Source organism: Vibrio sp. D431a (assembly GCF_030248655.1).
GTDB lineage: Bacteria > Pseudomonadota > Gammaproteobacteria > Enterobacterales > Vibrionaceae > Vibrio > Vibrio alginolyticus.
The window spans coordinates 285,492-343,162 of sequence record NZ_JAHGAP010000013.1 but is presented as its reverse complement, the minus strand read 5'-3'; the positions used below and the strand labels follow the sequence as shown (position 1 = coordinate 343,162).

Sequence of the window (57,671 nt, the reverse complement as noted above, 5' to 3'; positions counted from 1 at the left end):
ATAAATCACAATGATATTGACGCAAAATCGAGATCTGAGTCTTTATCTGTCCTTCGCGTCAACAATATGTGTCAGCCAAGCATCTTGTTTATATTCAATTTAAGACCTGCCAGCTGTTTCGCCACTTTACCAATATCACCCGCACCTTGCGTTAAGATTAGGTCGCCGTCTTGTATAACGTTAGCTAAAACTGAAGGTAATTGCTCGATTTCTGGAACAAAAATCGGATCTACCTTGCCTCGGCTGCGAATTGTGCGACATAAAGCGCGCCCATCAGCCCCTGCAATCGGCTTTTCACCCGCTGCGTAAACATCCAGCATGATCAATACATCTACCTGTTCAAGCACATTCGCGAAATCATCGTATAAATCACGAGTACGGCTATAACGGTGCGGTTGGAAAATCATCACCAAACGCTTGTCTTGCCAACCACTGCGTGCTGCATTAATGGTTACATCCACTTCTGTGGGATGATGGCCGTAATCATCAACAAGCATTGCATGGCCGTTGCCAGTATCAAACTCGCCAAGGTGATCAAAACGTCTTCCCGTACCTTGCGTACCAGCCATTGCCTTTAGGATCGCATCGTCTTCAATGTCATCTTCAGTAGCAACCGCAATCGCAGCAGACGCATTCAATGCATTGTGACGACCTGGAATATTCAGCGTGATATCTAAGTTAGCTCGCCCTTTACGTACTACCGTAAATTTGCCTTGCTGCCCCTCTTGACGATAATCTTCAATACGTACGTCGGCATCTTCAGAAAAACCGTAAGTTATCACTTGACGACTAATACGTGGGATTAACTCTCGAACCACAGGATCGTCAATGCAAACAATTGCTTGGCCGTAAAACGGTAGATTATGAAGGAAGTCGATGAAGGTTTGCTTTAAGGTTTCAAAGTCACCACCATAGGTATCCATATGATCGGCTTCGATATTGGTAACAATGCTCACCATTGGTTGCAAGTGCAGGAATGACGCGTCACTTTCATCTGCCTCTGCAATTAGAATACGACTCGAGCCTAGACGCGCATTTGTACCTGCGCTTTTCACCAAACCGCCATTCACAAACGTTGGATCAAGACCGGCTTCAGAATAGATTTGAGTAACAAGAGCGGTCGTCGTGGTTTTACCGTGTGTACCCGCAACGGCAATACCGTGACGGAATCGCATCAATTCAGCCAACATCTCTGCGCGGCGTACAATAGGGATGCGTAATTCACGTGCCGCCATCACTTCTGGGTTTTCTTCGTTGATCGCCGTTGACACAACAACCACACTGGCTTTTTCTACATTACTGGCTTGATGACCGATAAATACCGTCGCACCTTTTGATACCAAACGCTCTGTCACAGCGTTCTCTGATAGATCAGAACCTGTGATTTGGTAGCCTTCGTTCAACAGCACTTCTGCAATGCCGCTCATGCCCGCACCACCAATACCGATGAAGTGGATGGATTTCACGCGGCGCATCTCTGGCACCATTGCGCGAATCTGAGCTAAGTCTTGTGTATGTTGGATTGTCATCAATTCTATTCTCAATAATTCGGTTAACGCTTTTCGGTCAAAGCGACAATGGCTTGTGCGACAACTCGGTCAGCATTCAATTTTGCAGCGCCACGCGCTTGCTCAGCCATTGTAAGTAAAGCTTGGCGATCCAATTGTTGGATCTGCTGAGTCAGAGACTCAACGGTTAAATCTGGTTGTTCAATCATTTTCGCCGCGCCGCAATCCACCAAGTGGTCTGCATTAAGTGCTTGCTGGCGGTCTTTGTGCATGAATGGAACAAAAATAGCGCCTACACCTGCCGCCGAGACTTCAGATACGGTTAACGCTCCAGAGCGACAAACTAAAAGGTCAGCCCATGCGTAAGCTTCTGCAACGTCATCAATGAATTCCATTACTTCTGCATTTACCACACCATTAGCTTGGTATGCTGCATTCACTTCTTCGGCGGCACCTTTACCCGCTTGATGACGAATACAGTAATCTTCGCCCAATTTCGACATCACTTCTGGCAGAGTTTGGTTAAGAATACGTGCGCCTTGGCTGCCACCCATCACCAAAATGCGAATTGGACCTTGGCGCTCTTGCATGCGCTCAGTTGGCGCTGCTAATTGAGTCACGTCTTCACGAACTGGGTTCCCAACCACTTCGGCATTTGGAAAAGCGCCTGGGAAAGCCTGAAAAACCTTCTTAGCGATTTTCGATAACCATTGGTTCGTTAAACCTGCTACTGCATTTTGTTCATGCAGAACAACAGGAATGCCACTCATCCAAGCGGCAATACCACCCGGGCCGCTAACATAACCGCCCATACCAAGCACTGCGTCTGGCTGCCAGCGTTTCATGTGAGCACGAGCCTGCATAATGGCATTGATAATTTGAAATGGTGCTGCAAGAAGACGTTTAACGCCTTGACCTCGTAACCCTTTCACTTTGATAAAGTCGATTTCAATGCCATGTTTTGGCACCAAATCCGCTTCCATTCGATCCGCCGTACCTAGCCAACGGATCTCCCAACCTTGTTCTTGAAGCTGTTTTGCTACCGCCAAACCTGGGAATACGTGACCGCCAGTACCACCAGCCATCACCATCAAACGTTTATTTTGTTTCATTAGCTTGTTGTTCTGATTGTTGTTGCTCGCGTTTCAAGCGGCATTCGTAATCGATACGCAGTAGTATGGACACTGCGACGGACATAATTATTAGACTAGAACCACCATAACTGATGAGTGGAAGTGTTAAACCTTTAGTTGGAACAATACCGGCGGCAGCTCCAACATTAACCAAGGTTTGAAACGCAAACCAAATACCAATTCCGAAAGCCAGATAACCTCCGAACATTTCGCCTTCTTCAAATGCACGCTTGCCGATGTAAACCGCTTTTAGCACCAAGCTAAAAATCAGCATTAAGACCAGCACTACGCCCACGAAACCAAGCTCTTCAGCAAGTACGGCAAACACAAAGTCGGTATGCGCTTCCGGTAGATATTCCAGTTTTTGAATTGAATTACCGAGACCTTGTCCGAACCATTCACCACGACCAAACGCCATCAAAGACTGAGTCAACTGATAGCCACTACCAAACGGGTCTTCCCACGGGTCAAGGAAGGAGGTTACACGTCGCATACGGTATGGCTCGACGAGAATCAAACCAACGACAGCACCGATACCTGCCACCATCAAGGCGAGAAACTGGGTTAGTTTTGCACCTGCGATAAAAAGCATGCCAAACAGCGTGACCAGCATCACGACCACCGTCCCCAAGTCTGGCTGACCAAGTAGTAATACTGCGAAGAAGGCAAACACCATGATTGGCTTCATAAAGCCACCAAAGAACGTTTGTCGTACTTCGTCTTGCTTTCGAACTAAGTAACCAGACATGAAGATAAACAGCGATAGCTTCGCGACCTCCGCTGGCTGAAGGTTAAACAGCCCGAGGGGAATCCAACGAGACGCACCATTAACCGACTTACCCGCCAAAAGCACGATGATCAACAGTGCGAAAGAAGCCCAAAGTAAGTAATGGCTCTTCTTAAACCACTCTTGCAAAGGCACTTGCAAAATAACAGCGGAGGTCCCTAACGCCAGCACGAGAAACGTCGCATGACGAAACATAAAGTGGAACGGCTGTTCCGTTAATCGAGAGCTGATTGGAAATGATGCAGAGGTTACCATGACCAAACCAGTCAACATCAAACCCAGTGCAATCCACACTAACTGACGATCAAACATCGCCTCTGGGGCTGGATGCTTGAGCCAATTGCCAATACTGCGTTTAACGTTACCTAAACCCACGAAGTGTGTAACCTTTAATTATGCATATTTCTGAGCAAGAGCAGCGAAAGCATCACCTCTTGCCATAAAGTTGTCGAATTGATCAAAGCTAGCACATGCAGGAGACAGCATCACCATATCACCTGGTTTTAACTGCGAAGATACTTGTTGAATCACATCTTCCATAGTGTCGAAACGTATTGCAGATTCATGCAGTGGCATAAATTCATCGCCATCAGCGCCAAAGCAACACAGTTGCAAGTTAAGCGTCGCGAAGATCGGTTTTAATGGCGAGAAGTCAGCACCTTTGCCAACACCACCAACGAGTAAGTAGAGCTTGCCTGTCGATTCCAAACCAGATAGCGCAGCCATAGTGCTGGCAATATTAGTTGCTTTAGAGTCATTCACCCATTTGACGCCTTGATTATCCGCAACCACCTGGCATCGGTGTGTCAGTCCTGTGTAATTTTTAAGTGCATTCAATGCTTTGTGATAGTTTACGTCCGCAGCTTTTAATAGCGCTAAAGCAACCAGAGCGTTAGATAAGTTGTGCTTACCAACCAACTTAAGCTCATCACTTGCGACAACTCGTTGACCGTGATCGAGCAGCCAAGTACGGTTGCCATCCACCTCGAGACCAAAGTCCTGATTGTCGCTGCCAAATGTCACCAATGGCATCTCTGCGTCTGGGAAGGTTTCTTGATCATCACGGTTCACGACTGCAAGAGCAGCATGGTTAAAAATACGCAACTTAGCTTGTCGATAGTCAGACATGCCTTGATAACGATCCATATGATCTTCAGAAAGATTCAGAAACGCAGCGGCTTTGAGCTTTAAGCTTGACGTCGTTTCTAACTGGAAGCTCGAGAGTTCGAGTACATATAGGTCTGCGTCTTGTTCTAACAAATCCAGTGCAGGCACACCGATGTTACCACCAACGCCAACATCCAAACCTGCAGCCTCAGCCATCACACCTGTGAGGTCGGTTACTGTGCTCTTACCGTTTGAGCCCGTAATCGCAATCACCGGTTTCTGCACCGCCCAAGCGAATAACTCGATATCACCTACTACGGCCGTACCTTTCGCTAATACGGCTTGGATCTCTGGTGTCGCTAGCGCAATACCAGGGTTGGTCACGATAAGATCCGCGTCAGAAAGCCAGTCTGTATTCCAACCACCACTATGCAGTTGAACATCTTCCGGCAAGCGCTCTGCACCCGGAGGGTTTACGCGAGTATCAATGACTTTGACCACAAGCTGTGGCTGATTTTTTCTTAGGTGTTTAACGACAGAGAGCCCGGTAATACCGAGCCCTACGACGACAACACTATGTATGTTTTGCCAACGTTCCATATTTGATCACACTGTAAATCTTGTTCTTGGAAAGTGCGATTAACGCACTTTCAATGTCGCAAGACCAATCAGAACAAGAACCATAGAAATAATCCAGAAGCGCACGATTACGCGAGGTTCTGGCCAACCTTTCAATTCGTAGTGGTGGTGAATCGGTGCCATACGAAAAATGCGCTGACCACGCAGTTTGTATGAACCCACCTGTAGAATTACCGACAGCGTTTCCATCACAAACACACCGCCCATGATCACCAACACCAACTCTTGACGAACGAGAACAGCAATAGTGCCTAACGCGCCGCCAAGCGCTAGTGAGCCGACATCACCCATGAACACTTGTGCTGGATACGTGTTAAACCACAAGAAACCAAGGCCTGCACCGACGATTGCTGTACATACGACAACCAACTCAGAAGCATGTGGTAAGTATGGTATATGAAGGTATTCAGAGAAGTTAACGTTACCGGTCGCCCATGCAATAACCGCGAAGCCTGCTGCAACAAGAACCGTTGGCATGATTGCCAAACCGTCTAGACCATCAGTCAGGTTAACCGCGTTACTTGTACCTACAATGACAAAGTAAGTCAGAATGATATACATCAAACCAAGCTGCGGCATGATGTCTTTAAAGAATGGCACCACTAGCTGAGTTGCTGCTGTGTCTTTACCGTAAGCATATAATGCGAAAGCGACGACAAACGCGATCAACGACTGCCAGAAGTACTTCCAACGCGCAATCAAGCCATCGGTATTTTTACGTACCACTTTACGATAATCATCAACAAATCCGACCGCACCGTAGCCAAGTAAGACCGTAAGTACCGCCCATACGTAAGGGTTGGATAAGTCTGTCCATAGCAAAATCGTGATTGAGATGGCCGCTAAGATCATGATACCGCCCATTGTTGGGGTACCACGCTTACTAAAGTGAGATTCAGGACCTTCGTTACGCACTACCTGACCAATTTGCAGCATTTGCAAACGCTTGATCATGATTGGTCCCATCCATAATGAAAGACCTAGAGCGGTTAATACGCTTAGGATTGCTCGAAAAGACAAGTATTCAAACAATCGGAAAAAAGACAGGTATGGCTGTAGCAGCTCGGCAAGCCAAATAATCATTAATAATACTCCTTCAAAGCAGCAGCGACTTCAAACATACGTGCACCGTTCGCTCCTTTCACCAATATCGTATGGTTTTCAGGAACGGCTTGGTCTAGATGCTGCTTGATGTATTCAATCATCTCTTGGTGCGTCTCAAAATGAATGCCTTGGCAAAGATCACTGATCACCTTGGCGTCTGCACCATATGTGAGAACATGTTCAAATTTTTGTGGGGCAGCATGTTCCCCGACTTGACGATGAAGTGCAAGACTTTCCTCGCCCAATTCCGCCATATTACCTAAAATCAGCCAGCGTTGACCTGGGAAAGCGGCCAATAAATCAACTGCCGCTTTCATGGCTGGCACGCTCGCGTTGTAGCTGTCGTCAATCAATTTTATCTTTTCGCTCAGCGCTTCAACCTCGACGCGACCTTTCACTTTGTTCAAATGTTTAAGGCCAGCACGAACCTCTTCTAATGTGGCGCCCATTTGTAACGCAATAATAGAAGCAGCGATCGCATTCGCAACGTTGTGTTGACCTATAATACCCAGAGACAGTTCAATTTCTTGTGAGCTTGCTGCGATATGTAAGTCAAAGCTTGCTTCACCTGCGGCGTTCAATACGATGTTAGAAGCGAAGAAGTCTGCATCAGTATTACTTTGTGAAAAAGTAATGACTTTCTTATCTGCTAACACTTCATCCCACTTGGCTTCACCATTGCTGTCTAGGTTAACAATCGCAATACCACCAGCTGAAAGGCCTTGGTAGATTTCACCTTTGGCTTGTTTCACGCCATCGATAGAACCAAAGCCTTCAAGGTGAGCGGCTGCTACATTGTTCACTAACGCGATATCTGGTTTTACTAACTGAGTCGTGTAAGCAATTTCACCTATATGGTTAGCACCAAGCTCAATCACGGCATAATCATCATCCTGCTGTGAGCGTAATAATGTCAACGGAACACCAATATCATTATTGAAGTTACCCGCCGTGAATAGCACTTTGCCTTTCAATTGCAGGATACTCGCAACCATTTCTTTTACGGTCGTTTTACCGCAACTTCCGGTGATGGCAACGGTAGGTGTTTGGCATGCTTGATGCACCCAAGAAGCAAATTCACCCAATGCAAGTTTGGTATCCGACACCACAATTTGCGGCACATTCACATCTAAGCGTTTTTCCACGAGTAAAGCACCGGCACCTGCATCTACCGCTTGTTGGCAAAAGTTGTGCGCATCAAAGCGCTCCCCTATTAACGCCACAAATAGAGCCCCACGCTCAATCGCTCGTGTATCAGTAGAAACCGCGTCGATAAGTAGATCGTCGCCGAATCGCTCGCCACGTGTGATGTCTGCAATTTGAGATAACGTTACTTTGATCATGAGGTCAATCCTAAAAGTTGCATTGCGGACTCGCGGTCGGAGTAATGAATCGTTTCGCCATTACGAATCTGATAATCTTCATGGCCCTTTCCAGCTAACAAGATAATGTCGTTTGGCGAAGCATTTTCAATGGCATAAAACAGTGCTTTGAAGCGGTCATGCTGAACAATCGCTTCAGCAGGTTTTGACAGCCCAGCTAACATGTCTTTCACAATCTGAACCGGGTCTTCGCTGCGTGGGTTATCGTCAGTCAACACCACTCTGTCGCCTAGACGCTCTGCAATTTCCGCCATCATTGGGCGCTTACCTGCATCGCGATCGCCACCGCAGCCAAAAATAGCCCACAGCTGGCCTTCACAATGAACTCGTAAAGCTTGCAGCGCTTTTTCTAAAGCATCAGGAGTATGGGCATAATCAACCACGACTTTGGCACGATCCTCAGTTTGGAATAACTCCATTCGGCCGAGTACAGGTTGCAGTTGACCTGCGGTTTCGAGTAACGCTTGTTTCTCTTTACCTAAGCTTAATAAGGTCGCAAAAGCGAGCATTAAGTTGGTTGCATTAAACTCACCAATCAATGGCGCGTGCAATTCACCTGAGCCAAATTTACCATCGAACTTAATAGTAATCCCTGACTCCGCGTAACTGACTTCCGTCGCCCAAATTGCGCTTTCAAATTCAGTATTCGGTTTGAGCGAAACAGCGACCGCATTACTTAACTGCGACGCCCATTGATGACCTACTTCATCATCAACATTGATAATGGCACGTTCACATTGGTGTTGCGTGAACAACCCAAGCTTTGCATTGGCATACTCTTCCATCGTGCCATGGTAATCAAGATGGTCACGACTTAAGTTAGTAAACACGCCCGCCGCAAATGATAATGCTTTGACACGACCTTGCGTCAGGCCATGGGAAGATACTTCTAGCGCGGTGTATGTGGCTTGTTGATTTGCGAGAGAGGAGAGCGTTTTCTGAATTTCAACGGCATTCCCCGTTGTATTCGCAGCTTGTTGCAAGTTATTGAGGAAGCCATTTCCTGTTGTTCCCATTACCGCCGCTTTATGGTCAAGCAGTTCTAGCCATTGCGCTATTAACTGGGTAATGGTGGTTTTGCCGTTGGTGCCGGTGACACCAATCAAATCCATATCAGGGTAAGCATAAAGCTTTCCAGCAATTGCGGATAAACGTTGGTCCAACCTATCAATGTAAATGACGGGAACATCATCAATGATTTCCACCGTACCATGTGTTTTGACATCGCAGGCTTGCGCCAGGGCTGCATTTGCACCTTGCTCAATTGCAGAGGCAATGAATTTACGCCCATCCACAACATGGCCAATCACTGCTACAAACGTGGTTCCAGGTTGAACTCTTCGGCTGTCGAGCTCCAATTCAGAAACAAGAACGGACGATAAGCTAGGGCAATCCACCCAAGGGGAAAGCAGCACGTCCATACTGATGGCTTTAGTCATATTTGTTCTCCGAGCTTTGGCTCAGGTTTTCTTAATTTTGTTTGCTCAGTAAACCACAGGGCTTACTGTTGGAATTTGTTTTCGTCAGGTGCAACATTGAGTATTTGTAGCGCGCCTTTCATGATTTCAGAGAAGACAGGAGACGCTACCGAACCACCATAGTAGTCATCGCCTTGAGGCTCGTTTACGATCACTACTAAAGCAATTCGCGGATCGCTAACCGGAGCAAGCCCAGCCGTGTAGGTGATGTACTCGTCGCTGTACCCACCGGCAGAAGCTTTACGTGATGTACCCGTTTTCGCTCCTACTCGATAACCAGGAACTGCCGCTCTGCGAGCCGAGCCCCCTTTTTGAGTTACGGTTTCCAACATGTCTAATACTTGACGCGCATACTTCGCACTCACCACTTGACGTGACATGTCATGATCATTGCTTTCAATAATATGAATAGGCTCGTATTTGCCAAGGTTTCCAAGCGTCGCATAAGCATGGGCTAGCTGGATTGGTGTAATTGATAGACCGTAACCAAACGCAATCGTGGCGCGCTCAATTGGCGACCAACGAGTTCGTGTAGGAAAAATACCCGTCACTTCCCCAACTAGGTTTAGGCCAGAAAGCTCACCAAAACCCACTGAACTGTACAGCCCAAGAAGCGCCTCTACCGGCATTTGCATTGCTAGCTTCGTCACACCGATATTACTCGACTTTTTAAGGATCGTGGTCAAGCTCGCTTTGCCTACGCGAGAGACATCTCTGACTCGACTACCACCTAAACGTAGAACACCATTACCGGTATCTACGATGGTATCTTTATCGGCTATCCCATTTTCTAAGGCGGCTAAAATAACGAAAGGCTTAATGGTCGAACCGGGCTCCATTGAGTCCGTGATCACTCGGTTACGCATTTGATAGCTTTGCCAATCGCTACGATTGTTAGGGTTGTAAGAAGGAGCATTAACCATGGCCAATACGGCGCCCGTTTTTACATCCAACATGACAACGGAACCTGAAGTGGCGCGGTGGTCCGCAACGGCTTGCTTAATCGCACGATACGCAATCGCCTGTAGGCGCTGATCGATGGTTAACTGAAGTGATTTACCTTCTTGCTTGTCTTGCCAAGCAATGTTTTCCACAACACGACCATAACGGTCTTTACGAATAGTTTTCTTACCCGCCGCGCCAGTGAGCCACTCATCGTAGCTACGCTCCACACCTTCTAGGCCATGCCCGTCAATGCCTGTTACACCGACTAAGTGAGCACTAACCTCACCTGCAGGATAATAACGACGAGATTCCGACTTAAGGCCAACACCTGGCAGCTTTAGCTCACGAATATAGTTCGCCATGGCCGGACTGACCTGGCGCTGCAAGTAGATAAAGCGGCGTTTTTCATTGCGCTTGATTTTGTCTATTAACCCTTGTCGGTCAATACCAAGAACATCCGCTAATGCATGCCAACTTTTGGTCTGGCTTAACGCGTTTTCTTTAAATATCGTGGCAGGATCTGCCCAAACCGCCTCAACCGGTACACTGACAGCAAGCGGCTCACCATTTCGATCCGAAATAATACCGCGAGCAGAAGGAATGGATTTAACACGAACCGAACGTAGGTCACCTTGTTTAATCAGGTTATCTGGCTCAATGATTTGGATGTAGGCTACGCGTGCCACCAAAAGGGCAAATGCACAAAAAACAAAAAACAGTAATAGATGGAAGCGCCAACGAATCAAGAAAGATTCTTCGACCGCCACTTTCACTGCTTTGTTATCGGTTTTCTTATCCCCCGTAGCCGCTTTCTCTTTTGCTACAGGTTTACGCTTATTGGCTTGTTTCGTGTTGGATTTTTTTCTAATCATTTGAGCGTGACAACCACTTCTTTATCGCCATCAGGTCGTTTCATTTCAAGTTCTTTTTTGGCAAGGTCTTGAACACGACTGTGTTCCGCGAGGGCAGTTTCTTCCAACATTAAGTTACGCCATTCGCTATCTAATCGTTCTCGTTCAACCAACGTATGGTCTTTCTCGGTGATCGCTTGACGCGCATGGTGGGTAGCAAATACCACTCCCATTGCCGATGCCACGATCAATAGCAACAACAGTAATGGCCAGCGACCAACAGTGAGGAGATCCGTTGCAATCAACTTAGCAAGATTAGGAGTGGATTTCGTCATAATAATTAAAGCTTTTCTGCAATTCTTAACACAGAGCTGCGCGAACGAGGGTTCATTTCAATTTCTTGTTTGCTTGGTTTAATCGCTTTGCTCACCGCTTTCATATTCGCACTACCAAGAGCACGAATTTGCTCTTCCGTCATTGGAATACCGTGTGGCACTTCAGGCCCTTTGCTCTCTTTACGGATAAAACGTTTGACCATACGGTCTTCCAGAGAGTGGAAGCTAATCACAGATAAACGGCCTTCAGGAGCAAGAATGCTCGCCGCGCCTTTAAGTGCCGTATCAATTTCTTCTAACTCACTGTTGATGTAAATACGAAAAGCCTGGAAAGCACGAGTCGCAGGGTGTTTTTTCTCTTTAAAACTTTTCGGTGCGGCATCTGAAATCAATTTTGCCAGCTGACCAGTGCGAACCATTGGCTCATTTTCTTCATCTTCACGGTAGGCAACAATCGCTTTTGCAATACGGCGCGCATGTTTATCTTCCCCAAACTCGCGAATGACCCAAGTGATATCATCGAGGTCTGCTTCCATCAACCATTGAGATACTGGAACACCTGATGTCGGGTCCATACGCATATCTAGCGGACCGTCTTTCATAAAGCTAAAGCCACGCTCTGCGTCGTCTAACTGAGGAGAAGAAACGCCTAAATCCAGCAGAACACCATCCACTTTTCCAACTAGCCCATACTCTTCAGCATACTCAGCAATACCAGAAAATGGACCATGAATAATGGTGAAGCGAGGGTCATTGATTTTGCCTGCCTCAGCGATCGCTTGAGGGTCACGGTCGATACTGTACAGTCGGCCATTTTCACCGAGTTTAGATAGAATTGTCCGGCTGTGACCGCCACGGCCAAATGTTCCATCAATATAGACGCCGTCTGGTTTGATAGCTAAGCCATCAATGGATTCATTTAATAACACGGAAATATGTTGGAAGGTTTCGGTCATAGCTTTCTCGTTGAATGATCTTGAGGCGATTCTTTAGTGTACTGATTTCCTACATCATCGCCACCACAAGTCTAAAGTTAGACGTGATTTACGCCAAGTTTATTGGTAATGACATAGTTTGCGTCAATTAAATGCAAAAAACCCATCACTACCGAAGTAGAGATGGGTCTCGAATAGGTGGAGCCGACACATAAGCCGGGTTCTGTTCCGCTTGCACGGCGGTAGCCATTCGTCTAGGCCAGCAATCACTCACTGGCTCGAGCAACCTACCCGCCTCCTTACGCGAGCAACGCAATGTGGAGGCCTATTTGGTCTTGCTTCAGGTGGAGTTTACCCTGCTACGAACTATTGCTAGTCGTCCGGTGCGCTCTTACCGCACCCTTTCACCCTTACCTGTACCCTTACGGGCCATCGGCGGTCTTCTCTCTGCTGCACTTGTCGTAGGCTTGCGCCCCCCAGGCGTTACCTGGCACCTTGCTCTATGAAGCCCGGACTTTCCTCCCCTTTGTCAGTCTCCCGAAGGACGTCAACGTCAGTCTCCCAAAGGGACTTCGACGTCAGTCTCCCGAAGGACATCAACAAAGCAGCGACTACCCAGTCAGCTCCGAGGGCGGATTGTATAGAGTTCTCACTTCAGAGTCTAGTTAGATCACAGATATGATGAAATGAATGCACTAAGTGATGACTTTTTAGTCAACGTGCCAAAAATAGATAATAAAAAGGCCGATGCCTAAACATCAGCCCTCATTGACCATTTATCTCGCTAGCGGCACTTAGTCTAAGTTTTCTAAGCCCCATTTATATAGCGCATTCTTCTTCAAGTTATGTATTTCTGCCACCAAAGCAGCTGCTTTTTTCAAAGGCAGCTCTTTGGTCAAAATCCCTAACGTGCGTAAAGCATCTTCAGGTAGTGAGTCGTCTGTTGTTTCACGATGGCCATGTACCAACAATACCATTTCACCACGCTGTTGGTTATCGTCACTTTTCACCCATTCAATCAGCTCACCTAACGGCATGCCTTGAATGGTTTCAAAGGTTTTTGTTAGCTCTCTTGCCAACACAACTTCTCTATCTGGGCCAAGAACGTCTAACATGTCTTGTAGAGAGTCTAAAATACGGTGCGGTGACTCGTAAAAAATACACGTACGCTCTACCGAAGCAATCTCTAGGAATTTATCCTTACGACCTTTGCTTTTCGGTGGTAAAAAACCTTCGAAGCTAAAGCGATCCGATGGCAAGCCAGAGGCACTTAACGCCGTAATGACCGCACAAGCACCTGGAAGAGGCACAACTCTAACGCCCGCTTGACGACATTTTGTCACCAAATGGTATCCTGGGTCGCTGATAAGTGGCGTACCAGCGTCAGAAACTAATGCGATAGACTGACCGGAAAGCAGCTTTTCTACCAAAACTTGTGCTTTTTGCTGCTCATTGTGGTCGTGTAGAGCAAAAGTTTTGGTTTGAATATTGAAGTGAGACAGTAATTTGCCCGTATGTCGAGTATCCTCAGCGGCAATGATGTCCACAGTCGACAGAATTTCGATAGCACGTTGGGTGATATCCGCTAAATTTCCGATTGGAGTCGGTACGATATAGAGAGTTGGCCCCTCATTCGGCAACTTATTTTTATCTGTCATTTGTTTACCATCACTTCAACGATTAATATAGAGACAATTTTGTACAAAATTATAGAGAACTCACGGCAATGATTAACCATAAGAGACTCAGTGTACCACGCATACTTACTCCTGTTGCACTAGCAATTACGCTCGCCGCCTGTTCTTCAGGTCCAAGACAGCCTGATGGCGTTGATGTAACACTTGAGCCTACTCAGTCTGTTCAGAACTATATGATCCAAGCTGATAGCACGGAAGGCAGTTTACAAAATGACTGGTTGATCATGGCAACCAAAGCCGCGATTCAAGCAAACCAGTTTGATCAAGCAGAAATGTTGATCAAGCGCCTGGCTCGTCAACAGTTAACCGAAGTTCAGCAAGCAGAGTGGCAACTAGCGCGTGCGACCATACAGCAAAAACAGGGTAATTACTCTCAGTTGCTGCAATTGTTGAATTTTAAACCTTGGTGGAAGTTGCCAAATGAGCAATGGAAAGACTATTACTTGATGCGTGCCGACGCTTATCAAGGTCTTAACCAAGCGTTTGAGGCAAACCGCCAACTGGTTGCATTTGGTCAATATGCATCGTCCGCGGAGCAGAGAGAGATTTCTAGCCGTATTTGGATGAACTTTGGCAGCTACTCCGAGTACGAACTGACCTCATTAGAAACAGAGCCAAATGAAGATGTTTTGGATGGTTGGCTACAACTCGCTATTTATGCGAAAACGCTGTCGGGCAACTTATCCCAACTAAAAAATACCCTAGAACGCTGGTTAAACGAGAACCCATCGCACCCAGCCGCTATCTACACACCAGAAGAGATTCAAAACATTCTCTCTCTAGACATTGTTAAACCAAACAACACCGCTTTGTTACTGCCGCTTACTGGTAAGTTCTCGCCACAAGCGCAATTAATTCGTGATGGTTTTGTGTTTGCGATGATGAATGATCGTAACCGTGATCCAAGCGCTACCCTCACGGTAATAGACACTAATGCGTATAACGCCGACCAAATTAAACAACGTTTGATCAATGAAAACATCGACTTTGTTGTTGGTCCCCTAGAAAAAGAAAACGTTGAGCTATTGCACACAACCATGGATGGCTCAGAAAATGGTCCTACGATTCCAGCCCTTGCGCTAAATATTCCCGAAGATGTGCAACCAGATAGCAATATTTGCTACTTGGCATTATCACCAGAACAAGAAGCCGCACAGGCAGCGAAACACTTGTTCAGCGAAGGCTATAACTTCCCTCTGATTCTGGCACCAAAGGGCAGCTTTGGTGAGCGCGTAACTGAAGCGTTCAACAAAGAATGGCGCAAGTACAGCTCTAATAAAGTCGCAGCAAGTTATTTTGGCGACAAGCGCCAACTTCAAAAAGACATCAATGAAGTATTTGGTCTGCAAGAAAGCAAACAACGTATTGCTCAGATGCAATCATTAATGCGTATCAAGCTTGAAACACAGCCACGTAGCCGTCGTGATGTCGATGCGGTTTATATTGTTGCTAGAAGCACGGAACTGACTTTGATCAAGCCGTTTATTGAGGTAGCGATTAACCCAGACGCCAAAGCGCCACAAATTTTCTCTAGCTCGCGTAGCAACAGTGGCGGCGCGACTTACGAAGATCTAACAGGTATCATCTACAGCGATATCCCATTACTGATTGACCCAGACCCTAGCGTGACCGCTGAAATGAACGAGCTGTGGTCAGAGCAATCTAACATGGAAAAACGTTTGAAAGCACTGGGTATGGATGCGTATAAATTGATTGGGGAGCTGCCACAAATGAAGGTCGTTCCGGGCTACTCAGTTGGCGGCCAAACCGGTATTTTAAGTATCGACAATAATTGTGTTGTACAGCGTGAGCTAAGCTGGGCTGAGCGTGGGGCTCTTTAGTAAGCGCCAAATCGGAAATCAATATGAAGCTCTGGCGAAGCAGTATTTACAACGCCAGGGCTTAAACTTTATTGAACAAAATTTTCTGACTAAGGTCGGTGAGATTGATTTAATCTTCCAACAAGGTGAAACTATTGTGTTTGTTGAAGTCAAATACCGTAAGAACAATCACTTTGGCTCGGCAGCAGAAATGGTGACGCACGCTAAAATGCGCAAGCTAGTCAAAACCGCACAAGTTTGGCTTAGCCAACAAAAGCGCTTAAAACACAATATCGATTATCGATTTGATGTCATCGCCATTCATGATAATGGGCGAGATATCAACTGGATAGAAAACGCAATCTCTGAAGGATAAGCGATGCTAGACAGCATTAAAGACAGCTTTACAGAAAGTATTCAAATTCAAATCGCAGCAGCAGAGGCGCTGCCTGATGCCATTACTCATGCAGCTCAAGCGATGGTGTCGAGCCTGCTTAATGGCAATAAAATTTTATGTTGTGGTAATGGCGGCAGTGCTTCAAACGCTCAACAATTTGTTTCTTGTCTTTTAAACCGTTTTGAAACTGAGCGTCCTAGCCTACCAGCAATGGCCTTAACCGCCGATAATACCACCCTAACCGCAGTGGCCAACGATTACCACTACCAGGAAATCTTCTCAAAACAGGTACGAGCGTTTGGTCAACCAGGCGACATTTTGCTTGCCATGTCGACTAGCGGTAACAGTAAAAATATTATCAAAGCGATGGAAGCAGCCGTAACTCGAGACATGACGATTATCGCGCTAACAGGAAAAGATGGCGGAGAGATGGCAGGACTGCTCGGTGAGAACGACGTCGAAATTCGTATTCCATCACACCGCACTGCACGTATTCACGAAGTACATATGGTAACACTCCATTGTCTTTGTGATCTTATTGACCAGGTGCTTTTCCCTGCTCACGAAGAGTAACCAAGACTGAGAATCAGAATTATGCTACGTAGCCTCGTTATCTTATTAACAGCATTGAGTTTAAGTGGTTGCGCAGGTTTGTTTATCGCAGGTGCAGCAACCACAGCGAATATTGTCACGGACACACGCACGACAAAACAAATCTGGCAGGACAATAACATCGAATTCGAAGTTGCGGCGATCGGCAATAAAGCACCGTTTAAAGGTGAAGTTCGTGTCGTTGCCAGTTCATATAATGGGACTGTAGTCCTTATGGGACAAGCTCCGACACAAGACCTTATCCTTGCTTTAGAGCGAAGGGCTCGAGAAGTTAGTGGTGTAAAAGTCATACACAATCAAATCAAACAAAAAGAGCCACTCACTGTTACCCAGATTAGCAATGACAGCTGGATCACAACCAAAGTAAAGTCAGCTTTGCTTACTGATTCTGAGCTTAATGGTGTTAAGGTTAAAGTGATCACCGAAGATGGCGACGTTTTTCTGTTTGGTTATGTCACGCCAGAGCAAGGCGATCGAGCGACAGAAATCGCGCGTAATATCTCAGGCGTAAAACAAGTCATTAAAGGGTTCCAATACGGCGAAATGGAGCCTGTTGAAGTAGACTTACCGAGTGACGGTGTACAAACAATAGAAAGTGAGGCAAGTACAGAAAGTGAAGAGAACGTCGAAGTCTTTACGATTAGTGAGTAATTTCCAAAGTCTGGCTTGAAATCATCTTCAACAAGTTAAAAAGAAAAAAGCAGCGTTACGCTGCTTTTTTATTATTTAATCACTCTTAAGCTTGGTTTGCCTTTTGGTCGAGGAGCATCGTCCTCTTCGGCATCTGAATCAGAAACTAACTCAGAAGGCTCATCGCTAACCGTTGTGAACGATGGGGATGATTCTTCCTCGGTCATCGCTTCTTCTTCGATGTGAGTGTACGCTTCTTCTGGTTCAAACATAGTACCAGCACCATTCTCACGTGCATAAATAGCTTGAACAGCATACACAGGCACGATCACTGAGTGCGGACGACCGCTAAAGCGAGCATGGAAGGTAATCGCATCATTACCTAACTCAAGATTACCCACTGCACGTGGCGCAATATTCAAAATAATTTGACCATCTTGAATAAATTCAACCGGGACACGCACCCCTGGCATTGTTGCATCCACAACCAAGTGAGGAGTCAAGTCATTGTCTACTAACCAATCGTAAAATGCGCGAAGCATATACGGGCGGCGAGCAGTCATTTTTGCAATATCCATAACGTGTTTTAAATCGCTTAGCGAACTAGGCGCATTTCACGTTCAGCTTCAGTCAAAGAAGCAAGGAACGAATCACGTTCAAATACGCGGTTCATGTATACCTTGATTTCTTTTGAACCAGGGCCAACAAGATCGATACCAAGTTGAGGCAAACGCCACAATAGTGGTGCTAGGTAACAATCGATCAAGCTGAATTCTTCGCTCATGAAGTACTCATATTCAGCAAAAATTGGCGCTAACGTCAGAAGATCATTACGCAGCTTTGTGCGTGCTTTTTCTGATTCTTCCGCATTACCTTTCATCACTTTTTCAGCGAGTGAATACCAGTTGCGTTCGATACGGTACATCATCAAGCGGCTGTTGCCACGAGCAACAGGGTAAACCGGCATTAGAGGTGGATGAGGGAAGCGCTCGTCCAAGTACTCCATGATGATTTTTGAATCGTAAAGAGCTAGCTCACGGTCAACAAGAGTTGGCACTGATTTATATGGGTTTAGCTCAACAAGCTCAGCAGGAAGGTTTGCTTCGTCAACAAGCTCAACTTCAACACTTACGCCTTTTTCAGCTAGTACAATGCGAACCTGATGGCTATACAAATCTGATGCACTTGAGAAAAGAGTCATCACAGAACGTTTATTGGCAGCTACAGCCATGGAGCCCTCCAGTACACTTACAAATAAAAACAATGGAGGCTAAGCCTCCATTGTACATCAATTAAAATTGGGAATTAGCACGGTATTTTAGCACAATTAATGCACATCGCGCCAATACTCTTTCTTGAGCATCACAACAACGATGGTTAGAAGCACTAAGAAGCCCATTACCCACCAGCCTAGAGCATGACGCTCAAGCTGCACTGGGTCACCTGAATAAACTAAGAAGTTAACGAGATCGCCAACCGCTTTGTCATATTCGCCTTCACTCAGCTCACCCGTGCCATCGGTTTCAGTACCAACAACAACTTGTACTTCTTCGCCATCTACGATTTTCGTATCGTAAATCGGCGTCGGGATGCCCTGTAGCTCTTCAAGCACATGCGGCATACCAACACTCGGGAAGACGATGTTGTTCACGCCGAATGGACGAGATGGATCAACATAGAAAGAGCGTAAGTAAGTGTATAACCAATCAGCACCACGAACTCGTGCAACCAACGTAAGATCTGGTGGTGGAGCACCAAACCAGTTTGCCGCTTGCTTCGGTGGCATAGCATTGACCATTAGATCACCGATTTTCGCTTCAGGATTGAAAATCAGGTTTTCTTTCATTAAGTCTGTTGGAATTTCCAAGTCTGTTGCTACACGCTCGTAACGCTGGTATTGCGTAGAGTGACAAGCAAAACAGTAGTTCATGAACAACTTCGCGCCGTTTTGTAGCGAAGCTTTATCCGTAAGGTCAACATTCGCTTTATCCAGCGGAACATTGGCCCCAGCTGCCATCGCTAGTGATGGCAACATAGCAAATAGAATTACAATCCACTTCTTCATTTGAATGTCACCCTCTCTGGTAATGGTTTGGTTGCTTCATTTTTGCTGTAGAAGAACAGCAACACAAAGAACATGAAGTAACACAAGCTAAAGATCTGAGATAGTAGTGTGTACGTTGGTGTCGCTGGTAACGCACCTAAAATACCTAGAGCGATAAAGGCGATAGTGAACTGTACAATATTCAATAGATGAAGTTTGCTACGGTAACGGTATGAACGAACTTTACAACGATCCAACCAAGGTAGAACAAACAGCACTGCAATTGACGCACCCATTAGGATAACACCTAATAGTTTGTCTGGAACCGCACGTAGGATTGCGTAGAACGGCGTGAAGTACCATACCGGAGCAATATGCTCTGGTGTCTTCAATGGGTTTGCAGCTTCAAAGTTAGGCGGCTCAAGGAAGTACCCACCCATTTCTGGGTTAAAGAACAGCACGTAACAGAAGAAGAACAAGAAACCAGCAACACCGACCAAGTCCTTAACCGTGCCGTACGGATGGAAAGGAATCGAATCAATGATGTCATATTTCTTCGTGTAGTAATCGTGGAACTTGAATTGCGTTTTGTAATCGTCGCCCATTGAGCCTTTTGGCAGCTTAGTTTCGATACCATCCGGGTTGTTTGAGCCTACTTCGTGCAGCGCCAATACGTGCAGAACAACAAGAAGAAGCAAAACAATAGGCAAGGCAATAACGTGTAGTGCGAAGAAACGGTTTAGCGTTGCACCAGAGATGATGTAGTCACCACGAATCCAAAGCGTTAGGTCATCACCGATAACAGGAATAGCGCCAAACAGGGAAATGATTACCTGCGCACCCCAGTATGACATCTGACCCCATGGAAGTAGGTAACCCATGAACGCTTCAGCCATGAGAACAAGGAAGATCAACATACCGAAGATCCACAATAGTTCACGAGGTTTTTGGTATGAACCGTAGATCAAACCACGGAACATGTGAAGATACACAACAACGAAAAACGCTGACGCGCCAGTGGAATGCATGTAACGCAGAAGCCAACCGTACTCTACATCACGCATAATGTATTCGATAGACGCAAATGCACCGTCACCTGAAGGAACATAGTTCATCGTTAGCCAAATACCCGTTAGGATTTGGTTAACAAGAACCAGCATCGCCAGAGAACCGAAAAGGTACCAAAAGTTGAAGTTCTTAGGCATTGGGTATTCAGACAAATGCTTTTTATAAGCATTCATTGCAGGAATACGCTTTTCAACCCAATCTAACATTGCTTGCATTATGCATCTCCCTCATCAACACCCACAATGAGCTTGGTATCGCTCAAATACATGTGCTTAGGAACGACAAGGTTCAACGGAGCAGGTACTCCTTGGAACACTCGACCAGCCATGTCGAACTTAGAACCATGACAAGGACAGAAGAAGCCAGATCTTACGCCCTGCACCTGCTCAGAGAAAGAGTCAGGTAGATAGGTTGGTGAACAACCTAAGTGGGTACAGAAACCAACTGCGACGAAAAACTCTTCCTTAATCGAACGAAACTCATTCTGAGCGTACTCAGGCTGCTGCTCCATTTCAGATTGTGGATCGCGAAGCTTATCACCGATCGATTTTAAGTTATCCAGAACGCTTTGAGTGCGGCGAACAATCCATACAGGTTTTCCCTGCCACTCAACACGAACCAGCTGACCTGGTTCAATTTTACTTATATCCACTTCCACCGGTGCGCCCGCCGCTTTGGCTTTAGCACTCGGATTCCATGATTTGATAAAAGGCACGGCGACGGCGACTGCCCCTAACCCACCAACAACTGCCGTTGTAGCGGTTAGAAAACGCCTGCGACCGTTATTTAAAGGCGCGTTGCTCATCCAAACATTCTCCCATTTGCTCCCTTTGGATCGTTATTATTCCGCTTATAAGAGCATGGCTAACAAATAATGAATTTAGTTCTATTTATTGGAGGGAAATGATAAAGAAAACCCTACTTTTTGACAAGATAAAGCTACCTTTTTGTAACATTTGTGAGGCAAATCGCTCGCGTCGTCACAAAAGCGGCAGAATTATAAAAAATTGATGTGATTTGTAACAAGAAAGCACCACATAGAAGCCCCGCTGAAAGCAGATAAAACCTTTTATCTTGGTAGTTTTCAGTTAATTACACAGAGAAATATTTCGTATTACGCGTTCAGCTTACTGTGTTTATATTTTCAATTTTGTAGCACGCAGAATGCTCAAAAAGGAGCGTAAGTCATTTTAAAACATGTTACAGGAAGAATAAGATACAAAGACATTCTTGCTGATGAATACATCTATGCTGCATCGCAAGAGAAAGCGTGGTGAGTCGCGATTAAATAAGGCACACATATAAAACGGCACTGGCAACCTTTCGACGAAGAGGACGAACAAGAAGGCCTACTCGGAATGTGATGATAAGTGAAGGTTGTTCGTTGCTTGAAGACAAGTATGATGTATTTAAATACAAAAAAGCCCGGCATAGAGCCGAGCTTTTGGTACACAGTTTCCAGAGTAACTCTGAAAAGCATAATTCCCGATAAGAGGAAATTAACGCTTAGAGAACTGTGGACGACGACGTGCTTTACGTAGACCAACTTTCTTACGTTCAACGCAACGAGCGTCACGAGTAACGTAGCCAGCTGCGCGTAGAGCAGGACGTAGAGACTCATCGTATTCCATAAGCGCGCGAGTGATACCGTGACGGATAGCACCAGCTTGACCAGAAATACCGCCGCCTTTAACTGTTACGTAAAGGTCTAGCTTTTCAGTTAGTTCAACTAGCTCTAGAGGTTGTTGTACAACCATACGCGCTGTTGGACGACCGAAGTATTCGTCAAGGTTACGCTTGTTTACTACAATGTTACCGCTGCCTGGTTTAATGAAAACACGTGCAGCTGAGCTTTTGCGACGGCCAGTGCCGTAGTATTGATTCTCTGCCATTTTCGAAATCCCCAATTAGATGTCTAGTACTTGTGGTTGTTGAGCAACATGGTTGTGCTCAGCGCCCGCGTAAACTTTTAGCTTACGGTACATAGCACGGCCTAGAGGACCACGTGGAAGCATGCCTTTAACTGCAAGCTCAAGAGCCATCTCAGGTTTACGATCGATCAACTTTTCAAAAGTGATAGATTTTAGACCACCTGGGAATTCAGAGTGACGGTAGTACACTTTGTTCTTAGCTTTGTTACCAGTTACAGCAACTTTCTCAGCGTTGATAACGATGATGTAATCACCAGTGTCAACGTGAGGAGTGTATTCAGCTTTATGTTTGCCACGTAGGCGAGATGCAATTTCACTTGCTAGACGGCCAAGAGTTTTACCTTCAGCGTCTACAACGTACCAGTCGCGTTTTACAGTTTCTGGTTTAGCAACGAAAGTTTTCATGCTAACAATAACCCGTTAATTAAATTTTAAACTTTAAAGGAACACCCAATAGTGCTCCCACACTGTCTAAGAGCCCAGTCATCACCCCTTCGAGTCGTTGGTACTCTCGACCTTCAATTTCGAAATAACTTCGATAATCAGGTCTGCAGTAACGGTGGGTCGCAGGATTATAGAGAAGAGCGAAGAAAAAATCACCTTTTTTTGCGCCAAATCACTAATTTTTTCTTCACTTTTTTAAGAACCCATTGGATCTAGGCCAAATGTTCACGCGCGAGATACTCATGACTTTGCATCTCAGTAAGCCGAGACAAACAGCGCTTAAATTCGAACTCTAACTGCCCATCAGTATATAAGTCGGCCATTGGCACTTCAGCAGAAATAATCAACTTAACATTGCGCTCGTAAAACTCATCGACCAGCGCGATAAAGCGTCTCGCCGCATCATCGATTTTTCGGTTCATTTGTTGAACATCTGCCAGTAATACCGTGTGGTAAATACGAGACAATTCAATGTAGTCATTTTGACTGCGAGCAGTTTGACACAACTGAGCAAACGACGCATGCAGCACCCCGTCGCTTGCTTCAATCACCGCTAGTTGACGGTGGTTAACTTCGATTTGATGAGCAACAAACTGACGCTCTCCAGTCAGCTGCTGATAATATTTGTTAAGGTTTATGCTAGCCTGCTCATCAAGCGGGTAATGGTATATTTCAGCCTGTTCTAACGTTCTTAAGCGATAATCAACGCCACTATCGACATTCAACACTTCACAACGTGCCAAAATCATATCGATCGCGGGCAAAAAGCGCGCTCTTTGCAAACCGTTACGATATAAGTTCTGCGGCTCGATGTTTGAAGTCGCGACTAGGATCATCTGCCGCTTGAACATTTCTTGAAGTAACGTTGCAAGGATCATCGCATCAGTAATGTCGGAAACAAAAAATTCATCAAAGCAAACCACATCTGCTTCTTCTTTAAATTTATCCGCCACTTTTGATAGAGGATTTTCGACATCACCTAACAGCTTCAACTCATCATGTACTCGATACATAAATCGATGGAAGTGGACGCGCATTTTTCTTTGGGTCGGTAAAGCATCAAAAAATGCGTCCATAAGGTAGGTTTTACCGCGACCTACCCCACCCCAAAAGTAAAGGCCTTTTGGTGGTTCAGGCTTGTCGATTTTTTTCCCCATTAGCTTTTGCCATTTGGAAAGCTGAGGCACAGGCGCTGACTGAAATTCAACGATAGCATGGTAAAGCTTGTCTAATGCAACGACCGCTTGATACTGAGCTTCATCACGCTGAAACCCGTGTTCTGCTATGTCTTTTTGATATTGTTGTAGTGGTGTCATCGTATTAAGTCGTATAGAGGTATAGAGAAAAGGGTTACCTCGGGGTCAACTTTGAGAATAGAGAGAAGTAGTTATCAGTCCCCGAAGACATACTGCTATTTTTCTTTATCGGCTGTTCAAGCCATAGTAACATGGACGAGCACCGCGTGTAACTAAGTAGTAAAAGACTTGTTAAAACAACTATAAGGAGCAGTTATGCCTTGGATTTATGCCATTGTGGGTTTGCTGGTCGGTACAATCGTAGGCGTAGTCATTAGTAGACTAACCACCCCTGAATACAAGAAACAAAAGTCTGTGCAGAAAGAACTTGAAGCGGCCAAGTTTGAATTAGAGCAACAACGTCAAGAGCTCGTCGATCATTTTGCACAAACCGCAGAAATGTTGGACACCCTAGGTAAAGATTACACCAAGCTATACCAACATATGGCCAAGACCTCTTCTGAGCTTTTGCCAAACTTACCAGAACAAGACAACCCGTTTGATAAGAAAACGGCAATGTCGTCTGAAACCATTGCAGAAGATCAACCAGAGTTTAACGAACAACCAAAAGACTACGCTAATGGCGCCACCGGTCTTTTGAAGGATCAAGAGAAAGAAATCATTAATGCTCCCGAAGCGGTAACCGCAAAAGCATCATAATCCTCTCTTACTTCTATCTAGGGCCGATACATTTGTATCGGCCCTTTTTTGAACTTTTTCACCTCACCTTCGCTCTAACTTGGATGTGCACTGCCTCCCCTTTTGATTGTCCGAACTAGACCTTATATTAGTTATTAACAAATTGAACTAACCGTTCGGATATTTCTTTTTGGCAGACATGTTTCAAGAGGAGTTATTGGATGAAAAAACCACTGCTTGCGCTCACCGTTCTATCTCTGAGTTTGGGTTCGATTATTGCCCCAGTTCAAGCCACTGCCGCATTACCTTTGAATGTGGATGGCCAACAGTTACCTAGCTTGGCACCAATGCTTGAGAAAGTGACCCCAGCTGTTGTGAGTATTGCTGTAGAAGGTAAACAAGTACAAACCAGCCGCATTCCCGAGCAATTTCAATTTTTCTTTGGCCCAGACTTTCCTATGGAACAAAGGCGAGAGCGCCCGTTCAGAGGTTTAGGGTCTGGTGTCATTATTGATGCGAAGAAAGGCCATATTGTCACTAACTACCACGTGATCAAGGGGGCAGATGAGATTCGAGTTCGCCTCTTTGACGGGCGCGAGTATGACGCTACACTCGTTGGCGGTGATGAAATGGCCGATGTTGCGTTACTTAAATTAGAGAAAGCGAAAAACTTAACGCAGATTAAAGTCGCGGATTCCGACAAACTGCGTGTCGGTGACTTTACGGTTGCAATTGGTAACCCATTTGGGCTCGGTCAAACCGTCACTTCGGGTATTGTTTCAGCCCTTGGCCGTAGTGGCTTAAACGTTGAAAACTTCGAAAACTTCATCCAAACCGATGCCGCAATTAACAGCGGTAACTCTGGTGGTGCATTGGTCAACCTTAATGGTGAGCTGATCGGTATTAATACTGCGATTTTAGGCCCTAACGGCGGTAATGTGGGTATTGGCTTTGCGATTCCATCGAACATGATGAAAAACCTCACTGATCAAATTCTAGAGTTTGGTGAAGTCAAACGCGGCATGTTGGGTGTGCAAGGTGGCGAAGTAACCTCTGAGCTAGCTGATGCATTGGGTTACGAGTCGAGTAAAGGGGCCTTTATTGGTCAAGTCGTACCGGACAGCGCAGCCGATAAAGCAGGGTTAAAAGCCGGTGACGTAATTGTATCGGTGAACGGCAAAGCGATTAATACTTTCTCAGAGCTCCGCGCAAAAGTGGCAACACTGGGCGCAGGTAAAGAAATCACATTAGGTGTGGTTCGAGATGGTAAGAATAAAACCTTTGATGTAACGCTTGGCGAATCTACGAATATGAAAGCTAAAGCGGAGACATTACATGAGGGACTCAAAGGTGCGGAGTTAAGCAATACAACACCAAGTGATGTAATCCAAGGTGTTAAAGTATCGAGCGTTGCAGATAACTCTCCGGCTGCTCAATATCAATTACAACAAGGTGACATTATTATCGGTGTGAACCGTCAACGAGTGAAAAACCTTGCCGAGCTTCGTACAATCGTAGAGAAACACAAAGGTGTACTGGCTCTTAATATTCAACGTGGTGAACGTACTATTTATCTTGTCATTCGTTAACCACTTTCAAAGTGATAGAAAATAAGGTTTTCGATGCATAGTACTGAGTGATAAGGCTCGAACACTTTTCCTTATCGCTCAATAACTAATGAAAAGGGCAACGCGATGACGCGCTGCCCTTTTGTTATTTTTCAATGTAATGCTATTCTTCATCTTCGATGCCATTTTGGCGCTCACGCATGGAGAGGATATGCTCAGCTTTTTATTACGTTCTGTCTTTTTAGGCTTGGCTACTGCCGCAGTGGTATTACTGGCGGTTCCATCTTTGCGCAACAACGTAATTCCTGCCGCGCTTGATCCTCAACCTGTTAATATCGCATCAGTCGAGTTGACGTTTAATCAAGCAGTCCGAAGAGCAGCACCTGCAGTGGTAAACATCTACAGTCGTAAGTATGTTGAGAATGACCGCAGTAAACTCTCGACTCAAGGCCTGGGGTCAGGTGTGATTGTTAGTGAGAAAGGCTACATCATTACTAACTATCATGTGGTTGCTCAAGCTGATCAAATTGTTGTGGCATTACAAGACGGCAGAGCCGCAGCGGCTCAGCTCGTAGGGACAGATAAGCGTACTGATATAGCCGTGCTGCGTGTCGAAGGTTCGAATTTGCCCGTAATCCCTCTGAACTCTAACTACAAACCACAAGTGGGCGATGTAGTACTAGCCATCGGTAACCCATACAACCTTGGACAAACCACAACGTTCGGCATTATTTCTGCCACAGGTCGTTCATCTATTAGCGATGGTCGTCAAGCATTCATTCAAACCGATGCCGCCATCAATGAAGGTAACTCTGGTGGAGCCCTAGTGAACACACAAGGCGAGCTCGTCGGCATTAACACCGCCTCTTTTCAGCAAGCGACAGACTTAGAAACTTACGGTATTTCTTTTGCGATCCCTGCGCCGCTAGCGAGTAAGATCATGCAGAAAATCATCGCTGATGGCCGCGTGATTCGTGGTTATATTGGAATCGACGGCCAAGACATTAATGCGGTCACTGCTCGCCTGCTTGGAAATGAACACATAGGTGGTATTGTCGTACTTGGTATTGATCCAAATGGTCCAGCCAATGCGGCAGGCTTCCAAAAGCAGGACATCATTATCAGTATTGATGGCAATAAAGTACAAGGGCGTCAGAGCGTTATGGATATCGTCACCGATTTACGTCCTGGCACCACCGTGGACGTCGGTATCATTCGCAAAGGAAAAGAGATGACCTTGAAAGTCACCATTGCCGAAGACAAGCAAGAAGCATAAAAAATCCCAGCCATTGGCTGGGATTTTTATTTGTGCGTTACTCGCTATCGCTCGGTGTTTCCGTCGTATCGGAATCATCTAGCTCAACTTCAATACGAGTGACTCGCTGCAAACCTCTCGGTAATAACCCACCTCGGCGACCACGTTCGCCACGGAAGTTATCAAGGTCAGACGGTTTAAGACCCAACTTTCGCTTACCCGCGTACAGCGTTAACGATGCACCTTTTGGTAAAGACATTAAGTGAGATAGTACTTCTTCTCGCTCTTTTGCTTTAGCAGCAGGAATGTTGATGATCTTATTCCCTTTACCTTTCGCCAGTTGTGGCAAGTCTTTGATTGGGAACAGCAGCATGCGACCTTGGTTAGTGATTGCTAAGATTTCATCAGAGTCTAAATCTTCAATCTCTTTTGGCGTCATGATCTCAGAGTTGGCAGGTAAAGTGACGAGCGCTTTACCACTGCGGTTTTTAGACAGCAAGTCCGCGCCTTTACATACAAAGCCGTAACCTGCATCTGAGCCCACCAGCCACAGCTGATCTTCTTCACTCATGATGACTTGGCGAATACTGCTACCAGCCGTAATATTCAAGCGACCGGTAATCGGCTCACCTTGACTACGAGCAGAAGGCAGTGAGTGCGATTCCAGAGAGTAACTTCGACCGTCACTACCTAGGAATACCGCAGGCTGATTACTCTTACCTCGAGCATGCGCTAAATACTTATCACCCGACTTATAGTTTAAGCCTTCGGCATCCACGTCATGGCCTTTCGCGTGACGAATCCAACCTTTCTCAGAAAGCACAACCGTGATTGGCTCACTTGGTACGAGGTCACGTTCAGTCAGCGCTTTTGCTTCTGCACGCTCAACCATTGGAGAGCGACGGTCATCACCGTATTTCTCTGCGTCTGCTTTGATTTCTTTTTTCAGTAGTGTATTCAGACGACGCTCAGAACCGAGTAGCTGTTCTAGCTTCTCACGCTCTTTCTCTAGCTCGTCTTGCTCACCACGGATCTTCATCTCTTCTAGTTTTGCTAGATGACGAAGTTTAGTATCTAAAATTGCATCCGCTTGGATATCGGTAATACCAAAGCGTTCCATCAGCACCGCTTTTGGATCGTCTTCAGTACGGATGATCTCAATCACTTCATCTAGGTTGAGGTAAGCAACCAACAAACCTTCCAAGATGTGTAGACGAGCCATTACTTTGTCTAGGCGGTGTTGTAGACGACGACGCACAGTCGTACGACGAAACTCGATCCACTCAGACAGAATTTGCACCAGACCTTTAACTTGAGGACGGTTATCCAAACCAATCATGTTCAAGTTAACACGGTAACTGCGCTCAAGATCCGTTGATGCGAACAAGTGGTTCATCAACAAATCACAATCGACGCGGTTTGACTTAGGCACCACAACGATACGCGTTGGGTTCTCGTGATCCGATTCGTCACGAAGATCGTCAACCATTGGCAGCTTCTTCGCACGCATCTGGTTAGCGATTTGCTCAAGCAGTTTGGCACCCGATACTTGGTGTGGCAAAGAAGTGATAACAATGTCAGAACCTTCTTTGTGCCAAACCGCACGCATTTTGATGCTGCCACGACCGTTGCGGTAAATCTTCTCGATATCCGCTTGCGGCGAGATGATTTCTGCTTCTGTTGGGTAATCCGGACCTTTGACATACTGCATCACGTCCGGCAGTTCTGCTTTCGGGTTGTCGATCAAATGAATAGTCGCATCTGCGATTTCACGAACGTTGTGCGGTGGGATGTCTGTTGCCATACCAACGGCAATGCCGGTTACACCGTTAAGCAGGATGTGAGGCAGACGTGCTGGCAACATTTGTGGCTCTTTCATTGTGCCATCAAAGTTAGGTTGCCATTCAACCGTGCCCTGGCCAAGTTCGCCAAGCAATACTTCAGCAAACTTAGACAGTTTTGCTTCGGTATAACGCATTGCCGCAAATGATTTCGGATCATCTGGCGCACCCCAGTTACCTTGACCATCCACTAATGGATAGCGGTAAGAGAATGGCTGAGCCATCAATACCATCGCTTCGTAACACGCTGAATCACCGTGCGGATGGTATTTACCTAGCACGTCACCAACGGTACGTGCAGATTTTTTGTATTTTGCTGATGCAGAGAGACCAAGCTCTGACATCGCATAAATGATGCGTCGTTGAACCGGCTTTAAGCCATCACCAATGTATGGCAAGGCGCGGTCCATGATTACGTACATCGAGTAGTTCAGATAAGCGTCTTCAGTGAACTTGCGCATTGGCAATTGTTCGACGCCATCGTAGGTAATTTCTGTAGACATCCGTTACACCTCTGCCAAGTCGCCGTTGTTTTGTAGCCAAGAACGACGGTCATCTGCACGCTTTTTACCTAGCAGCATGTCCATCATTTCCATGGTCGCCGTAGAGTCGTCAATGGTTAACTGCACTAAGCGACGCGTGTTCGGATCCATGGTGGTTTCACGCAACTGAAGTGGGTTCATCTCACCCAGACCTTTGAATCGTTGCACGTTGATTTTGGCTTTCTTCTTCGACAAGCGCTCTAAAATGCCATCTTTTTCATCATCATCGAGGGCGTAGAACACTTCTTTCCCGCAGTCGATTCGATACAGAGGCGGCATCGCCACATAGATATGACCCGCTTCCACTAGTGCGCGGAAGTGACGAGTAAATAGAGCACAAAGCAGCGTTGCGATGTGAAGACCATCCGAGTCCGCATCGGCAAGGATACAGATCTTACCGTAACGAAGACTCTCGAGGTTGTCGCTATCTGGGTCAATACCCAAAGCAACAGAGATATCGTGTACTTCTTGAGACGCAAGAACTTGATCGGCAGAGACTTCCCACGTGTTCAAGATCTTACCACGCAGTGGCATCACGGCTTGGAATTCACGGTCACGTGCCTGTTTTGCCGAGCCACCCGCAGAGTCACCCTCCACAAAGAAGATTTCCGTGCGACTTAAGTCCTGTGCAGAACAGTCGGTCAACTTGCCTGGCAATGCCGGGCCGGATGCCACTTTCTTACGTACGACTTTTTTCGCCGCTCGCATACGACGGTGCGCGTTAGCGATACAGACTTCTGCCAATTGCTCTGCGAGCTGAGGCTTTTCGTTCAACCAAAGACTGAACGCATCTTTTACAACGCCAGAGACAAATGCCGCGGTTTGACGAGAAGAGAGACGTTCCTTGGTCTGGCCTGCAAATTGTGGATCTTGAATTTTAACCGACAGCACGTAAGAACAGCGGTCGAAAACGTCATCACCCGTTAGCTTCACACCACGAGGTAATAGATTACGGAACTCACAGAATTCGCGCATCGCTTCCAACAAGCCTTGGCGTAAACCATTAACGTGCGTACCACCTTGAGCGGTTGGGATCAGGTTAACGTAGCTTTCGGTGATCATCTCACCGCCTTCTGGCTGCCAAATTACCGCCCAGTTTGCCGCTTCAGTATCCGCCAAGAACTCACCAGTAAATGGTTCTTCAGGAATAACTGGATAGCCTTTTACACCTTCCGCAAGATAGTCTTTCAAACCATCTTCGTAGTACCACTTATAGTCTTTGTCATTAACTTTGTCGGTTAATGTGATTTCTAAGCCCGGACACAAAACCGCTTTTGCGCGCAGGTTGTTGACTAAGCGCGTCACAGAGAAGTTAGCCGAATCGAAGTACTTCGCATCAGGCCAGAAATGTACGCTGGTACCGCGATTGCGACGACCACATGTGCCAGTTACGGTCAGATCAGACACTTTCTCGCCGTGTTCAAATGCAATTTCATACACTTGACCATCACGACGAACTGTTACTTCAACGCGTTTTGACAACGCGTTTACTACAGATATACCTACCCCGTGCAAACCACCAGAGAATTGGTAGTTTTTGTTAGAGAACTTACCACCCGCATGTAGCTTACATAGAATTAGCTCTACGCCTGATACTTTCTCTTCTGGGTGGATATCAACAGGCATGCCTCGACCATCATCGATCACTTCGAGTGATTGGTCAGCATGTAGGATGACTTGTACTTTTGAGGCATGTCCGGCTAGCGCTTCATCGACACTGTTGTCGATAACTTCTTGGCCCAAATGGTTTGGGCGCGCTGTATCCGTATACATCCCTGGTCGGCGACGTACTGGCTCTAAGCCATTCAGTACTTCAATGGCACCAGCATTATATTGTTCAGTCATAATACGGAATTATTCTCAAAGTTTACTTGTTGCCTGAGTATCACCAATGGGCGTACCCATACTCAGGAAACGAAAAAGCCACCCTGTTCACATCACTAAGAGTTTGTAAACATGATGCATAACAAAGTAGCCAGGGTCCTCGACCCTTAAGATCTTTTGGCAAAACATAGTCGGAAAGCATACCGCCCATGTCAAGAAACGGTTGGATATATCAATAAAAACTATGAGCCTTTTCCAATCGCTTTCGAATTACAGTTCTAGAAATTCGATAATCTGTGCAGGATAACGCTCAAAGCCTACAAAACTGTGATCACCGCCTTGTTCTACTGTTTGCTTAGCGTCTGCAAACTTATCTACCGCTTGTCGATAGTCTAAAACCTCATCTTCTGTTTGTTGCAATAACCAAAAAGAATGTGGCGACGCGATGCTTTGTACATCAAGAGCTTTTAACTCGTCAATATGACAAGCTTCAAGTGTATAGGTTTCATGCGTATATGGGTTAGTTTGCTTACCCAAATAATCTACTAGCAACTCATAAGGCTTGACTGCGGGGTTGACCACTACCGCTTTAAACCCAAACTTGTCATTTAGCCACGTTGACATAAAACCGCCTAATGAGCTGCCCACTAGACCAATTTTATAGTCGTCTTTATATTGCTCGATAATATCCAACAACATTTTCGCCGCTTGCTGAGGATAACAAGGTAACTGGGGAACAATCACCTTAATATCAGGCCTATGTTGCTCGCAGTAGGCTCTCATCACATTCGCTTTCATGGAGAGTGGAGAGCTATTAAAGCCATGGATATAGAGAAGAAGTGAAGGTTTACTCATAGATATCTCGCACAAAAAAGCGAGCCCGAACAGAGAGCTCGGGCGCGTTAGTAGCCGTTAGAAGAGAAGTCTGGTTGGAACTGGCCATCAGGAAGCCGACCTACTTGGGTCGTAATATCGCCACAAGCGTGTAGTTGCAGCTCCCGCCAACCAGGCGAAGTGGTATCAAGGGCAAAATCATCCGAGTTAGGCTTAAACTGAACACAAGTTGAGGGTGTTGCCATCACTCGAATACCCTTGTGAAGCACATTCATATCTTGATGAACATGGCCACAGAGAATGCCTTTCACGTTATCAAAACGCTCGACAACCTGCCAAAACGCTTCGGCATCTTTTAAAGTATGTTGATCAAGCCACGCGCTTCCCACCAGTAACGGGTGATGATGCAACAAAACAAGTGTGTGTCTTTCTGGGTGTTCGGCTAGCTTTTCTTCGAGTAGCGTTAATTGCTGATCACTCAAGCGCCCATGAGGAACGCCAACAACTTGCGAGTCTAAAAGAATTAACTGCCAATGCTCGCCAAGCAACACATGCTCTGCGGCTTTGATTTGTGGCGAAGGCAAAACACTGCCCATATTAGGCTTGTAATCATGATTACCAGGTAGCCAAAAGCAGTCTTTCTCTAGCGGTTCAATGCCGTTGGCAAAGCGCTGATAAGATTCTGCACTATGGTCTTGGGAAATATCGCCCGTCGCCAAAATGTAATCAAACGCCACGTTGCGGCGTAAAACATCAGCAACAACAGCATTAAAGCTATCGACTGTTTTTACGCTTAGCAAACTTCCCTCATCGGCAGCAAACAGATGAGTATCCGTAATTTGTAAAAGTTTGATGCTGTCACTAGATGATTGCAAAATGAAAACCTGATTCGTCCACTATATCGTTATTTGTTATTTTCCTTTAGTGAAGTGACGATCAATTGAAGGCAAGTGGTGTTCTACTGATACCACTTCGTAAACAAAACGTCAGCCATTCACCGAGGAATGTGTTTAATTGATGCTTTTCATCTTTCTGCATCAGTTGGTCATTGGGATAATCATACTTAGCTTTTATGCGAGAGAACTCTCCGCTTGAGCATACTTCGGCTACTCTCGCATCATGATAAAGCCTGACAGACATCGTCGGTAAAGGAAACACTGGCGTTTCATCACTCTGACATATCTCAACAACTGTGGTGTATTTTGTGATTTCATTCACGGTCAATTGGTAAACCATGTTCGCCGCTTGGTAGCAACGTACATCCCCAACTTCGGCAGAAGCAGGCAATAAGGCGTTCAACTTAGCGTAGTTGGTCTCATACGTTCTCATAAGACCAGCTAAATCAACATGATATTGTTGTTTTTCAGCCAATTGTGCCATTACTCACTCTCCACCGTTTGGGATTGTCCCCATTCTGACTTTAACTCTTGATGGTGTAATTGCAGCCATTGCAACGCAATAATCGACGCACCATTTTCAAATTTCCCGTCCTTCACCCATTGATACGCCGTTTCACGACTCATGACATGAACTCGGATATCTTCATTCTCATAGTCTAAACCATGAATGCCGTGCGCTTTAGACGCATCCACTTCACCAACAAAGACGTCTAGCTTTTCCGAGCAACCACCAGCCGAAGGATAATAAGAAGTGACAGGTATAACGCGCCCCACCTGAATCCCCGCTTCTTCGACAGCCTCTCGACGAATTACGGCTTCAGCTGATTCATCGCGGTCAATCATACCGGCGACAATTTCTAGCTGCCAAGGGTGTTCATGTTCCAACGCGCCAATACGAATCTGTTCAATGATTACGACCTGGTCCGTCTTTGGATCATAAGGAAGCATCGCTGCTGCGTGACCACGCTCGAACATTTCTCGTTCGACAACTCCACTCCAACCACCAGCAAATAGCCTATGCTGAAAGCGGTATTTCACCATTTTGAAAAAACCTTCAAATAAGGTTTCTTTCGAGATGACTTTTACATCTCGCGAAGTAAAATCTTGTTGTTGTTTGTCACGCTGTTGCATTCAACACCTCTCTGAGTGAATCCTGTAGTTTACTCATTGTTATTCGCTTGCTCAAAGGACTTGGCTCAACTTTTTGTATAATAGTTACAAATTAATTTAAGTCTTTGCTAAAAATTTATTGCACAAGTGGATAATTACGTGTAAAAAAGTGCAAACTTTAGAGTAAATATCGTGCAAATTGAGTTAAACTACTGAGAATTAACCAATCTATGGACCGCGGGAATAGAAAATGAAAAAATTGCTTCCACTATTTATCAGTGCAGCGCTAGGTAGCATGAGTACGTCTGCGTTCGCAGACTCTTTGGCTGAAATCTACGACTTGGCAAAACAAAATGATCCACAATTGCTCAGTGTAGCAGCACAACGTGACCAAGCTTTCGAAGCAATCACCTCAAGCCGTAGTGCTCTATTACCACAAATTAACCTTACTGCGGGTTACAATTTAACTCGTGGTGATACTGAATACGATTCAAATCTAATTAGCGACGTATCAAACGATGGCAACGCACTAACCGCTGGCGTTAGCTTTTCACAAGCACTTTACAACCGCGCATCTTGGATCTCTCTAGATACTGCTGAGAAAAGTGCTCGCCAAGCAGACGCAACTTACGCAGCGACGCAACAGGCACTGATTCTTCGCGTGTCACAAGCGTATTTTGAAGTTCTACGCGCACAAGATAATCTTGTTTTCGTACGTGCAGAAAAAGCCGCGGTTGGCCGTCAACTTGAGCAAACTAAACAGCGTTTTGAAGTAGGTTTGTCTGCAATCACTGACGTGCATGACGCACAAGCTCAGTACGACCAAGTGCTAGCGGACGAAGTGTTGGCAGAAAACGCGCTCACTAATAGCTACGAGTCACTGCGTGAAATTACAGGCCAAGAGCACAAAGATCTCAACATTTTGGACACTGGCCGCTTCACTGCTAGCCCATCGACCGTACCTGCTGAATCGCTCATTGATGAAGCAAAAACCAAAAACCTGACCTTGCTATCTTCACGTATTCTTCAAGACATTGCGCGTGACAATATTTCACTAGCAAGCTCTGGCCACCTACCAACGCTCTCTCTAGACGGTGGTTACAACTACGGTGATACTTCTCATAGCTCTCGTGACAACACGACAGACAACTTCAATATTGGTGTGAACCTTGCAGTACCGCTATACACAGGTGGTAACGTAACCTCTCAAACCAAACAAGCTGAATACGCATACGTGGCAGCAAGCGAAGATCTTGAAGCACAGTACCGTAGCGTAGTCAAAGATGTTCGCGCACAAAACAACAACATTAACGCCTCTATCGGCGCATTACGTGCGTATGAGCAAGCGGTTATTTCTGCACGCTCTGCACTAGAAGCAACAGAAGCTGGCTTTGATGTAGGTACTCGTACTATCGTTGATGTACTGGACGCGACTCGTCGTCTATACGATGCGAACAAAAACCTATCGAACGCTCGTTACGACTACATTTTAAGTGTTCTTCAGCTACGCCAAGCAGTTGGTACGCTAAGCGAACAAGACATCTTGGACGTTGATGCAGGTTTGAAAGCGGCAAAATAACCGCTAACTGAATACTTCAGGTCTTAATAAATAAAAACGCCAGTTGAGTTATCAGCTGGCGTTTTTTATTACTTGTAGTTCAGAGCCTAAAAGTGTCTCTGAGCATCAAGTATCAAAAAGGCCGCACTTAGCGACCTTTATGAGCAAATAGCATTTCAATGCTAACAAACAGCAGGCTTAGCCCTTACCGCCTTTGATTGCATTAATGATCTCACTGGTCGAGCAGCCATCTTCAAAGTTCAATACACGAACTTCACCACCCGCCGCAATGACTTCTTTACCACCAGCAATCTCTTCTGGTTTGTAGTCACCGCCTTTTACTAGCAAGCTTGGTAGAACTTCTGAGATCAAACGCTGCGGCGTATCTTCACTAAATGGTACAACCCAATCCACAGCGCCCAAACCTGCCAACACCGCCATGCGGCGATCGGTTGGGTTTACCGGACGACCAGGGCCTTTAAGGCGTTTTACTGACTCATCGGTATTTACCGCAACGATTAGGCGATCGCCCAGTTCAGCAGCATGGTTTAAGTAAGACACATGCCCAGCGTGCAGAATATCAAAGCAGCCATTTGTCATAACGACTTTCTCGCCACGAGCTCGTGCTTTTTTCACCGCTTCGATCAGTGCTTTTTCTGAAATCACACCGTAATCCGTGTCTTGGCTGCCATGTACCGCTTCTGCTAATTCAATCTCAGAAAGCGTTGACGTGCCTAGTTTACCAACCACAACACCTGCCGCTGCGTTTGCTAATGCACACGCTTCTTCAAATGATTTGCCTGCGGCAACAGACGCTGCCAATACAGAGATAACCGTGTCGCCCGCACCTGTCACGTCGTACACTTCTTTCGCTTGAGTTGGAAGGTGGAACGGTTCCTGGCCACGACGAATCAAGGTCATTCCGTTTTCGCTGCGTGTCACTAAAAGCGCTTCAAATTCAAACTCTTCAACCAAAGCCAGTGCTTTCTCTACTAGCTCTTGGTCAGATTTCACTTTACCTACAACGTCTTCGAACTCTTTCATGTTTGGCGTAAGAAGTGTTGCGCCACGGTAGCGTTCAAAATCAGCACCTTTCGGGTCAATGAAAACCGGAATATTTGCTGCGCGCGCTTTTTGAATGTATGCCTGAACATGCTCTAACGAACCTTTTGCGTAGTCAGACATAATCACGGCTTTAACGTTTGGCAGTGCGGCATCCATACGCGATAGCACAGGCGCAGAATCTGTGTTTTCAAACTTGTCTTCGAAGTCGAGACGAATAAGCTGTTGTCCACGGCTCATTACGCGAAGCTTCGTAATCGTTGGGTAATCAGGCAGTGCAACGAAATCGCACTTCACATTGAGTGAGCTCAGCGTCTCCGTCAGCACTTTTGCAGGCTCATCTTCCCCAGTTAGACCAACAATGTGAGCATGGCCACCTAGTGATGCGATGTTCATCGCAACGTTCGCAGCACCACCAGGACGCTCTTCATTGTTTTCTACTTTTACAACAGGAACCGGCGCTTCAGGAGAAATGCGTCCGGTTGGGCCATACCAGTAACGATCTAGCATGACATCACCGATGATGAGCACACCAGCGCTGTTGTAATCAGGTAGAATTGGTTTCATTGTTGGTCTCCAAAAATTAAATCGAAGTGAGTTTATCACAGCCCTTATCGAGGCTAAATATATGGTCTTAACTGAACCACTGATTCCAAGCCTGTTTTACCCACTCCCTTTCGGCAACAAACTTATCTTCCACCACATCAGCGTCTAAATTAAGTAGATTTCGGCGGTGTATTTCGTTTCGCATTGTCGTGTAAGCACGTATCAACTGCATTGCTTGGTCTTCGTCCATAACATCTTGCGCAATGAGCGTTTCAAAGATGCGCACATTATCACACCAACGCGTCAATTTCGGCTTATCGTGACTATAGTTGAGCACTAGGTACTGAGCGAGAAATTCGATATCGGTAATCCCACCTACATCTTGCTTGAGCATAAAGCGGCCTGGCTTTTTCCCCCCAAGATGACCGCGCATTTTTTCTCTCATTTCGACAACGTCTTTTTTCAGTTCAGCTTGATCGCGTGCTTTGCACAACACATCATGCCGCGTATTGTGAAATGCAATTGCCAGTGGTTCATCACCATAAATCATGCGCGCGCGGACAAGTGCTTGATGTTCCCATGTCCACGCGTCTTGATGTTGGTAGTCGTCGAACGCGTCTGTTGGGCTAACCAACAAACCCGATGCACCGGACGGACGCAATCGGGTATCGACCTCGTATAAAATACCGGAAGCGGTGCGAGTGGAGAAAATATGAATGATACGCTGTGCTAAACGAAGGTAGAACTGACGACCATCAATCTCTTTCTTGCCGTCAGTGTAGACATTGACGGGGCAGTCATGCATGAAGACAATATCCAAATCGGAGTTATAGCCGAGCTCCCACCCTCCGACTTTACCATAGCCAATTACAGCAAAGCCTTTACCTTCACGATCTTTCACATGCGTTGGCTCGCCGTACTTTTCAGACACTTGCAACCAAGCCTGACTGATCACCGCATCAACGATAGCTTCCGCTAAATAAGTTAAATGGTCACTCACTTTCATCACTGGCAATGCGCCAGCAATATCTGCCGCTGCAATACGCAAAATACAAATTTGCTTAAACTGACGCAACGCTTCCATTTGCTGTTCCATATCATCTTCAGGAATACGCGCCAAATAATCACGTAGCTCTGTACGGTAACTGTCTAATGGAATGGGATTGTACAGCTGCGCAGGGTCGATCAACTCATCAAGCAAGATAGGATAACGAGACAGCTGCTCTGAAATCATTGGGCTTGCGGTACACAAACGTACGAGCTGCACCAGAGCCGCTGGATGCTCATCCAATAATTCCAAGTAAGTCGTGCGAGTGCAGATGTTGTGTAGCAAGTGAAGTACACGAGATAAACCAAACTGTGCATCAGGATGGGCAAAGACCGCATCAAACACTTTCGGCATCAAACGATTGAGCACTTCGCGTCCACGTGGGCCTAACGTTTTTTTGGCCAGATCGGTTTTAAAGTTGATGATGGTTTTCGCGCATGAAGCAAAGTCTTCAATCTGAATATCCTGCTGCAAGATATGCTCAAGAACGTCTTGTTTGTCGGCCATATCCCATAGCTCATGAAAATGACGAGCAACGGTAGTCCCCTCGTCTTCTTCATCATCACCAATTAGTGATTCAAAAACTTGGTGAACATTTGCCATATGCTGCTGGGTTTGCTCAATCAATTGCTCCCAACAGCTCATTTTCATCGCGGTGGCGAGCTTTAAGCGTTCGGTTTCGCAATCAGGCAGCGTCTGGGTTTGCTTATCCGCCATTGCTTGCAACAAGTTTTCTAATTGACGCAAGTACTTGTATGCAGCTTCTAGATCGCTGACTTCTTTTGGAGTAAGCAATGCCAGTTCTTCAATGCCTTGCAGCGTTTCCAACAGCCCTCGATTACGCAAAGAAGGCTCTCGACCACCTCGAATCAATTGAAAAACTTGAGCGATAAATTCAATTTCTCGGATGCCACCCGCACCTAGCTTAATGTTGTTATTCAACCCTCGGCGGCGAACCTCGCTACTGATCATCGACTTCATTCGTCGCAAAGATTGAATCGCACTGAAATCAATATAACGACGAAAAACAAAAGGGCGCAGCATTTGGCGTAGCTCTTGATACTGCGGGTACATCTCACATCCCATCACCCGAGCTTTGATCATCGCGTAACGTTCCCAATCTCGCCCCTGTTCTTGGTAATAATCTTCAAGTGCGGCATAGCTCATTACCAAGGGGCCACTTTCTCCAAATGGGCGAAGTCGCATGTCGACGCGGTAGCAAAAACCATCGAAGGTTTGTTGGTCGAGCGCTTTGATGATGCGTTGACCAAGACGAGTAAAGAACTGGGCATTGGCAATGCTGCGGCGTGCGCCTTGGGTTTCGCCATTCTCTGGATACGTGAAAATTAGATCAATATCGGAAGAAAAGTTTAACTCGCCACCACCCAGTTTCCCCATGCCGATAATTAACATCGGCTGCACTTCACCGTCCTCACTTGTTGGCGTGCCCCACTCCTGACAACACACTTGATATTGCCATTGATAGGTTTCAAAAATCATCGCTTCTGCCAACTCAGATAAGTGGCTTAAAGACGTCTCTAGCGACCATGCATGCGTGAAATCCTTCCACGCAATGTACACCATTTCTCGGTTGCGAAACTGACGCAACACGCGATGACCAGACATCTCATCAGGACATTGTTCCAACAGTTCAGCAAGACGCGAGCGGTAAGACTCCTGACGACTTGGCTGCGCTAACATACTTGGCAACTCACGGGCTAGGACTTCATCGCGATGAATGGCTTCGGTTATAAATTGGCTTAAGCCCGCCACATAACGAAATTGCTGCGCAACCTCATCGGGCCAAAGGGGAAAATAACCTGCGTCTTGGGCGTTTTGTACGGCAGATTCAGCGATAGAAATCAGTGGCGAAGGCAGCTGCATTTTTCTTCCTTGTTTGAAAAGCACGGTAACTCATTCTTTATACCAGACTGAAAGCAAATAAAAACGCCCACAAAAGGTTTGTGGGCGTTTTATCAAAAGTTCGGGATCGAATATTAAACTTGGAAAGATTTGATCTTCTTGTCTAGCTCACCTGCATTATTTTGCATCATTTCAGAGGTTTCTAGCAGCTCGGTAACGACAACAACTGAGGCTTCCACCAACTCACGTACATTGGTGAGGTTTTGGCTCATCTCTTCTGCAACACTGCTTTGCTGACCAGACGCCGTCGCGATCTGGAAGTTCATGTCATTGATTTGCGTCACTTGCCCAACAATACCATCGAGCTCAGATCCAGCATTAGAAACCAGCTCGTTTCCATCTGCCGCTTCCACAACGCTTTTTTCCATGAGTTCTACCGCAGATTCAGCACTGGTTTGCAGCTGTGCGATCATCTCTTGAATTTCTACCGTCGCTTGTTGTGTACGTTGGGCAAGGTTACGAACTTCATCTGCAACCACAGCAAAACCCCGCCCAGCCTCGCCAGCTCGCGCCGCTTCAATCGCCGCATTCAGTGCAAGCAGGTTGGTTTGCTCAGAAATGCCTTGAATCGTCCCTACAACGCTACCAATGGCTTCAACACGTTCTTCAACTTGGTTAACCGCTTGTGCCGATGAAGCGATATCCGACGAAAGTTCACTCATTTTCGCCATTGTACTTTGCAAGAACTGCTGACCAGAAATTGCTTGTGCGGAAGCTTGCTCTGTCAGAGAAGATGCCGTCTGGGCATGTTCCGCAACCGTTTGGACCGTCGACGACATTTCACTCATCGCCGTAGCAAGTTGATCAATTTCGTTAAACTCTTCTTGCGCCGATTCCTTTGTTTCCGACATGCTCAGCGTCATGACTTCGGTGAGCGTTGATAATTCATCAGACGCATTAATTTGCATTTGAATCACATCGTGCAATTGTCGACGTGTCTTTTCTAATTCACGTGCCACGTCTCCGTATTCATCTTTACAATCCATACCAAATGGAACAGAGAGGTTCTTGCTCGCCATCAGTTTGATCGCGTCGCTCAGATACTGTGTTTGACGCAACATCACTCTAGCCGCCGCTAATAAGAGCACGACAAAAACCACTATCAATAAGGCGGTTTGCCAAGCAACTTGCGTTAAGTATGCTTCATAATGCTGTTGGGCAACTTGCGCGTTTTGTGTCGCCGCTAAAAGTGAGTCGTAAAAAGTGTTTGCGTCCCACAGTTGTTTTGCCACGATCAGGACAGTACTGAAGACCATCAACATGACCATTTTAGGCACCAGTCGAATGTCGGATATGACCCTTTCCCATGGCTTAAATGCCAGCTTTTCCATTGTCAGTTCTCCACCGAGTCTTATATAGTCTTTATCTATAATCTTTATATTACTTATAGTTATGTTCGCGCTTTGCGTGGTTACGCGATTTATTTTGAGCTTCGTATGAAAAACAATGATATCAAAGACAGCACACGACCGATGGGCCTGTTGTCACTAATATTGTCTTTTATGGCACTATTTGTGATCTCTGGCTTGTTGTTTTTCCCGATCGATCACGAAACCCGTCAAGTTCTTATCGGTCTGGATTTCATAATCTGTAGTATTTTCCTACTACAGCTCACCATTGATTTGATCCGGTCCACAGATCGCTGGTTATTCCTTAAACGTCATTGGATAGATTTCGTGGCGAGCATCCCATTGATAGAGCCCCTGCGCTTTGCTCGTATTTTTCATATTATGCGAGTGGTATTAGTACTGCGTTCGTCAAAGTTCATTTTGCATCAGCTCAAAGAAAACCGCCGCGAAACCACGGTCGCCTCTATACTGCTATTGATGGTTATCCTCATAACGCTCGGTTCTAGTGCAATGCTGTTTATCGAAGCGAAAAACCCAGAAGCGAATATTCGCACTGGCGCCGATGCTTTGTGGTGGGTATTTGTAACGATCTCAACGGTTGGTTACGGCGATCATTATCCTGTGACCTCCATAGGAAAGTTTTTGGCTGTCATCATCATTGTTTGCGGGGTGGGTATCTTTGGTATGATCTCGGGTCTTATCACCTCTATCCTTACTGCCCCAACGAAACAACAGACACACAGTTCAATCAATAAAGAACGTATGCTCGAGCAGCTCCTAACCCAACAAGCGCAAATACTAGAACGACTCGATTTCATGGAAAAAGAGCTACAACAACGTAAAACAGAGACAAAAAAATAGGACCATGCGGTCCTATTTTTTTGTCGTTACCACCAGAACGATCATTCACGCCAATAAGGCTGTACTTCCATACTGATCGCTCGGGTTTGATCCATTGCATGCAAAATTGAGCGCTCTTGACGGTGCAACCAGCGTTCTAACTGCTCTTTTTCTGCGTCTTCCAGCATATCAACCAACGGGAGCAAGTGGTTCAGCATTAGCAGATCATCGATACCATGCACCAGATCCGCCCATGGTAAACGGAAGCTGTTACGCTCATCCGAGTTATACAAACTCGCGAAACCAATACCAGTATAGAGGTTACGCAATAAGCGATAACGCTGATCAACGTACTCTTGCGCCGTCAAATCGCGCTCTGCTGGGAAAGCTTCCATTAGCTCAGCCCAAGTGCGATCGAGCTGAGTAACTGAAAACGGCATGATGTTACTTGCCATTTTTTCACGTGCTTTTTCATCAAGAAATGGCTGCCAACCGCGCGCCAAGATCCAGCGGCTTAGATCCAGCAGTAACCCTGTGTAACGCGCGGAATTGAGCAACCCTAGCACTTCTTCACGGCTTGGCAACTCTTGTAACTGCTGAGTCAACTCAGATACTAAGAACTTACGCGCATCCAACTTGCGCAGCACATTGCCTTTGTCATCTAAAAGCTCTTCAAGGTGTGCATGCTCATCCAACCAACTCAGTTCTTCTTCCAACCATTTAAGCTCTTGGCGCAGAATCGCGCTCGCGCGACGAGGGACAATCCCGCCAAAAATAGTCAATGTTTGACGAATGAAACGAATGGCATTATTGATTTCACGCAGTGCTTCCACGCTGTCACGCTCAGCATAAATTTGCTCGTGATAATGCCAATGAGACAAAGCGTGCTCTAAAGAGTTGATCAAGCAAAATTCAACGGTATCCGTCGGACTACTGTCCACAAGTGCCAATGATTTTACTTCATCACCCGCATAACCACTTGCAAGTCGATAACCTTTCGCCGCTTTGCTCAAGTTACCCAAGCGCATACCGCCTTGCTCGCAAAAGCTGCGTGCCAGCGTGAATAAAGCTTCGGTTTGGCCTGACTTAAGTTCCAGTTCAACTTCGCAAATCGGCTCTTGCTTCTCTTCTTCGTCTTCACCTTTGGCTACAACTAAGCCTTGGTCAAAGGCAACTTCAATCTGACTGCCATCGGGCATGCCAATCAGCCATTGTTCACGTGTGAAGTTGGTCGAGAATAATGGCATAAGCTCGGATTGCAGCGTTTCTGCATCTTTACCTGGAGGCCAAATATCTAGAGGATGAAGCGACAGATTAGGCTCGTCGCTAGTGTGCTCAGCATTGTATTCTGGTCTTTGATGTAAGCCTGCGACGACGCGTCCTGCTGTCTTTACGGTTTGGACGAATACATCATCAAAACGGCGAATTCTTAAACCAATGTCGTGCTTTCGAAGCCATTTATCGGCAGTATCAAAATAGGTGTTACCCAAGTCACGACAACTATGCTGAAGTACTTTTGTCTCAGAAATTTTTTCTTTTAAAGTTTCTGAAAATTCAGGAGAAACAAAAAACTTCAGTTCTATTTCGGTTTCCATAGCTATACCTTTCAAAGCAGATAGAAACAGGATATTGCGTAATTTCTCACACGGCAAGAGAGAAATATCGCCGGAATGATGATCTAAAACAGTTTTAATGAGCGATTTAATGCGTTACCATGCGCGCCTTTATAGCCATCGTTCAACATTTCGCCAAGCACTCAGAAATGGTGTATGTTTTTTTAAGGTTATAGTTATTAGGTTGAATGACCATGCCAGTAAATACAATTATGGGGTTATTTGCAAAGTCCCCAATTAAGCCTTTGCAACGCCACGTTGTGTGTGTCAACGAATGTTGTTCACACTTGGTGAAATTCTTTGAAGTATCTTCAAAGGGTGATTGGGAAAAAGCAGCAGAAATCCGTGCACAAATTTCTCACCTAGAGAAAGAAGCGGATGTGCTGAAACGTGAAATCCGTCTAAAACTGCCTCGCGGTTTGTTCATGCCAGTCGACCGTACTGACATGCTTGAGCTTTTGACTCAACAGGACAAACTTGCAAACCTGGCAAAAGACATTGCTGGCCGTGTATATGGTCGTCAACTTGTCATCCCTGAGGCTCTCCAACCAAACTTCCTCGCTTACGTTCAACGTTGTCTTGATGCTGCCGATCAGGCGCAAAAGGTAATCAATGAACTTGATGAATTGCTAGAAACCGGCTTCAAAGGCCGTGAAGTGACGCTCGTCGCTGAAATGATTCATCAATTAGACGTTATCGAAGATGATACCGATGCCATGCAGATTGAACTTCGCCAACAGTTGATGGTGATTGAAGCTGACATGAACCCTATCGATGTCATGTTCCTATACAAGATTCTTGAATGGGTAGGTGGTATTGCCGACCAAGCGCAGCGCGTAGGTGCTCGTTTGGAAGTCATGCTATCTCGATCTTAAAACATAAAGTTAACGACATAACGAAGAGCATAATTAACACGTGTCATAGGGACGATGACTATTTTCATCGTCTTATGGTTTGGCGCGCGTAAAATTTTGTTCCGCTTGTTATAAAACAACTAGGTATTACGATGGATATCCTTGCGAACTACGGCACTGTCCTGATTATTGTTGCAGCGATTTTTGGTTTCATGATGGCGATTGGTATTGGCGCGAACGACGTTGCTAATGCGATGGGTACATCTGTAGGTTCAAAAGCGCTAACTGTAAAACAAGCTATCATCATTGCGATGATCTTCGAATTTGCAGGTGCTTACCTTGCAGGCGGTGAAGTAACCGACACTATCCGTAAAGGTGTAATCGAAACTTCTTTATTTGCTAGTCAACCAGATGTTCTTGTCTACGGCATGATGTCTGCGCTTTTAGCAGCAGGTACATGGCTGCTTCTTGCTTCTTACATGGGCTGGCCAGTATCAACGACTCACTCAATCATCGGTGCAATCATTGGTTTTGCATGCGTATCAGTAGGTACTGAAGCGGTTGACTGGGGCAGCGTTCAAGGCATTGTTGGTAGCTGGATTATTACGCCAGTGATTTCAGGTTTCTTTGCTTACGTTATCTTTGTCAGCGCACAGCGCCTGATTTTTGATACTGAGAACCCTCTGTTTAACGCGAAACGTTTTGTACCTGTTTACATGTTCATCACAACAATGGTGATTGCACTTGTAACCATCAAAAAAGGTCTAAAACACGTTGGTCTTCACCTGACCAATGGTGAAGCCTGGATGTGGGCAGCAGCAGTTTCAGCACTTGTGATGATTGGCGGCTACGTATACATCCAGAAAAAATTCGCTAATCGCGAAGAAGACCGCAGCTTTTCTGGCGTGGAAGGTATCTTCAGCGTTCTGATGGTTATCACCGCTTGTGCGATGGCATTTGCACACGGTTCAAACGACGTTGCAAACGCCATTGGTCCACTGTCTGCTGTCGTATCGACTGTTGAACACATGGGCGAAATCAGCACGAAAAGCACCATCGCTTGGTGGATTCTACCTCTTGGTGGTATTGGTATCGTGGTCGGTCTTGCAACACTAGGTCACAAAGTAATGGCAACCGTTGGTACAGGCATCACTGAGCTAACGCCTAGCCGCGGTTTTGCAGCACAGCTAGCAACAGCATGTACGGTAGTTCTAGCGTCTGGTACAGGCCTGCCAATTTCAACCACTCAAACATTGGTTGGTGCGGTTCTCGGTGTTGGCTTTGCTCGTGGTATCGCAGCACTGAACCTAGGCGTAGTTCGTAACATCGTGGCATCATGGATCGTTACACTACCAGCGGGTGCGTTATTGGCCGTAGTATTCTTCTACGGACTTCAAGCGATGTTCGCTTAAGACACTCGTCAATAGAATGTAAGCGCTTTGTCATTATTGACTCAAACGCACAGAAAGGGAGGCTTTGCCTCCCTTCTTTGTTGCACCGAAGTTTGAAACTGCATACTATTCGTCTATTTCCGGCTCCAATCATTCGGTGCCAACGCTGTCTCCAAGAAAAATCGTTAAGGGATTTACTGTGAAAAAACTAATCATCACGGTTTTGTTTACTTTGCTAGCAGCGCCAGCGGCCCTAGCAGCAGACCGTTATATTTCTGATGACCTCTTCACTTTTATGCACTCAGGTCCAAATAACACCTACCGTATTATTGGTAGTGTTAACGCCGGTTCTAAAGTACAACTGATTAAAACCAACCGAGATACTGGCTACACGCAAGTTCGTGATGACCGTGGTCGCACTGGTTGGGTACAAAGCAAGTTTGTGACAAACCAAGAGAGCATGGCAATTCGCCTTCCTCGCATTGAGAAAGAGCTAGCCGAAGTAAAAGAGCAGCTTGCTAATGCTCGTCAAACTTCTGATGCAGAGAAAGCAGGTCTTGTTACCTCTCTCGAAACACGTAACCAACAAATTTCAGATCTAGAAAATAAATACTCTGAGATCAGTGATCAGCTTACTTCTGTTGAAACAGAAAACCGCGAGCTACGCGCAAAGCTGGATACACAAAAAGATGACATGCTGCTTAAGTACTTCACTTATGGCGGCGGTGTTGCAGGTTTAGGTTTACTATTTGGTTTGATTCTTCCGCATGTCATGCCTCGTAGAAAGCGCTCTCCTGCGGGTTGGGCATAAACCCTTACGCTTTTATCTTTAAAAAGAACGCAAAAGCCAGTCGATATTGACTGGCTTTTTAGTTTGCTTCGTTTGATAGAAGTGAGTACTACTCCCCCATTGAACTAGAGGCTCGACGACGATCCGTTGCGCCATAAAGCTTGCCATCTTTTAGCTCAATTGCATTCAAACCGCTTACCACTGGAATAACGTGCACTGGGTAGCCAAGCTCCATAAACTCAGGCACCAACATTTCTGCGAACGTTTTCTTTTCCACCAGCAAACCAGTCGGGTCATAAGACTTGGTGCGGTCTATCTTAGTGCCATACTGGATGTTTGGTAAGTCAATAGCCTCTTGCGCTGATAAATTCCAATCCAGCACCCCAACCACGGTTTTGAGTACATACCCCGGGATTTGTGAACTACCTGGTGACCCAACCACCAAACGCAAGTTATCATCACTGTCCATCACCATTAATGGCGTAATAGCCGAACGTGGACGCTTGCCCGCTTCAATTGAGTTTTGCGTAGGCTTGCCGTTAACCGTTGGCTGAGGTGAGAAGTTAGCCATCTGCGCATTCAAGATAACGCCATCGACCATCACACCCGAGCCCATACCCGTTCCTACCGTGCTGGTCATCGCAATTGCATTTCCATCTCTATCGACGATAGAAATATGCCCTGTATCTTTGCTCTCGAAGCCTTGATATTGCGCATACTGAGTTTGCGTTATCTGTCCTGCTTTTGGATCCTCTTTTAAAGTGCCATTATCAGGGATTAAATCACGTCTCTGATCTAGATAGGCTTTAGACAACAACTGTTCAACTGGCGTTTCCACATAATCCGGATCTCCGGCATACGCAATACGATCGGCTTTTGCAATTCGCATCGCTTCAGTCATGAGACGCCAAGGTTCCACATCCGTTTTCGCCATATGGGCAATGTCATAGGGTGCGAGCAGTTCAAGACTCTGAGCGACCATCACACCGCCCGAAGCTGGGTAACCAAAAGAGACGATTTTATTCCCACGGTAGTCGCTCTCAATGATGTCACGCTGCTTCACTTGGTAATGTTTAAAATCTTCTAAAGACAACTTCTCGTGTTGGTCATCAATACGACTATTAACCGTCTCTACGATGTGCTGACCAAGCTCACCACCATAAAGGTAACGATCGCCTTGTTGCGCGATCTTCCTCAGCGTCTCAGCCATCTTAGGGTTCTTCATCAAGGTTCCCGTCGGCTTAATATCGTCCCCTTGCCAATACAAGGCTTTCACTTCCGGATCTTGCTCAAGTCGGCTTTGCTCTCTTACTACGATGTCGTAGGTGTAGCTGTTCATCGCGTACCCATTGCTCGCCAATGTAATCGCCGGCTTAATCAGCTCTGCCCATGGCAACTTGCCATATTGTTCATGAGTGGTGTAAAGCAACCGCAATGTGCCCGGAACCGCAACAGAACGAGGGCCTAATATTTCGTTGCGACTGAGTACTTCCCCATTCTCAACAAACATTTCAGGGTTCGCGCTAGAGGGCGCTTCATCTCGACCATCAAGGGCCAGAAATTTTTTCTCGTCATGTTGATAAAACAGCGCGAAAGTCCCGCCGCCAATTCCGGTCATATCTGGCTCAACGACAGACATCACCATCTGCATCGCGACCATAGCATCAACAGCATTACCGCCTTCTTTCAATATTGAGTAACCGGTACTGCTCACGTAAGGATTCGTCGCACTGACCATGAAATCTTGCCCGCGACTATCTGGTGTAACTGGGAATGGGTCTGGCTTTGCTGCATAGCTTGTCGATGCAACAATGCTTAAAGAAAAAATCAGAATACGCATGTGTCTCTGTTTAGACTCCTATTATGTGATGGGGTCTAACGTGGACCAAGTCATTACTCCGAAGTTCGTGAAGATGGTGTCTTTTTACACAACGCTGACTGGAATCGCGCTATCAATAGATGAATGATATTGGTGCTATTTAAACGACTGAGGAAAGCTATATTTTGCTTGTTTGAGTATCTAGAAATCATCACCAGAATAGATGCAAAAGATGCTCTGAAAAATAAAAAGCCAGCGATATGATTTCGCTGGCTTGATGTGTTTCTACAAGAGTTACCCTTTCCACTCATACAACGCTGGTATACGAATTTGCTCACCTTGGAACTCAACAATCACAGCTTGCGGTTGTATTTCTCTTAGAGTGACCTGATCATCAACGACATCCCCCTGATGATACTCAACATTGTTAATTTTCACCCAACGGCGATTTTCATCACTAGCGTACATATGGGTTTGCAAATTAAGCGCAGGTAGACGCCCTTGCCACTGGTGAGCGTTGCGCTCTAAATCGTTCACGCGTGCCGTTTGTGATGACGAATTGTCATCATCTCGGGATAAGGCATTTTCGACCTTCCTAGCTAAATCTGGAGATAATGAGGATAAATCCAGATCATCCAAAGACAACCCGAGGTCCTCTTCAGCAGCAGAAGTCGTTTGGGTTGATGCTGAGTCGCGTGTTTCATCTCTGCTTGGTGTATGGCTCGTGTATTCATCGGGGGTGGTAAATGTACCAAAATCACGCGATAGCTCTGCACTTGGCCACTCTCTTGGCAATTGGGCCAACTGGGTGTTCTCTGGATAGTCTAATACTTTGAAAGGTGATACCACTTCGACCTTTTCTATCGGGGACGTTGTATCTACTTCAACACTCGGTGCAAAGAGATCTAAGTACCAAGCGACTCCGATAGCAGAAGCAGTGATTGGCAGCAAGAAGAGACCTATATGTTTCACAGCTGACATTATGCGTCCTCCTTCTCTATTCTCGCCAGTTGAGGCGCATCTGGCTGAACATTTTGCTGAAGTCGGTCTAGCGTTCGCTTACCTGCAATACCATCGACACCAATTCCTTGCCAACGTTGAAATAACTCGACTCGCTCTTTCATCGCACCATCAAAAATAGACGTTTCAAGCAGTGGCTCACTCACCGCTTCTGCTAATAATCGGTCTAATACTTCAATCGCAGGGCCTTCCATGTCTAAACGTAATGTTTCATTCAGCGGAGCATGCCGCAGTTCGATAATATTGCCCTGCCACAACGGCTTTAGCCACGAAACTGGCAGACGCAGACGCTGCTTGCCATTGAGCACTTCAGCTTGGTCATTACCGACGGCATATAGAATGACATACCCAACATCACCTTGATAATTCAACTCCAAGATCACAGGGCGATTTTGTTGCATCAACAGCGGCCAAGTCGCCATTTTACGCTCACAACGCATAGTCGACTGCGGTTCTGACAAACAAAGATTATCGCGAACCGATGCTTGATACCCCCACAAACGATACAAATCATTTACAGCGAGGTTCGACTGTTTTTGTGTTAACAATAAATCACGCTGCTCATCCGTTAACTGTTGGCTTACGACGGTTGGTGTTGGCTCTACTCTTGGCTCCGTCACTTGTGTCAACACTGACGTCGCTTGAGCTGGCATATAATTCACGACCGCCCACCCCGTACTTAATGCAGCAATAAGGCCTACCGTGACAGAGCCCCAAGCAGGCCAACGGAAAGTCCGGCGCTCTTTTTTATCTTGCTGATAAATATCTGCCTGAAACTGCATCACCTCTTCACAGGCCTGCTGAACGGTTTGCTTATCCACCACCACATTACCCTGGTGATAACTAATGTTGAGGGATTTGTCACAGATAAGGTTGATGAGCCGCGGTATACCGTGACTGTATTTGGCTATAAGTTTACAAGAAGCACGATTAAACAGTTGCTGGTCGCCACCTGCTGTATGTAGTCGAAATGCGATGTAATCTTCTGTCTCTTTTTCATCCAACGGCAACAGGTGATAACGCCCGGTAATACGCTGGGCAAGTTGGCGTAGTTGTGTTGTTTGTAATAACCGCTGCAATTCAGGCTGCCCGACCAACAACACTTTGAGCAATTTTCTGGTATCGGTTTCCAAGTTGGTCAACAAGCGCAACTGCTCTAGAACGTCGGCAGCAAGGTGTTGAGCCTCATCAATGACCAGCAATGTCTGCCAGCCTGAACGATAATTACGCAGCAAATATTGATGGATAACCTGGTTTAGCTGTTTGAGGTTTGCATCTGGCGGATAGGTGATTTTGAACTCATCGCAAATGGCTTCGAGCAAGTCTCTACTCGAAAACGTGGGATTGAGAATAAGACCCGCTTTGGTGTTATCACCCAAATTCGCCAGCATCGCTTTTGCGACGGTCGTTTTGCCTGTACCTACTTCGCCAGTAAGCATAGCAAAGCCACCGCCATCGCCTAGCCCAGCTTGGAGATGTGTGATTGCCTCTTTGTGACGTTGGCTTAAATACAAATAACGTGAGTTTGGAACAATCGAAAATGGTTGTTCGACAAACCCAAAAAAGTCCTTATACATTAGGCTCTCCAGCTAAAAAACCACCTGGGAATAGTCAGACATGGTATAAACGCTCTTCTTCTATTCTTAGGAGTAAAGAAAAGTACCATTGCTTGCTACAATGTCCAACGGCATATCCATAAATTAAGAGGTAATTCGTGCAAGTTTATTTAGTAGGTGGCGCAGTTCGAGATAAATTGCTCGGAATTGATAGTTATGACAACGACTGGGTGGTCGTAGGCGCGACGCCCGAGATGATGCTGTCCCAAGGATACACCGCCGTTGGTAAAGACTTTCCTGTATTTCTGCATCCCAAAAGTAAAGAAGAATATGCCCTTGCACGAACAGAGAGAAAGTCAGGTTCTGGTTACACTGGTTTTGAATGTTTCTTCGATCAAAACGTCACCTTAGAAGAAGATTTGATACGTCGTGATTTAACCATTAACGCGATGGCAATGGAGAGTGATGGCACGATCCATGACCCATATGGTGGCCAGCAAGATCTCAACGATAAACTGCTACGCCATGTATCAGACGCCTTTATTGAAGACCCTCTACGCGTTTTACGTGTCGCTCGCTTCGCAGCGAAGCTTGCTGATCTAAACTTTACGGTTGCCGACGAAACCATGCGGTTAATGCGTCACATGGCAGAGTCCGGAGAGCTGAGCACACTGACTCCCGAGCGTGTTTGGCAAGAATGGCATAAATCTCTCTCTACTCCTCGCCCTGATATTTTCTTATCGGTTCTACGAGACTGTGGTGCATTAACCGTGGTGTTACCTGAAATTGATGCACTATTTGGCGTACCTCAACCTGAGAAGTGGCATCCAGAAATTGATACTGGCATCCATACTTTGATGGTGGCAGAGCAAGCCGCAAAATTGAGTAACTCACTCCCCGTCAGGTTTGCCGCCCAAGTGCATGACTTGGGTAAGGGCGTGACGCCAGAGAGCGAATGGCCAAGCCACAAAATGCATTGCCATACAGGATTAAAACTGATCAAAAAGCTGTGCGAACGTGTCCGGGTACCAAATGAGTTTCGTGATTTAGCCTTGATGGTGTGCGAACAGCACTCCAATATTCATCGCGCGGCTGAACTTAAACCACAAACCATAATTAAAATACTCAATAAGCTCGATGTGTGGCGTAAGTCCGAACGTCTGCAAGATATCTTGCTTTGCTGCCAAGCGGATCACGCTGGTCGTAAAGGACTGGAAACGCAACCATATCCACAGGCGGATATTTTTAGGCAAGCCTACCAAGCAGCAGCGGCAGTTGACGTTCAAATCATAATCAAAGAGGGCTTTAAAGGCCCTGCGATTCGTGACGAGCAAGAAAAACGACGTATTGAAGCAGTGAAAGCAGCACTTAAGAAGTAACGAACAAACAAAAACGCCCGCGGATTTCGCGGGCGTTTTTCGTTAACATCAATTATGAACTTAATAGAAAAGCGAACAAACCGATGCCCAAAATCAGACGGTAAATCACAAACGGTGTCATGCCCATGCGTGAAATCATCTTCAAGAAGAAGTGGATACAGATGTACGCACTGATAAACGATGTGATAATGCCAGTCATTAAGAAACCAACATGGACAGGTTCACCACTGGTCACTAACTTCATGCCTAAGTAGCTACCAGCTAATGTAATGATTGGGATCGACATTAAAAATGAAAAGCGCGCAGCCGCTTCTCGAGTAAAGCCAAGGTAAAGCGCTGCTGTGATGGTCGCCCCTGAACGTGAAGTTCCAGGAATCATCGCTAAGGCTTGAGCAATACCGATAAATACAGCTTTCTTCCAACCCGTTTGGTATTCATCGGCAACGAGTTTAGCGTTTTTGTCTACCCACCATAGCAACAGGCCAAATACGATCGTAGTAGTCGCGATAACGTAAGCGCTACGTAGATACACTTCAATGATGTCTTTCATCAATAAGCCGAACACACAAGCTGGAATCGTCGCAATCACGATCATCCAAGCCAATTTAGCTTCTTTACTGCGATCTCCTTTAAAGATCGAAGCAAATAACGCTTGAAACAAAGTGATTACTTCATGACGAAAATAGATCACGACAGCCATTAATGTACCGACGTGAACAGCAACATCAAAGGCCAGACCTTGATCTTCCCATCCTAAAATAGCGGAAGGCAGGATCAAATGGGCAGAGCTTGAGATAGGCAAAAACTCTGTCAGCCCCTGAATCAGAGCCAAAATAAAGGCTTCAAAATAACTCATGTAAACAACTCAAATTAAAAATGAAAGGAAACGGGTTTGAGCGAATCGACTGGCTGCATAGCATGCCAAATGTCTGCGACTGTGCGTCCATCGCCTGGGATCACTAATTGCGGTTCGAGATCATACAGCGGCTTTGTGACAAAAGGATATTTGTAGATATCACTGCGAGGTAGCTCAGGTTTTTTCTTGGAGACGCGCTCACCGAACAACACTATATCGAGATCCAGTGTTCGATCCTGATACTTTTGCGCGTTTTCTTCGCGTCCCCACTTAAATTCAATCTCGCGTAGTTGATGGCTCAACTCTTCTAATGACAACTCGGTACGCATTGCAACGACAAAGTTGTAGAAATTCTTGCTGCTAAAACCAATAGGTTCGCATTCATATATCGGTGATACGAGGAGATTTTCTCCAAGCCGTTGCAGCTCCTGATACGCAGCAAGCACATGTTGCTCTCTTTCTACGTTCGTCCCAACACCGATATAAGTGGTGATCATGCTCGGCCTCGCTCAATCACCACACCAACAGCACGTGCTTGCGGCACGGCGCCAGGCTTCGCTAGGCGGATTTTCACCCAAGGCACAGAGAAACGCTGCATGATAAGCTCTGCTACTTCTTCAGCCACGCGCTCGACCAATAAGAAACGACCATTTTCAATGTGGTTAAGTACCGCCTCACTCACCTGCGAATAATCCAGTGCATCTTGCACATCATCACTTTTGCCCGCAGGCTTATTATCGTGCGCCATTTCAATATCTAGAACCAACTTTTGTTTGATTTGTTGTTCCCAGTCGTACACGCCAATGGTGGTGATAACTTCTAACTGTTCAATAAAAACTTTATCCAGAGCCATCTTATGTCCTTCTATTACAGAGGTCGGATACCCGTGAGGGGTAATTTGATCGTAGTATTCTATACCTAAGTAACATTTACTTTGGTCATCACAATGTTACTTAGGTATAAACTGCGAAAGCATCTTTATATACAAGAAATCACATAATGCAAGCTCTATCACAGTGAGGATTTCTGCATTATGTAAATTCGGGGTATGATAGCAACTACGCGGGAACCGAGCATTAAATTCCAATCCATCAAGGACTTCTATGGACGCACTGGCACTGATAATGACAATGGCCGCCTATTTATTAGGTTCGGTTTCCAGTGCGGTTTTGATCTGTCGACTCTTAAAACTGCCAGACCCACGCAGTGTGGGATCTAACAATCCTGGAGCAACGAACGTATTGCGTATTGGCGGACGAGGAGCCGCTGTTTCAGTCTTGTTGTGCGATATGCTCAAAGGCACTATCCCCGTGTGGGGCGGATACTTTCTTGGTATCGACCCTATCATTCTTGGCGTCATCGCCATTGCTGCCTGTCTTGGCCACATGTACCCCATTTTTTTCCACTTTAAAGGCGGAAAAGGTGTCGCAACCGCGCTTGGCGCTATCGCTCCGATTGGTTTGGACTTAACAGGATTGGTAATGTTAACTTGGCTGTCAGTAGCCGCGCTATTCCGCTATTCATCCTTAGCGGCTCTCGTCACGGTTTTGGTCACTCCGTTTTATACTTGGATGTTTAAACCGCAATACACGTTACCTGTTGCTATGCTGTGCTGCTTAATCGTATTTAAGCATCATCAAAATATTCGGCGGCTTTTGTCTGGCGACGAGCCAAAAATCGGCGAGAAAAAACTGACACAAAAAAACTCGGCTTAATGCCGAGCTTTTCGTTTAAAGAAGGATGCATTGGTTACGCATGAACTCGATTCAGGAAGTTCAACAACATCTGGTTGACGAACTCAGGTTGTTCTAAACAACTGATATGTCCCGCTTGGGGAATCTCCACCAACTCACTGCCTGTGATGCAGTCTTTCATTAAATAAGATTCAAAAACTGGACGTGGTTTATCTTCACAGCCCACTGCAATTAACGTCGGCAGAGCAAATTTTTCCGAATCCTCAATCACATCCCGGCGACCAAACACCATACGCCCTATGCGAGCTACTTCCACCGCACGCTCACCGTTCAGCTCTTCTAAACTGCGTTTGAATGAAGCGACAAGTTCAGGGTTATCCTGATTGACGTTGTTGGCAAAGAACAGCGGCACAACGGCTTCAATAATTAGCGCAGGCACTGCTTGGACTTGGCTGATGGTATCAAGCATTGCAAAATACTTCTTATACGTAACTTCTGGCTCCCAGCCAATGAAGGTATCCATCAATACCAGTGACTTAACACGTTGCGGCGCTTGAGCCGTTAGCTCTGCTCCCCACATGCCGCCAACAGATAAGCCCACTATCGAGAGCTCTTCGATATCTAAATGATCCATCAATGCCAACATATGTTGTGCATAGTCGGCCAATGACTGTGTCGATGCAGGTGCAGCGTCCGATTCACCATGTGCCCAAAGATCTGGCACAATACAACGGAATGACTGGCTTAAAACCTCAACTTGTGGCGCCCACATTTGGCTATCCCAAAGGTAACTATGACCAAATAGAAGCACAGGGCCCTCACCTTTATCTAGATAAGCAAGTTGCTGACCTTCAATTTCAAACTTATTCATTGTTATATCCATTTCTTATTCTTCCACGTCATCCTAGCACTGAAACAATCGCGAACTGATCGCATCAGTCAGAATGTAAAACGAGGCGGTTCATTGAATAATTAAAAATAAAGGCCTCTGAGGAGCAGAGACCTTTATTACACAGAACCGGTTTCAAACCTACCGCATAAATTTGATTAAGCAACAGGTGTTAGTTGATCAATTGGCCAACGTGGACGAGCCTCTACTGACATATCAGCCACTTCGCCATTCTTCAAGCGCTGCATGCCTGCGTAAGCGATCATCGCACCGTTATCTGTACAGAACTCAGTACGTGGGTAGTAAACTTCGCCGCCAACTTTCTTCGCTAACTTCTCTAACTCAGCTCGCAAACGACGGTTAGCACTCACACCACCAGCAATAACAATGCGTTTCATGCCTGTTTGCTCAAGCGCGCGCTTACATTTAATAGCCAACGTAGCACACACAGCCTCTTCAAATGCCAATGCGATGTCCGCGCGAGTTTGCTCGTCATCACCGTTTGCAGCAATCGTGTTAGCCGTAAAGGTTTTTAGACCAGAGAAACTCATGTCCAAACCTGGCACATTCGTCATTGGGCGCGGGAACTTAAAGCGGCCCGGTGTACCTTTTTCCGCCAGTTTAGATAATAGTGGACCGCCTGGGTAATCCAAACCCATTAGCTTCGCTGTTTTATCAAACGCTTCGCCCGCCGCATCATCAATCGACTCACCTAGAATTTTGTACTCACCGATGCCTCTCACCTCCACCATCATAGAGTGACCGCCCGATACTAATACCGCCACAAACGGGAACGGTGGAGGGTTATCTTCCAACATTGGGGCCAATAG

Annotated in this window: 51 protein-coding genes and 1 other RNA gene (1 of these 52 only partly in view); 14 read left to right on the top strand and 38 right to left on the bottom strand. The window is 46.0% G+C overall.

Features of this window, described 5'->3' with window-relative positions:
- Positions 1-71: 71 nt before the first annotated feature.
- The 12 genes from murC to rsmI all read right to left on the bottom strand — a co-directional run bounded on the left by murC (position 72) and on the right by rsmI (position 13,862).
- Positions 72-1,529 carry a UDP-N-acetylmuramate--L-alanine ligase gene (gene murC / locus KJB35_RS12105; RefSeq protein WP_005387395.1) on the bottom strand — a complete coding sequence of 486 codons (1,458 nt, stop codon included), beginning with the start codon at positions 1,527-1,529 and terminating at the stop codon, positions 72-74.
- A 23-nt stretch (positions 1,530-1,552) separates the two neighbouring features.
- Positions 1,553-2,620 carry an undecaprenyldiphospho-muramoylpentapeptide beta-N-acetylglucosaminyltransferase gene (murG, locus tag KJB35_RS12100; protein ID WP_158159555.1) on the bottom strand — a complete coding sequence of 356 codons (1,068 nt, stop codon included), beginning with the start codon at positions 2,618-2,620 and terminating at the stop codon, positions 1,553-1,555.
- Positions 2,607-3,803: a cell division protein FtsW gene (gene ftsW, locus KJB35_RS12095; protein WP_005372933.1), complete on the bottom strand. Its 1,197-nt coding sequence runs from the start codon at positions 3,801-3,803 to the stop codon at positions 2,607-2,609. Before ftsW ends, murG begins: the two co-directional genes overlap by 14 nt.
- 18 nt (positions 3,804-3,821) lie before the next feature.
- Positions 3,822-5,135 carry a UDP-N-acetylmuramoyl-L-alanine--D-glutamate ligase gene (murD, locus tag KJB35_RS12090; RefSeq protein WP_213917035.1) on the bottom strand — a complete coding sequence of 438 codons (1,314 nt, stop codon included), beginning with the start codon at positions 5,133-5,135 and terminating at the stop codon, positions 3,822-3,824.
- A 39-nt stretch (positions 5,136-5,174) separates the two neighbouring features.
- Complete coding sequence (gene mraY, locus KJB35_RS12085; RefSeq protein WP_005372931.1) at positions 5,175-6,257, bottom strand: phospho-N-acetylmuramoyl-pentapeptide-transferase; 1,083 nt, start codon at positions 6,255-6,257, stop codon at positions 5,175-5,177.
- Positions 6,257-7,621 carry a UDP-N-acetylmuramoyl-tripeptide--D-alanyl-D-alanine ligase gene (gene murF, locus KJB35_RS12080; RefSeq protein WP_213908104.1) on the bottom strand — a complete coding sequence of 455 codons (1,365 nt, stop codon included), beginning with the start codon at positions 7,619-7,621 and terminating at the stop codon, positions 6,257-6,259. Before murF ends, mraY begins: the two co-directional genes overlap by 1 nt.
- A complete protein-coding gene (gene murE, locus KJB35_RS12075; protein ID WP_213908105.1) occupies positions 7,618-9,099 on the bottom strand; it encodes a UDP-N-acetylmuramoyl-L-alanyl-D-glutamate--2,6-diaminopimelate ligase in 1,482 nt (493 codons plus the stop codon). Before murE ends, murF begins: the two co-directional genes overlap by 4 nt.
- A 62-nt stretch (positions 9,100-9,161) precedes the next feature.
- On the bottom strand, positions 9,162-10,955 hold the full coding sequence (locus tag KJB35_RS12070; protein WP_086046525.1) for a penicillin-binding transpeptidase domain-containing protein: 1,794 nt from the start codon (positions 10,953-10,955) through the stop codon (positions 9,162-9,164).
- Positions 10,952-11,269: a cell division protein FtsL gene (gene ftsL / locus KJB35_RS12065; RefSeq protein WP_005372920.1), complete on the bottom strand. Its 318-nt coding sequence runs from the start codon at positions 11,267-11,269 to the stop codon at positions 10,952-10,954. Before ftsL ends, KJB35_RS12070 begins: the two co-directional genes overlap by 4 nt.
- A gap of 5 nt (positions 11,270-11,274) precedes the next feature.
- Positions 11,275-12,225, bottom strand: a complete 951-nt coding sequence (rsmH, locus tag KJB35_RS12060) for a 16S rRNA (cytosine(1402)-N(4))-methyltransferase RsmH (protein ID WP_005372918.1) — start codon at positions 12,223-12,225, stop codon at positions 11,275-11,277.
- Between the two features lie 175 nt (positions 12,226-12,400).
- Positions 12,401-12,831: RNase P RNA component class A (gene rnpB / locus KJB35_RS12055), an RNA gene on the bottom strand.
- Between the two features lie 167 nt (positions 12,832-12,998).
- Complete coding sequence (gene rsmI, locus KJB35_RS12050; protein ID WP_005372907.1) at positions 12,999-13,862, bottom strand: 16S rRNA (cytidine(1402)-2'-O)-methyltransferase; 864 nt, start codon at positions 13,860-13,862, stop codon at positions 12,999-13,001.
- A gap of 68 nt (positions 13,863-13,930) precedes the next feature.
- Between rsmI and KJB35_RS12045 the strand changes: the two genes are divergently transcribed.
- Genes KJB35_RS12045 through KJB35_RS12030 form a run of 4 tightly spaced genes read left to right on the top strand, consistent with a single transcriptional unit; the run spans position 13,931 to position 17,381 of the window.
- The gene (locus tag KJB35_RS12045; protein WP_005372905.1) at positions 13,931-15,742 is read left to right on the top strand and encodes a penicillin-binding protein activator; all 1,812 of its coding nucleotides are present in this window, start codon (positions 13,931-13,933) and stop codon (positions 15,740-15,742) included.
- Positions 15,729-16,097 carry a YraN family protein gene (locus KJB35_RS12040; RefSeq protein WP_005372903.1) on the top strand — a complete coding sequence of 123 codons (369 nt, stop codon included), beginning with the start codon at positions 15,729-15,731 and terminating at the stop codon, positions 16,095-16,097. The genes KJB35_RS12045 and KJB35_RS12040 overlap by 14 nt, the downstream gene beginning before the upstream one ends.
- Positions 16,098-16,100: 3 nt before the next feature.
- A complete protein-coding gene (locus KJB35_RS12035) occupies positions 16,101-16,691 on the top strand; it encodes a phosphoheptose isomerase (protein WP_005372901.1) in 591 nt (196 codons plus the stop codon).
- Positions 16,692-16,712: 21 nt separating this feature from the next.
- Complete coding sequence (locus tag KJB35_RS12030) at positions 16,713-17,381, top strand: BON domain-containing protein (protein ID WP_005372899.1); 669 nt, start codon at positions 16,713-16,715, stop codon at positions 17,379-17,381.
- Positions 17,382-17,452: 71 nt separating this feature from the next.
- On the opposite strand, the gene sspB is transcribed toward KJB35_RS12030, so the two are convergent.
- The 8 genes from sspB to zapE form a co-directional block, all read right to left on the bottom strand.
- The gene (gene sspB / locus KJB35_RS12025) at positions 17,453-17,938 is read right to left on the bottom strand and encodes a ClpXP protease specificity-enhancing factor (protein ID WP_005387408.1); all 486 of its coding nucleotides are present in this window, start codon (positions 17,936-17,938) and stop codon (positions 17,453-17,455) included.
- 17 nt (positions 17,939-17,955) lie between these two features.
- The gene (sspA, locus tag KJB35_RS12020; protein WP_005372897.1) at positions 17,956-18,591 is read right to left on the bottom strand and encodes a stringent starvation protein SspA; all 636 of its coding nucleotides are present in this window, start codon (positions 18,589-18,591) and stop codon (positions 17,956-17,958) included.
- A gap of 96 nt (positions 18,592-18,687) precedes the next feature.
- Positions 18,688-19,425 carry a cytochrome c1 gene (locus tag KJB35_RS12015; protein WP_005372881.1) on the bottom strand — a complete coding sequence of 246 codons (738 nt, stop codon included), beginning with the start codon at positions 19,423-19,425 and terminating at the stop codon, positions 18,688-18,690.
- Complete coding sequence (locus KJB35_RS12010; RefSeq protein ID WP_005372880.1) at positions 19,422-20,687, bottom strand: cytochrome bc complex cytochrome b subunit; 1,266 nt, start codon at positions 20,685-20,687, stop codon at positions 19,422-19,424. Before KJB35_RS12010 ends, KJB35_RS12015 begins: the two co-directional genes overlap by 4 nt.
- Positions 20,687-21,277: a ubiquinol-cytochrome c reductase iron-sulfur subunit gene (gene petA, locus KJB35_RS12005; protein ID WP_005372877.1), complete on the bottom strand. Its 591-nt coding sequence runs from the start codon at positions 21,275-21,277 to the stop codon at positions 20,687-20,689. Before petA ends, KJB35_RS12010 begins: the two co-directional genes overlap by 1 nt.
- Before the next feature lie 694 nt (positions 21,278-21,971).
- Positions 21,972-22,364: a 30S ribosomal protein S9 gene (rpsI, locus tag KJB35_RS12000; protein WP_005372876.1), complete on the bottom strand. Its 393-nt coding sequence runs from the start codon at positions 22,362-22,364 to the stop codon at positions 21,972-21,974.
- A 15-nt stretch (positions 22,365-22,379) separates the two neighbouring features.
- Positions 22,380-22,808: a 50S ribosomal protein L13 gene (gene rplM, locus KJB35_RS11995; protein ID WP_005372872.1), complete on the bottom strand. Its 429-nt coding sequence runs from the start codon at positions 22,806-22,808 to the stop codon at positions 22,380-22,382.
- A gap of 251 nt (positions 22,809-23,059) precedes the next feature.
- Positions 23,060-24,163, bottom strand: a complete 1,104-nt coding sequence (gene zapE, locus KJB35_RS11990) for a cell division protein ZapE (RefSeq protein WP_005387411.1) — start codon at positions 24,161-24,163, stop codon at positions 23,060-23,062.
- Between the two features lie 195 nt (positions 24,164-24,358).
- On the opposite strand from zapE, the gene zapG reads away from it, so the two are divergent.
- The 3 genes from zapG (at position 24,359) to degS (ending at position 27,625) form a co-directional block, all read left to right on the top strand.
- Complete coding sequence (zapG, locus tag KJB35_RS11985; RefSeq protein ID WP_005379861.1) at positions 24,359-24,802, top strand: Z-ring associated protein ZapG; 444 nt, start codon at positions 24,359-24,361, stop codon at positions 24,800-24,802.
- A 200-nt stretch (positions 24,803-25,002) separates the two neighbouring features.
- Positions 25,003-26,370, top strand: a complete 1,368-nt coding sequence (locus tag KJB35_RS11980; RefSeq protein ID WP_025768400.1) for a Do family serine endopeptidase — start codon at positions 25,003-25,005, stop codon at positions 26,368-26,370.
- A gap of 190 nt (positions 26,371-26,560) precedes the next feature.
- Positions 26,561-27,625, top strand: coding sequence for an outer membrane-stress sensor serine endopeptidase DegS (gene degS, locus KJB35_RS11975; protein ID WP_017633606.1), 1,065 nt, complete (start codon positions 26,561-26,563; stop codon positions 27,623-27,625).
- A gap of 37 nt (positions 27,626-27,662) precedes the next feature.
- Here the strand turns inward: degS and parC are convergent, their stop codons facing one another.
- From parC to nudF, 6 genes are all read right to left on the bottom strand, one after another.
- Complete coding sequence (gene parC / locus KJB35_RS11970; RefSeq protein ID WP_017633605.1) at positions 27,663-29,948, bottom strand: DNA topoisomerase IV subunit A; 2,286 nt, start codon at positions 29,946-29,948, stop codon at positions 27,663-27,665.
- Positions 29,949-29,951: 3 nt separating this feature from the next.
- Positions 29,952-31,832, bottom strand: a complete 1,881-nt coding sequence (gene parE / locus KJB35_RS11965) for a DNA topoisomerase IV subunit B (protein ID WP_005379872.1) — start codon at positions 31,830-31,832, stop codon at positions 29,952-29,954.
- Positions 31,833-32,081: 249 nt separating this feature from the next.
- A complete protein-coding gene (gene yqiA / locus KJB35_RS11960) occupies positions 32,082-32,666 on the bottom strand; it encodes an esterase YqiA (RefSeq protein WP_017820245.1) in 585 nt (194 codons plus the stop codon).
- A gap of 47 nt (positions 32,667-32,713) precedes the next feature.
- Positions 32,714-33,520: a 3',5'-cyclic-AMP phosphodiesterase gene (gene cpdA, locus KJB35_RS11955; protein WP_005387419.1), complete on the bottom strand. Its 807-nt coding sequence runs from the start codon at positions 33,518-33,520 to the stop codon at positions 32,714-32,716.
- A gap of 61 nt (positions 33,521-33,581) precedes the next feature.
- The gene (locus KJB35_RS11950; protein ID WP_017633603.1) at positions 33,582-34,025 is read right to left on the bottom strand and encodes a DUF1249 family protein; all 444 of its coding nucleotides are present in this window, start codon (positions 34,023-34,025) and stop codon (positions 33,582-33,584) included.
- Positions 34,025-34,675: an ADP-ribose diphosphatase gene (nudF, locus tag KJB35_RS11945; protein WP_025768397.1), complete on the bottom strand. Its 651-nt coding sequence runs from the start codon at positions 34,673-34,675 to the stop codon at positions 34,025-34,027. The genes KJB35_RS11950 and nudF overlap by 1 nt, the downstream gene beginning before the upstream one ends.
- A gap of 229 nt (positions 34,676-34,904) precedes the next feature.
- On the opposite strand from nudF, the gene tolC reads away from it, so the two are divergent.
- Positions 34,905-36,233: an outer membrane channel protein TolC gene (gene tolC, locus KJB35_RS11940; protein ID WP_005379884.1), complete on the top strand. Its 1,329-nt coding sequence runs from the start codon at positions 34,905-34,907 to the stop codon at positions 36,231-36,233.
- A 177-nt stretch (positions 36,234-36,410) separates the two neighbouring features.
- Here the strand turns inward: tolC and hldE are convergent, their stop codons facing one another.
- The 3 genes from hldE to KJB35_RS11925 form a co-directional block, all read right to left on the bottom strand.
- Positions 36,411-37,841: a bifunctional D-glycero-beta-D-manno-heptose-7-phosphate kinase/D-glycero-beta-D-manno-heptose 1-phosphate adenylyltransferase HldE gene (gene hldE, locus KJB35_RS11935; protein ID WP_017633601.1), complete on the bottom strand. Its 1,431-nt coding sequence runs from the start codon at positions 37,839-37,841 to the stop codon at positions 36,411-36,413.
- A gap of 67 nt (positions 37,842-37,908) precedes the next feature.
- The gene (glnE, locus tag KJB35_RS11930) at positions 37,909-40,752 is read right to left on the bottom strand and encodes a bifunctional [glutamate--ammonia ligase]-adenylyl-L-tyrosine phosphorylase/[glutamate--ammonia-ligase] adenylyltransferase (protein ID WP_213908107.1); all 2,844 of its coding nucleotides are present in this window, start codon (positions 40,750-40,752) and stop codon (positions 37,909-37,911) included.
- 113 nt (positions 40,753-40,865) lie between these two features.
- On the bottom strand, positions 40,866-42,122 hold the full coding sequence (locus KJB35_RS11925; RefSeq protein ID WP_005379890.1) for a methyl-accepting chemotaxis protein: 1,257 nt from the start codon (positions 42,120-42,122) through the stop codon (positions 40,866-40,868).
- Positions 42,123-42,227: 105 nt separating this feature from the next.
- Here KJB35_RS11925 and KJB35_RS11920 point away from each other — a divergent pair, with 105 nt between their 5' ends.
- Positions 42,228-43,001, top strand: a complete 774-nt coding sequence (locus KJB35_RS11920; RefSeq protein ID WP_025768395.1) for a potassium channel family protein — start codon at positions 42,228-42,230, stop codon at positions 42,999-43,001.
- Between the two features lie 41 nt (positions 43,002-43,042).
- Here the strand turns inward: KJB35_RS11920 and KJB35_RS11915 are convergent, their stop codons facing one another.
- On the bottom strand, positions 43,043-44,575 hold the full coding sequence (locus KJB35_RS11915) for an inorganic triphosphatase (protein ID WP_158159554.1): 1,533 nt from the start codon (positions 44,573-44,575) through the stop codon (positions 43,043-43,045).
- Positions 44,576-44,787: 212 nt separating this feature from the next.
- Between KJB35_RS11915 and KJB35_RS11910 the strand changes: the two genes are divergently transcribed.
- The 3 genes from KJB35_RS11910 (at position 44,788) to KJB35_RS11900 (ending at position 47,649) form a co-directional block, all read left to right on the top strand.
- Positions 44,788-45,468 carry a TIGR00153 family protein gene (locus tag KJB35_RS11910; protein ID WP_005379896.1) on the top strand — a complete coding sequence of 227 codons (681 nt, stop codon included), beginning with the start codon at positions 44,788-44,790 and terminating at the stop codon, positions 45,466-45,468.
- Between the two features lie 131 nt (positions 45,469-45,599).
- On the top strand, positions 45,600-46,859 hold the full coding sequence (locus KJB35_RS11905) for an inorganic phosphate transporter (protein ID WP_005379898.1): 1,260 nt from the start codon (positions 45,600-45,602) through the stop codon (positions 46,857-46,859).
- Positions 46,860-47,037: 178 nt separating this feature from the next.
- On the top strand, positions 47,038-47,649 hold the full coding sequence (locus tag KJB35_RS11900; RefSeq protein ID WP_005379900.1) for a TIGR04211 family SH3 domain-containing protein: 612 nt from the start codon (positions 47,038-47,040) through the stop codon (positions 47,647-47,649).
- Positions 47,650-47,737: 88 nt separating this feature from the next.
- On the opposite strand, the gene ggt is transcribed toward KJB35_RS11900, so the two are convergent.
- The 3 genes from ggt to KJB35_RS11885 all read right to left on the bottom strand — a co-directional run bounded on the left by ggt (position 47,738) and on the right by KJB35_RS11885 (position 52,044).
- Positions 47,738-49,468 carry a gamma-glutamyltransferase gene (gene ggt / locus KJB35_RS11895; protein WP_025768393.1) on the bottom strand — a complete coding sequence of 577 codons (1,731 nt, stop codon included), beginning with the start codon at positions 49,466-49,468 and terminating at the stop codon, positions 47,738-47,740.
- A gap of 273 nt (positions 49,469-49,741) precedes the next feature.
- Positions 49,742-50,428, bottom strand: coding sequence for a general secretion pathway protein GspB (locus KJB35_RS11890; RefSeq protein ID WP_005379904.1), 687 nt, complete (start codon positions 50,426-50,428; stop codon positions 49,742-49,744).
- Positions 50,428-52,044 carry an ExeA family protein gene (locus tag KJB35_RS11885; protein ID WP_025768392.1) on the bottom strand — a complete coding sequence of 539 codons (1,617 nt, stop codon included), beginning with the start codon at positions 52,042-52,044 and terminating at the stop codon, positions 50,428-50,430. The genes KJB35_RS11890 and KJB35_RS11885 overlap by 1 nt, the downstream gene beginning before the upstream one ends.
- Positions 52,045-52,181: 137 nt before the next feature.
- Between KJB35_RS11885 and KJB35_RS11880 the strand changes: the two genes are divergently transcribed.
- Positions 52,182-53,402 (top strand): multifunctional CCA addition/repair protein, encoded by a 1,221-nt coding sequence (locus KJB35_RS11880; protein WP_053306866.1) that lies wholly within the window; start codon positions 52,182-52,184, stop codon positions 53,400-53,402.
- Between the two features lie 52 nt (positions 53,403-53,454).
- Here the strand turns inward: KJB35_RS11880 and KJB35_RS11875 are convergent, their stop codons facing one another.
- The 3 genes from KJB35_RS11875 to folB are packed head-to-tail and all read right to left on the bottom strand — an operon-like array spanning position 53,455 to position 55,111.
- Entirely contained in the window at positions 53,455-54,258 is an 804-nt protein-coding gene (locus KJB35_RS11875; RefSeq protein WP_033906080.1) for an undecaprenyl-diphosphate phosphatase, read from the bottom strand.
- A gap of 14 nt (positions 54,259-54,272) precedes the next feature.
- Positions 54,273-54,755, bottom strand: coding sequence for a 2-amino-4-hydroxy-6-hydroxymethyldihydropteridine diphosphokinase (gene folK, locus KJB35_RS11870; protein WP_005387457.1), 483 nt, complete (start codon positions 54,753-54,755; stop codon positions 54,273-54,275).
- On the bottom strand, positions 54,752-55,111 hold the full coding sequence (gene folB, locus KJB35_RS11865; protein WP_005387458.1) for a bifunctional dihydroneopterin aldolase/7,8-dihydroneopterin epimerase: 360 nt from the start codon (positions 55,109-55,111) through the stop codon (positions 54,752-54,754). The genes folK and folB overlap by 4 nt, the downstream gene beginning before the upstream one ends.
- A gap of 250 nt (positions 55,112-55,361) precedes the next feature.
- On the opposite strand from folB, the gene plsY reads away from it, so the two are divergent.
- Positions 55,362-55,973, top strand: a complete 612-nt coding sequence (gene plsY / locus KJB35_RS11860) for a glycerol-3-phosphate 1-O-acyltransferase PlsY (RefSeq protein WP_005379857.1) — start codon at positions 55,362-55,364, stop codon at positions 55,971-55,973.
- A 34-nt stretch (positions 55,974-56,007) separates the two neighbouring features.
- Here the strand turns inward: plsY and KJB35_RS11855 are convergent, their stop codons facing one another.
- A complete protein-coding gene (locus tag KJB35_RS11855; RefSeq protein WP_205461423.1) occupies positions 56,008-56,823 on the bottom strand; it encodes an alpha/beta fold hydrolase in 816 nt (271 codons plus the stop codon).
- A 176-nt stretch (positions 56,824-56,999) separates the two neighbouring features.
- On the bottom strand, positions 57,000-57,671 hold the 3' portion of the coding sequence (gene tsaD / locus KJB35_RS11850; protein WP_005379854.1) for a tRNA (adenosine(37)-N6)-threonylcarbamoyltransferase complex transferase subunit TsaD. 345 nt of this gene lie beyond the right edge of the window; the window shows 672 of its 1,017 coding nt (coding positions 346-1,017); the start codon falls outside the window, past its right edge; it ends in the stop codon at positions 57,000-57,002.

Excerpts from the sequence above, each read along its gene's own strand:
- KJB35_RS11910 (WP_005379896.1), top strand. The coding sequence starts at position 44,788 with ATGCCAGTAAATACAATTATGGGGTTATTTGCAAAGTCCCCAATTAAG.
- KJB35_RS12010 (WP_005372880.1), bottom strand. The coding sequence starts at position 20,687 with ATGCAAGCAATGTTAGATTGGGTTGAAAAGCGTATTCCTGCAATGAAT.
- KJB35_RS11980 (WP_025768400.1), top strand. The coding sequence starts at position 25,003 with ATGAAAAAACCACTGCTTGCGCTCACCGTTCTATCTCTGAGTTTGGGT.
- KJB35_RS11920 (WP_025768395.1), top strand. The coding sequence starts at position 42,228 with ATGAAAAACAATGATATCAAAGACAGCACACGACCGATGGGCCTGTTG.
- folB (WP_005387458.1), bottom strand. The coding sequence starts at position 55,111 with ATGGCTCTGGATAAAGTTTTTATTGAACAGTTAGAAGTTATCACCACC.
- KJB35_RS11855 (WP_205461423.1), bottom strand. The coding sequence starts at position 56,823 with ATGAATAAGTTTGAAATTGAAGGTCAGCAACTTGCTTATCTAGATAAA.
- zapE (WP_005387411.1), bottom strand. The coding sequence starts at position 24,163 with ATGACACCACTACAACAATATCAAAAAGACATAGCAGAACACGGGTTT.
- KJB35_RS12070 (WP_086046525.1), bottom strand. The coding sequence starts at position 10,955 with ATGATTAGAAAAAAATCCAACACGAAACAAGCCAATAAGCGTAAACCT.
- KJB35_RS11925 (WP_005379890.1), bottom strand. The coding sequence starts at position 42,122 with ATGGAAAAGCTGGCATTTAAGCCATGGGAAAGGGTCATATCCGACATT.
- yqiA (WP_017820245.1), bottom strand. The coding sequence starts at position 32,666 with ATGAGTAAACCTTCACTTCTTCTCTATATCCATGGCTTTAATAGCTCT.
- parC (WP_017633605.1), bottom strand. The coding sequence starts at position 29,948 with ATGTCTACAGAAATTACCTACGATGGCGTCGAACAATTGCCAATGCGC.
- KJB35_RS11890 (WP_005379904.1), bottom strand. The coding sequence starts at position 50,428 with ATGTCAGCTGTGAAACATATAGGTCTCTTCTTGCTGCCAATCACTGCT.
- murD (WP_213917035.1), bottom strand. The coding sequence starts at position 5,135 with ATGGAACGTTGGCAAAACATACATAGTGTTGTCGTCGTAGGGCTCGGT.
- plsY (WP_005379857.1), top strand. The coding sequence starts at position 55,362 with ATGGACGCACTGGCACTGATAATGACAATGGCCGCCTATTTATTAGGT.
- petA (WP_005372877.1), bottom strand. The coding sequence starts at position 21,277 with ATGAGCAACGCGCCTTTAAATAACGGTCGCAGGCGTTTTCTAACCGCT.
- murF (WP_213908104.1), bottom strand. The coding sequence starts at position 7,621 with ATGATCAAAGTAACGTTATCTCAAATTGCAGACATCACACGTGGCGAG.
- tolC (WP_005379884.1), top strand. The coding sequence starts at position 34,905 with ATGAAAAAATTGCTTCCACTATTTATCAGTGCAGCGCTAGGTAGCATG.
- KJB35_RS12015 (WP_005372881.1), bottom strand. The coding sequence starts at position 19,425 with ATGAAGAAGTGGATTGTAATTCTATTTGCTATGTTGCCATCACTAGCG.
- KJB35_RS11905 (WP_005379898.1), top strand. The coding sequence starts at position 45,600 with ATGGATATCCTTGCGAACTACGGCACTGTCCTGATTATTGTTGCAGCG.
- sspA (WP_005372897.1), bottom strand. The coding sequence starts at position 18,591 with ATGGCTGTAGCTGCCAATAAACGTTCTGTGATGACTCTTTTCTCAAGT.
- sspB (WP_005387408.1), bottom strand. The coding sequence starts at position 17,938 with ATGGATATTGCAAAAATGACTGCTCGCCGCCCGTATATGCTTCGCGCA.
- rsmI (WP_005372907.1), bottom strand. The coding sequence starts at position 13,862 with ATGACAGATAAAAATAAGTTGCCGAATGAGGGGCCAACTCTCTATATC.
- rplM (WP_005372872.1), bottom strand. The coding sequence starts at position 22,808 with ATGAAAACTTTCGTTGCTAAACCAGAAACTGTAAAACGCGACTGGTAC.
- glnE (WP_213908107.1), bottom strand. The coding sequence starts at position 40,752 with ATGCAGCTGCCTTCGCCACTGATTTCTATCGCTGAATCTGCCGTACAA.
- ggt (WP_025768393.1), bottom strand. The coding sequence starts at position 49,468 with ATGCGTATTCTGATTTTTTCTTTAAGCATTGTTGCATCGACAAGCTAT.
- zapG (WP_005379861.1), top strand. The coding sequence starts at position 24,359 with ATGCCTTGGATTTATGCCATTGTGGGTTTGCTGGTCGGTACAATCGTA.
- KJB35_RS11915 (WP_158159554.1), bottom strand. The coding sequence starts at position 44,575 with ATGGAAACCGAAATAGAACTGAAGTTTTTTGTTTCTCCTGAATTTTCA.
- parE (WP_005379872.1), bottom strand. The coding sequence starts at position 31,832 with ATGACTGAACAATATAATGCTGGTGCCATTGAAGTACTGAATGGCTTA.
- rpsI (WP_005372876.1), bottom strand. The coding sequence starts at position 22,364 with ATGGCAGAGAATCAATACTACGGCACTGGCCGTCGCAAAAGCTCAGCT.
- murC (WP_005387395.1), bottom strand. The coding sequence starts at position 1,529 with ATGACAATCCAACATACACAAGACTTAGCTCAGATTCGCGCAATGGTG.
- KJB35_RS11950 (WP_017633603.1), bottom strand. The coding sequence starts at position 34,025 with ATGGCACAATTGGCTGAAAAACAACAATATCATGTTGATTTAGCTGGT.
- folK (WP_005387457.1), bottom strand. The coding sequence starts at position 54,755 with ATGATCACCACTTATATCGGTGTTGGGACGAACGTAGAAAGAGAGCAA.
- mraY (WP_005372931.1), bottom strand. The coding sequence starts at position 6,257 with ATGATTATTTGGCTTGCCGAGCTGCTACAGCCATACCTGTCTTTTTTC.
- KJB35_RS12045 (WP_005372905.1), top strand. The coding sequence starts at position 13,931 with ATGATTAACCATAAGAGACTCAGTGTACCACGCATACTTACTCCTGTT.
- rsmH (WP_005372918.1), bottom strand. The coding sequence starts at position 12,225 with ATGACCGAAACCTTCCAACATATTTCCGTGTTATTAAATGAATCCATT.
- murG (WP_158159555.1), bottom strand. The coding sequence starts at position 2,620 with ATGAAACAAAATAAACGTTTGATGGTGATGGCTGGTGGTACTGGCGGT.
- ftsL (WP_005372920.1), bottom strand. The coding sequence starts at position 11,269 with ATGACGAAATCCACTCCTAATCTTGCTAAGTTGATTGCAACGGATCTC.
- KJB35_RS11875 (WP_033906080.1), bottom strand. The coding sequence starts at position 54,258 with ATGAGTTATTTTGAAGCCTTTATTTTGGCTCTGATTCAGGGGCTGACA.
- KJB35_RS12035 (WP_005372901.1), top strand. The coding sequence starts at position 16,101 with ATGCTAGACAGCATTAAAGACAGCTTTACAGAAAGTATTCAAATTCAA.
- degS (WP_017633606.1), top strand. The coding sequence starts at position 26,561 with ATGCTCAGCTTTTTATTACGTTCTGTCTTTTTAGGCTTGGCTACTGCC.
- hldE (WP_017633601.1), bottom strand. The coding sequence starts at position 37,841 with ATGAAACCAATTCTACCTGATTACAACAGCGCTGGTGTGCTCATCATC.
- murE (WP_213908105.1), bottom strand. The coding sequence starts at position 9,099 with ATGACTAAAGCCATCAGTATGGACGTGCTGCTTTCCCCTTGGGTGGAT.
- KJB35_RS11885 (WP_025768392.1), bottom strand. The coding sequence starts at position 52,044 with ATGTATAAGGACTTTTTTGGGTTTGTCGAACAACCATTTTCGATTGTT.
- KJB35_RS12030 (WP_005372899.1), top strand. The coding sequence starts at position 16,713 with ATGCTACGTAGCCTCGTTATCTTATTAACAGCATTGAGTTTAAGTGGT.
- nudF (WP_025768397.1), bottom strand. The coding sequence starts at position 34,675 with ATGCAACAGCGTGACAAACAACAACAAGATTTTACTTCGCGAGATGTA.